Here is a 57,671-nt window from a genome sequence, read left to right on the forward strand (position 1 = left end):
CGCTCGTTGATGGTGTTGTCCGCCCAGTCCGACAGCGCCCCCTCGTCGCCCTCCACCTCGCCGATCACCGCCGTGGGCACCATCTGCAGGCCCAGCATGCGGTCCAGTTTGTAGGCCGCCACGTCGTAGACGTAGCGGTCGCTGTCGTCGTAGCGCCGTGCGATATAGCGGGCCTTGTCCTGCAAGCCCGGCGCGGAATCTTCGTATTTGAAGGCGGCAATATTAACCACGCCGCCCCGCTCCTGCCGCACCCGCTTCGGCTTGGTGATGCCGGTGCCAATGGCCTCCACCTCGGTCACCGGCGCCTCGCGCATGAACTGCTCCAGCGCCGCATCGCTCATGCCCGACAGTTCCATGGCGAGGTCCCGGGTCTCGGCCACCGGTTGCGAGGGCGCCTCGCCCAGGTAGTGCACGCGGCTTTCCCCACCTTCGCTCACCAGGGCGGAGGCCCGGCCCTTGTACACCGCCTTGAGCATCCCGGTATCCAGGCGGATCACCAGCCCGTCCATGCGCGCTTGCACATCGCCGGTGGTGGGCGTGTGGCCCACCACCAGCTGTTTCGCCCCCACCCGCTTGAGGAAGCGTTCAGTGTTCCACGACTCGGCGTAGGGGTGGCACAGGGCGCTGCCCCGGTACCAGTTGAGGCTGTCGTCGCTGAACAGGAAGGCGGTCTGCAGATCGAACACCCGCTGCAGCGGGTCAAACCACGCCGCGCGCACCCCCGGGTTGTCCGCCGCGAAGTCCTCGGCGCGGGCGTTGAGGAATTGCAGGCGGTCGTGGTAGCCGACAAACCAGGGCATGACCCCCGCCTCCCGCAGTTGCGCCATGCTGTCGAGGAATGCGCGCAGCTCCTCCCCCATGGTCTCGTTCAACTCCGCCAGGCTGCGCTCGGCCGGGTCGCGGGCAATACCGCCATGCATGTAGACCTTGTCGTTGACGCGTATGACAAAGGACTGGCGCAGCAGCCAGTCGCCGATCTCACCGCCGGGAGAAAAAGCCTTGCGCAGGGCGACGAAGCCCGGCGGATACTGACGCTCAAAAGTCTCGCGGACCGCCGCCTCTTCACCGTCGGCGTGAACCCGCCGGTAGTCCCGCCACAGGGCCTCGCGCTCCGCCGGGTTCTCGTCGGGGGCAAAGGCGGCAAACTCCGCGGGGGACACGTAGCGCAGGTCCCCGGTCATCACCATCACCTCGTGATTGCCCAGGGTCATGTGCACCGCCCCGCCGGCGGCCTCCGCCTGGCGCTGCAGCTTCATCATCAGCTCGACCACCTTGCGCGAGCCCGGGCCGCGGTCGACCAGGTCCCCAACGGACACCAGGTGGGTTGCGCCCGCGGCCCAGTCGAGGGCGTCGTCGACCACCCCCAGCTGCCGCAGCAGGGCGGTCCAGTCCTCATAGGCGCCGTGTACATCGGCAAAGGCCACCACCCGGCTGTCGGTATCGAACGCGTAGGGCGACGCCGCAGCTGCCGGCGCCACCAGCCGGGGCAGGACGAAGGCTATCAACATGCCCAGCAACGCACCGTTCAGGAGGACTTTGCCTAGTTTGCGCATGTGCGGTCTCGCATTTGCCGGTGACAGGGCTGAGTCTAGACGAGTTTCCCCGCCACTGCCCGGGAGCCCGGCGATTGCGGTAAACTTGCCGCTCCCGTTTCAGCCTGGAATACCCGCCGTGTTTGATACCATCTCCCTGGACCGCCGCCTTCACCTTGCCCTGGAGGCCATGGACCTGCAGCGCGCCACGGCGGTGCAGGAGCAGGTGCTCCCCCGCGCCCTGGCCGGCGCCGACCTCAAGGTCTCGGCGGAAACCGGCAGCGGCAAGACCCTGGCCTACCTGATACCCGCCGTGCAGCGCCTGCTGGAGGGCGGCGCGCGGCGCAACGCGGGTACCCTGGTCCTGGTCCTGGTGCCCACCCGCGAACTGGCCCGGCAGGTCTTGCGGGAGTGCCGCCGACTGATCGACAAATCCCCCCTGGAGGCCGCGGCGCTCACCGGCGGCGCCGACTTCAAGTACCAGAAATCGGTGCTGCGAAAAAACCCGGAACTGCTGGTGGCCACTCCCGGCCGCCTGCTGGAGCACTGCGAGAAGGGCAGCGCGGACCTGGCCTCGCTCGAGGTCCTGGTACTGGACGAGGCGGACCGCATGCTGGACATGGGCTTTCGCGAGGACGTGTTGAAGATCGGCGGGTATTGCGCCCCGGAGCGCCAGACCCTGCTGCTGTCCGCGACCCTGCGGGTGAAAGGCATGAGCGATCTCACCAGCACCCTGTTGCGCGACCCGGAGGCCATCGCCATCGGCGAGGTGCGCCAGGCCCACGGCAACATCCACCACCAGCGCATCCTGGCGGACGGTGTGGAGCACAAAAACAAACTGCTACTGGCCCTGCTCGAGGACGCCAGGGGGCGGCGCAGCCTGGTGTTCGCCAACAAGCGCAGCACCGTGGACCGCCTCACCGGCCTGCTCGGGCACCACGGCATCCGCTGCGACAGCCTGCACGGCGAGATGAGCACGGAGGAGCGCAAGCGGGTCGTGGCGGCGTTCCGCGAGGGCAAGATCGACGTGCTCTGCGCCTCCGACCTCGCCGCCCGCGGCCTCGATGTGCCGGACATCGACACGGTGATCAACTACGACCTGCCCCACAGCGGCGACGACTACCTGCACCGCAGCGGCCGCACGGCCCGCGCCGGCGCCAGCGGCACCGCGATTTCCCTGGTGGACGCCGGCCAGTGGAACCTGATGGCCAGTATCCAGCGCTACCTCAAAACCGAGTTCGAGGCGCGCGCCCTGCCGGGGCTCAAGGCGAAGTACAGCGGGCCGAAGAAGATCAAGGGCTCTGGCAAGGCCGCCGGCAGCAAGAAGAAGAAACCGTCCGGGGCCAAGGCCAAGCAGCGCGCGCGCGACACCAAAAACAAGGGCAAACCGAAACGCAAGGACTCTGCCGAGAGCGCGACACGGACCCCGGTCAATGACGGCACCGGGCCGCTGATGAAAAAGCGGCGGAGCTGACTGTCACGCCCCGCCGCCGCAGCGCCTAGTCGCCGGACTCCGGGGCGTAACGCCCGAACCACTCCAGAATCGCCGCCACCTTGCCAATCAACTGGCTCGGCCGCTTGTAGATGCTGTGGGAGGCGCCAGGCATGCGCACCATGGCGGTATCGACCCCGCGCAGTTTCAATGCCTGGTAGTACTGCTCAGTCTCCGGCATCGGCGTGCGCAGGTCGGCCTCGCCGGTCAGCAGCATGGTCGGGGTCGTCACATTGCCCACCTTCGACAGCGGCGAGCGCTCCCAGTAGGCCATGGGCGTCTCCCAGGGCATCTTGTCGAACCAGTATTTGGTGAAGAATGGCGACATATCGGCGGTGAGCACGAAACTGGTCCAGTTGATCACCGGTTTGGCCACCACCGCGGCGCGGAAGCGGTCGGTGTTGCCGACAATCCAGGCGGTGAGCAGACCACCGCCGGAGCCGCCGGTGACGTAGAGCTGCGCCGGGTCGACGTAGCCTTGCTCGATCACCGCGTCCACCGCGGACATCAGGTCGTCGTAGTCCTGGCTGGGGTAGTTGTGGTGAATCAGGTTGCCAAAGTCCTCGCCATAACTGGTGCTGCCCCGGGGATTAACGTAGAGCACGACATAACCGGCCGCGGCATAGAGCTGGACCTCCGCGGCGAAGTGCGGGCCGTAGGCGGCGAAGGGACCGCCGTGAATCTCCAGGATCAGGGGGTAGCGCTGGTCGGGATCGAAACCCGGGGGCCTGGCGACCCAGGCCTGGATGTCGCGGCCGTCGTGACTGGACTTCAGCCATAACTCCTCCACCTCGGCCAGGTCCCGGTACTCGAGCAAACTGGCGTTGAGGTGGGTCAGCTGGCGGTTTTTGCCGCGCTCGCCCACGGAGATGTCCGCCGGCGACGCCGGCGTGCCCGACGTGAAGGCGTAGACACCGTCGCCGCCCACGGCGAAATCCGCCCCGGTGTAGGGCCGCCCGAGGGATTTGCCCCCCAGGTTGCGGGCGAGAATGTCCATGTCGCCATCGAGATCGACAGCCGCCAGCACCGTGGCGCCCTTGTCGTCGTACTGGAACAGGATTCGGCGACCGTCCGCCGACCACTGCGGGTCACCGACACTGCGATCCAGATCGGCGAGCAACTCGCGCCGGTCGCCGCCATCGCTGCCCATGACGTAGAGGCGATTGCGGTGGTAGCCCATGCGACGGTCGTCCCATCCGACATAGGCGATGCGCTTGCCGTCGGGGGACACCGCCAGGTCGCCGTCGGGGCCCCGGCGATCGGCCAGGGTGGTGAACTCGCCGCTGGCCAGGTCGACCCGGTAGATATCGGTATTGGCGACATCCAGGGCCCAGTCCGGGTTGCGGTTGGCCGAGACGTACAACGCCTTGCCGTCGGCGGACCAGGCGATACTGCCGTCGTGGTGGAAATCCCCCGAGGTGACCTGGCGGGGGCTGCCCCCATCCGCGGGAATGACGAAGACCTGGCTATAGCCGTGGGGTTTGTCACCGCTGCCGTCGTGGCGGTACACCGCGCGGTCCACCACCACCGGTGGCGGGGCCCAGTCGGCGCCCTCGGGCTTTCTTGGCAGTTGCCCCATGGTCGGAGGGTCCGTGGGCACGCGCATGGCGAAGGCCAGCCACTCGCCGTCCGGGGACCAGGCCAGGTTCTTGGGCTTCTCCGGCAGCCGGGTCAGCTGCGCCACCCGGGGGCTGTCCAGCCAGGCGACAAACAGCTGCGAGCCCACATCGTCCTTGTGGACATACGCGACCCGCGAATCATCGGCGGACAGCACCGGACCGCTGATATTATTGGGGCCGGTGGTGATCGGGCGCTGCTCGCCGGTACCCAGGTCCACCAGCCACAAATTGGCCCGCGACTTGTCCTTCATGATGTCCATGTCGTGGCGCAGGTACAGCACCTGCTCGCCCTCGCTATCGACCAGCGGGTCGCTGGCGTAGCGCAACTGGAACACGTCTTCCAGTGAAAATTTCGGCGCGGCCAGGGCGCCGGCCGCAAAGCCCAGGGACAGCGCCGCCGCCAGGCACTGGGTGAATCTAATCCGACCGAGTCTGTTCATTCCTTCCCCCCGTGTATATCAGTTACCATGGGCTCCCGCTTTACCAATACGCTGTCACCGCCATGTCCAATCCCCTGCTGGAAGATCACCACCTGCCGCCCCTGTCGCGCATTCGCGCGGAACACGTGGAGCCGGCGGTAAGCCACCTAATCGAGCGCAACCGGGCCGCGATAGACGACCTGCTGGACAGCTCGGATAGCTACAGCTGGGAACAGACGCTACAACCCATAGAAGACCTGGAGGACGACCTGGAGCGCTGCTGGGCACCGGTGTCGCATCTCAACGGCGTAATGAATTCGGAAGCCCTGCGGGAAGCCTATAACCGCTGCCTCCCGATGCTGTCCGAGTATAGCACCTGGATGGGCCAGCACCCTGCCCTGTACGGGGCATACCGGCAAATCGCCGACGGCGCCGAATACGCCCGCCTGGACGGCGCCCGGCGCAAGGCGATCGACAACGCCCTGCGCGATTTCCGCCTGGCGGGGGTCGCCCTGCCACCGGAGCAGCAACGCCGCTACGGGGAAATTCAGCGCCGGCTGTCGGAGCTGGGCAGCAAATTCAGTGAAAACGTGCTGGACGCCACCCACGCCTGGACCCGGGAGGCCAGCGAGGAAGAGCTGGCGGGGCTGCCGCCAACCGCCCTGGCCAGCGCGCGGCAGGCCGCTTCGCGGGTGGGCCGGGAAGGCTACCTGCTCACCCTGGAAATGCCCTCGGTGCTGCCGGTGCTGACTTACTGCGACAACGCCGCCCTGCGCGAGGAGGTCTACACCGCCAACGTCACCCGGGCTTCCGGCGAGGGCCCCCACGGGGGCCAGTGGGACAACTCGGCGCTGATCGGCGAGATCCTCGACCTGCGCCTGGAACTGGCGCGCCTGCTGGGCTTCGACAACTACGCCGAACTGTCCCTGGCCACCAAGATGGCCGAGAGCCCGCGGCAGGTTATCGACTTCCTCGAACAGCTGGCGCAGCGCTCCCGGCCCCAGGCACAGCGGGAATGGCGCGAGCTGGGCGAATTCGCCCGCGAGCAATACGGCGTGCAACAGCTGAACGCCTGGGACGTGGCCTACTACGGCGAGAAGCTCAAGCAGGCCCGCTACCGCGTGTCACAGGAGGAGATCCGCCCCTACCTGCCGGTGGACCGGGTGCTGTCGGGCCTGTTCCAACTGGTCGAGCGGCTGTACCAGGTGGAAGTCCGCGAGCTTGGGGACTTCGACCGCTACCACGATGATCTGCGCCTGTTCGAGGTGCGCCAAGAGGGCGCGGCCATCGCCCAGTTCTATCTGGATATCTACGCCCGGGCGGACAAGCGCGGCGGCGCCTGGATGGCCGATTGCCGGGTGCGGCGCCAGCGCAAGGACGGCCTGCAGTTGCCGGTGGCCTTCCTGGTGTGCAATTTCACCCCCCCGGTGGGGGACGCCCCCTCCCTGCTCACCGAGCAGGAGCTCACCACCTTGTTCCACGAGTTCGGCCACGGGCTACACCATATGCTGACCCGGCAGCACGTGGCCGCGGTGTCCGGCATCAACGGCGTGGCCTGGGACGCGGTGGAATTACCCAGCCAGTTCCTGGAAAACTGGTGCTACGAACCCGAGGCCCTGGCCTTTATCACCGGACACTTCGAAACCGGCGAGCCACTGCCGCGGGAGCTGCTGGACAAAATGCTGGCGGCGAAGAACTTCCAGTCCGCCATGTTCATGGTGCGCCAACTGGAATTTGCCCTGTTCGACTTCCGCCTGCACATGGAATGGTCCCTCGAACAACCGCCCTCGGTACAGGACCTGCTGGACGCGGTCAGGGAACAGGTGGCGGTGTTGAAACCGCCCGCCTTCAACCGTTTCCAGCACAGCTTTTCCCACATCTTCGCCGGCGGCTATGCCGCAGGTTACTACAGCTACAAGTGGGCGGAGGTGCTGTCCGCGGACGCCTTTTCGCGCTTCGAGGAGGAGGGCATCTTCAACCGGGTCACCGGCGCGGAGTTTCGCGACAAGGTGCTGGCGGTGGGCGGCTCACAGGACGCCATGGACCTGTTCGTCAATTTCCGCGGGCGGGAGCCGGATATCGAGGCCTTGCTGCGGCACAGCGGCATTGCCGCGGTCGAATAAATTCGACCCTACATGGGTTGGGCGTGCCTCCCTGGCTCTGGTCGAATGAATTCGACCCTACAGGGGTTGGGGGCACCTCCCTGACTCTGGTCGAATGAATTCGACCCTACAGGGGTTGGTCGAATGAATTCGACCCTACAGGGCCGGGGGCGGATCAATCCGTTGCGGTATCGTGGCGCCAGCCGGCGCAGCCCTTTTGCCCCGGGCCGGAGGCCACGCACAACTCGACCTCGCGCAGGTCCTCCCCGGCGGACAGTTCCAGCAGGCGGCCGAGCAGGTAGTGGGAAAACTCCTCCACGGTGGCGTTGCGAATCGGCAATACCTGGGTGTCCCGACGCAGGAACAGCATCTCGTCGGTGGCGAATCGCACCCGATAGTAATCGCCCGACTCGTCGATTGACTGGTGCGGCGACTCCGCCGCCAGCAACATGTACTCGTCGAGCGCGTCACAGAGCTGTTTGAGACGCGTCTTGTACACATTGTAATCGGCGGAAAAGCCGTTCTCCCCCATCGGCGCCACGATGCGCGCCGACACGGAATAATTGTGTCCGTGGAGCCGCTCGCGCTCGGTGGCGCTGAATATCGTGTAGTGGGCCGCGGAAAACTTGTGACTCTCCTTGTCGATGTACAGTGTGGTGAGGCGCTCCATGATCTCCCGGTTCCGCGTGGTGGGCACACCATTGTTGCGGCTGGCTCGCGCATTGGCAAGGGCCGCGAACGGCGGGCCTGAAATCAATCCGCGTCCCGGAGGACGGCACCGCGAAGATTGAACCGGGGCAGGTCATGGCGGCATACTGCGGCACTCAGCAAACAAGAGGCAGCGCAAAGCAGCATGAAGACAGCCATCATCACCGGCGCCAGCGTCGGCATCGGCAGGGCCACCGCGGCCCGTTTTATCGCGGAGGAGTACCGCGTGTTCAACCTGTCGCGACGCTCCTGTCCCGAACCGGGGGTCACCAACCTACCCTGCGACCTGGGCTCGGACAGCGACATTGCCGAGTGCTGCGGCGCGCTGCTGGAAGTGATTGCCGGCAGCGACAGCGTGGCCCTGGTGCACAACGCCAGCCAGATGCGCAAGGACAGTGTCGACGACTGCGGCAGCGCCAGCCTGCGCGAGGTACTGGAAACCAACGTGGTCGCCATCAATAGCATCAACCAGCACCTGTTGCCCCGGCTACCCGCCGGATCGAGCCTGCTGTACGTTGGCTCCACGCTGTCGGAAAAAGCGGTGGCCGGTTCGTTCAGCTATGTCCTGAGCAAGCACGCCCAGCTCGGCATGATGCGCGCGAGTTGCCAGGACCTGATGGGCCGCGGGGTACACACCGCGTTGATCTGCCCCGGCTTCACCGACACCGAAATGCTGCGTACCCACCTCGGCAACGACGTACGGATCATCGACGCCATCGCCGCCATGAACAGCTACAACCGCCTGATCGAACCGGCCGAGATTGCCGAACTGCTGTTTTGGGCACACGGCAACCCGGTGATCAACGGCGCGGTCCTGCACGCCAACCTGGGTCAGCGGGAAAGCTGAGTTGGCCGGGATCACTACTGTTATTGGCGAAGCCGAGCTGCGGGAGCGGCGCGAGCGGGTCTTCCTGGTGCTGGCGGGCACCTTCCTGAGCGCCATGACCCTGCTCAATGTGATCGGGATTACCCGTTTCATCCAGCTCGGGCCGATGGCGCTGGCGGTGGGCGTGCTGCCCTACCCCCTGACTTTCCTGTGCACCGACCTGATTTGCGAACTCTACGGCAAGGCGCGGGCCAACTTCCTGGTCAGCGTCGGCCTGGGGCTCAATTTCCTGATCCTGTTCGTCCTGTTCCTGGGGGACGCCATTCCCTCGGTGCCGGCGGACCAGATGCCCCCGTGGCAGGTACTGCAGTTGGCCGCGCCAGTGGCGCTGCCCAACGGCGATACCGTGGAGGGCAGTATCGGTCTCTACCAGCTGATCTACGCCACCACCTCCGGCGCGGTGTTCGCCTCGATGCTGGCCTACATCGCCGCCCAGTACTGCGACGTGCAGTTGTTCCACTTCTGGAAACGGGTCACGCGGGGCAAGTACCTGTGGGTGCGCAACAACTTCAGCACCCTGATGAGCCAGATGGTGGACTCGGTGATGGTGATCAGCGTGACCTTCGGCGCCGCCTTTCTGCGTGGCGACATCGCCCTGAAGGCGATGCTGGTATTGATCGGCAGCAACTACCTGTTCAAGGCCTCGGTGGCATTGATCGATACCGGCCCGTTCTATCTTTGCGTGCACTACCTGCGGCGCTATCTGCGACTGGAGGCGGAACAGTATCCCCGGGCGGAGCCCCGCAGCCGTACCGGGCAGGGTGTTTGAGCGTGGTACCGGTCGAGTAAACGCGGTATCGGTCGAGTAAACGTGGCATCGGTCGAGTAAACGTGGCATCGGTCGAGTAAACGTGGCATCGGTCGAATAAATTCGACCCTACAGGGAGTATCGCCCCCCTGTCCTGTAGGGCCGAATTCATTCGGCCATCCCCGAACGGTCCTCCCCCGTAGGGCCGAATTCATTCGGCCACCCCCGAACGGTACAAACCCCCACCTGCCGGGCCGAGGGCCGCCCCCCCCTTTTCGGGTCATTCATTCGGCCCCCCGTGCGGGGGGCCACCACTACCGGAAGACCGCGGGATCAACTCGCCTCGGCAAGCGCCACCGGCGCCAGGCGCTCGCGTCGAAGGTACTCCCTGGCCAGCTCCTCGGCGATCACCTCGGAGGGGCGGTGACACTCGTCGGCCCGGCGCAGCACCTCGGCGAGGGTGGTTCCAATACGCTCGATGTGAGCCTGCTTGACGCTGTCGGCGGAGCCGCTGCGCTGGTGATGCACATCGATAATGCCACCCGCGTTGACCAAAAAGTCGGGGCAGTAAAGGATGCCCAGGTCCTTGAGATGGGCGCAGTCCGCCGGAGTGGCGAGCTGGTTGTTGGCGGCGCCGCAAATGATCCCCGCGCGTACCCGCGGAATGCTCTGCTCGTTAAGCACCGCTCCCATGGCGCAGGGCGCCAGGATGTCGACTTCAAGGCCGAGGACCTCGGCCACATCCACCGCGATCACCCCCAGCTCCTTGGTCGCCCGCTCCAGGTTGGCGGCGTTGACGTCGGCCCCGTAGACGATGGCGCCGTCCTCGCGCAAATGCTTCGCCAGGTAGAAACCCACATGGCCCAGCCCCTGGATGGCCACCTTGAGGCCGTCAAAGGTATCGACCCCGAGGCGGTGACGCACCGCGGCACGCATCCCCAGGTACACGCCCCAGGCGGTGCTCGGCGAGGGATCGCCACCGTACTCGTTGTCGTCCAGGCCGCTCACCCAGCGGGTGCGCTCGCTCATTGTGCGGATATCCGCCACGCCGGTGCCGGAATCCTCGGCCGCCACGTAGCGCCCTCCCTGGGATTCCACGAAATCCCCCATCGCCCGCAATAACTCCGGGGTCTTGTCCTGCCGGGAGTCGCCGATAATCACCGATTTGCCGCCCCCCAGGGGCAATCCCGCCAGGGCGGACTTGTAGGTCATACCGCGCGACAAGCGCAACACATCGTGCAGGGCCGCCTCGTCGGAGGCGTAGGGGAACATGCGGCAACCACCGACGGCCGGCCCCAGGGTGGAATCGTGCACCGCGATGATGGCGCGCAGGCCGGTGGCTCTGTCGCTGCAAAAGGAAACCAGCTCGTGCTGATCGAAAGCCGGTGCTGAAAACACGCTCATTGGGCAATCCTCAATAGGGTTGGGGGTATCGGGTCAGGCCGCGTCGACGAACTTTACCGCCGCGGTTTGTGATTCGCCGCGCAGTTGCGCGTACAGTTGCTGCTGGCGCAGTGCCAGCTGGTCGCGATTGCGGTCCTTTACGTGACCGTAGCCGCGCAGTTTGGCCGGCAGGCGCGCCAGTTCCAGTGCCGGGGCGTAGTTGTCCGCGTCCAGCTCACGGCAAATGGTCTCGAGCACGGCCTCGTAGTCGGCGATATCCTGGCGTTCGCGCCGGCGCTCGGCGGTATAGCCGAACACATCCCACCGGGTGCCGCGCAGGCGGCGCAATTTCGCCAGCCACTCGAAAGCCGTCATCATCCAGGGGCCGAACTCTCGCTTGACCAGGTGCCCGGTGCCCGGATCGCGCTTGGCCAGCAGGGGCGGCGCCAGATTGAAACGCAGTTCGTAGTCACCCTCGAACTGCCGCGCCAGCTGCTGGCGAAACTCATCGCTGCTGTGCAGGCGCGCAACCTCGTACTCGTCCTTGTAGGCCATCAGCTTGTACAGATTGCGAGCCGCCGCGACGGCAATGGAGTCAGCCTCCTCCGCGCGCGGATCCGCCGCGCGCACCTGCTCCACACGTTGGCGATAGCGCTCGGCATAGGCAGCGTCCTGGTAGTCACCCAGGCGCTTGACCCGGTCGGCGACGATATCGTCCAGCCGCTCCAGGCGCGCCCGGGGTTCCGGTGCCAGCTCATCGACCAGGGCCAGCACCTTGTCCGGCTGGTACGCGGCACGGCGCCCCCACAGGAAGGCGGCCTTGTTGAACGACACGGCCACGCCGTTCAACTCGATGGCCTGCTCCAGGGCCTCGGCGGATACCGGCACCATGCCACGCTGCCAGGCGAAGCCCAGCAGGAACAGGTTGGCGGCAATGGAATCGCCAAGCAACTGCGTGGCAATCCGGGTGGCATCGATAAAGTGCGTGCCCGCCTCGCCCACTTCCTCGCTCACCCGGCCCTGCATCGACGCGGTGGGGAACCTGGCGTCGGGGTCGAGAACAAAGGCCGCGGTGGGCACCTCTGCGTTGTTGACCACGGCGTGGGTGCGGCCGTGGGATACCTTGCCCAGGGCCTCGTAGGTCGCGGTCACCACCAGGTCGCAGCCCAATAGCAGGTCGGCCTCGCCGGCGGGAATGCGCACCGCCTTGATATCCTCCTGGTCGGCGCTCACCCGCACGTGGCTGACCACGGCGCCGAACTTCTGCGCCAGGCCGGTCTGGTTCATGGTTGCGCAGCCCTTGCCCTCGATATGGGCGGCCATCGCCACCAGGGCGGTGATGGTCAGCACGCCGGTACCACCGACGCCGGTCACTACCGTGTTCCAGGGGCGGTCGAGGGCCGGCAGCCGGGGCTCCGGCAGCGGGTCGAAAATGTGATCCGAATCCCCCGCGCCCTCGGGTTTGCGCAGTTTGCCACCCAGTACGGTGACAAAGCTGGGACAAAAGCCCTTGGCGCAACTGAAATCCTTGTTGCAGGCACTCTGGTCGATACGCCGCTTGCGACCCAGTTCGGTTTCCCTGGGAATCACCGACAGGCAGTTGGATTTGACGCTGCAGTCGCCACAACCCTCGCAGACCGCGTCGTTAATGAACAGGCGCTTGGCGGGGTCATGCATCAGGCCTTTCTTGCGACGGCGGCGTTTCTCGGCGGCGCAGGTCTGGACATAGACAATCACAGACGTCCCCTCGAACTCACGCAGGGTCTTTTGCAGGCTGTCCATCTCGTCGCGGTGGTGCAGGCTGAAGCCTGCGATGCCGCCGAACTGGCCGCGCCAGGCTTCCGGCGCCTCGCTGACCAGGGCGATGCGGCGCACCCCCTCCCCGCTGACCTGGCGCACCATGTCGCCGACGGACAGCGTGCCATCGACGGGCTGGCCACCGGTCATCGCCACGGCGTCGTTGTAGAGAATTTTGTAGGTAATGTTCACCTTGGCGGCCACCGCGGCGCGGATCGCCAGCAAGCCGCTGTGGAAATAGGTGCCGTCTCCCAGGTTCTGGAATACATGCCTGGTGTCGGTAAAGGGCGCCTGGCCGACCCAGGTCACACCCTCGCCGCCCATCTGGGTAAACGTGTGAGTCTCCCTGTCGGGCATCCAGGTAGCCATATAATGGCAGCCGATGCCACCCATGGCGCGGCTGCCCTCGGGGATCCGGGTGGAGGTGTTATGGGGGCAGCCGGAGCAAAAGTGGGGCACCCGCTCGATACCCTCGCGCGGCGCGGCCAGGGAGGCCTCCTTGCGATGAATCCATGCCACACGCTGCTCCATCAGCTCCGAGCGGAAAAAGCGCTTGATCCTGCTGTGAATCGCCAGGGCGACCATGGCCGGCGTCAATTCACCCAGGTTGGGCAGCAGGTCGGCGCCGTTCTCGTCGAACTCGCCGAACACCCGCGGACGCGCGGCCACCGGGTAGTTGTAGAGCTGTCCGGTGAGCTGGTCCTCGATGATGGAGCGTTTTTCCTCCACCACCAGGATTTCCTCCAGGCCCTCGGCGAACTCGTGCGTGGTGCGCGGCTCCAGCGGCCAGGGCATGCCCACCTTGTACACCCGCAGGCCGATTTCGGCGGCCGCCCGGTCGTCGATGCCCATGTCCTCCAAAGCCTGCATGACATCCAGGTAGGCCTTGCCGGAAGTGACGATGCCCAGGCGCGCGTTGGGGCTGTCCACAACGATACGGTTGAGGCCATTGACCCGGGCGAACTCCCGCGCGGCGTAAATCTTGTACTTATTCAGCCGCAATTCCTGTTCCAGCGGCTTATCGGGCCAGCGGGCGTGCACGCCGTCGGCGGGCAGCGCGAAATCCTCGGGGATGACGATATCGATGCGGTTGGGGTCGATATCCGCGGAAATCGCCGAATCCATATTCTCGGTAATGGCCTTCAGCGCCACCCAGCAACCCGAGTACCGCGACAGCTCCCAGCCGTACACCCCCAGATCCAGCACTTCCTGCACGTTGGACGGGCTCAATACCGGCACCGAGGCGCCGATGAACATGTGCTCGGACTGGTGCGGCAGGGTGGAGGACTTGCAGGCGTGGTCGTCGCCGGCCACCGCCAGCACCCCGCCGTACTTGCTGGTGCCAAAGGCATTGGCGTGCTTGATCACGTCCATGCTGCGGTCGACGCCCGGCCCCTTGCCGTACCACATGCCGAACACGCCGTCGTACTTCGCGCCGCGAAACAGGTTGGTCTGCTGGCTGCCCCACACGGCGGTGGCGGCGAGGTCCTCGTTGATCCCCGGCTGGAACACCACGTTGTGCTCATCGAGCCAGGGCTTGGCTTTCCACAGGGCCTGGTCCACCCCACCCAGGGGCGAGCCGCGATAGCCGGAGATGAACGCGGCGGTGTTGAGGCCCCGGCTGGCATCGCGCTGGTGCTGCAGCATCGGCAGGCGCACCAGGGCCTCGATGCCTGTCATATAGGCGCGGGCCGCGTCCAGGGCGTACTTGTCGTCCAGTGATACTTTCCTGACTTTCGCATCGCCCGGGGACGGATTTTTTACGCCAGATGCCGTGTCGCGAGCCGTTTGATTGTTGTGTTTAGCCATAGACTTCACCGTAGAAATATCGGGGTAGTGTGTCCCAACAGGGCAGGAATTATTATTTGAATTAACGCCATAAAGCGGCCTATTATGGATAAGTAAGTTATTTTAGATGTATTTTTTGGATAATTTATTTATGGAGCTAGACCGACAGGACCTGACCATACTGCGCCTGCTGCAGCGGGACGCCACGCTCAGCACCAGCGAGATCGCCGAGCGCATCAATATGTCCCAGTCGCCCTGCTGGCGACGCATTCACCGGCTCGAGCAAAACGGGCTGATCCGGCGCCGGGTCGCCCTGCTGGATCGCCAGTCCCTGGGCATGGAAGTGGTGGTCTTCGCCACCATCAACCTCACCTCCACCGGCCGCCAGAACCTGATGAGCTTCGAATCGGAGATCGTCGGCCACCCGGAGGTCGTGGAGTGTTACACCATGACCGGGATATGGGACTATATGCTCAAGATCGTCACCCGGGACATCCGCCACTACGAGGATTTCGTGCGCAATACATTGACCGCCTCACCGGCGATCAGGGAGCTGCACTCCCACATGGCGGTCACCGAAATCAAGAACAGCACCGAGCTACCGCTCGACACCCAACTGTAAGATTGGAGCTACATGGACATCGCCAGTAAATTGCCCGAGGTCGGCACCACCATCTTCACCCGCATGTCGGCCCTGGCGCGGGAACACCGGGCGCTGAACCTGTCCCAGGGCTTCCCCGACTTCCCGGCGCCCCTGGCCCTGCGCGAAGCCCTCGCGCGACACAGCCTGGAGGGGCACAACCAGTACGCACCGATGACCGGCGAACCCGCCCTGCGCACCCAGGTCGCGGCCCAGCTGCAACGTTTTCGCGACGTCAGTCCCGACCCGGTCGCCGAAATCACCATCGTACCCGGCGCCACGGCGGGTATTTTCTGCGCCATCATGGCGCTGGTGCGGGAGGGGGACGAAGTGGTCCTGCTCGACCCCTGCTACGACAGCTATGAACCCGCCGTTCGCCTGGCCGGCGGCCGCGCGGTGCATGTGCCACTGGTGGACGGCAGCTTCGCCATCGACTGGGACCTGCTGGGAAACGCGCTGTCCAGCCGCACCCGGATGATCGTCATCAACTCCCCCCACAATCCCACCGGCGCCGTCCTCAGCCACGCCGACATGGAGGAGCTGCAGGATATCGCCGAGCTCGAAAACCTACTGGTACTCAGCGACGAGGTCTACGAACACCTGCTATACGATGGCCGGCAACACCACAGCGTGTTGCAATACCCGGCCTTGCGCCAGCGCAGCGTGGCGGTGTTTTCCTTCGGCAAAACCTACGGCGTTACCGGCTGGAAGACCGGCTACTGCGTGGCACCGCCGGCGCTGACCGCGGAGTTGCGCAAGGTTCACCAGTACAATTGCTTCGTGGGCGTGACACCGGTGCAGCTCGCACTGGCGGATTTCATGGCCGCCGAGCCCGACTACCCGGCGACCCTGGCGGCCTTTTACCAGCGCAAGCGCGACCTGTTCAATCACGCCCTCGAGGGCTCGCGCTTCACGCTCAGGCCCAGCGCCGGCACCTACTTCCAGCTGCTGGACTACGGCGCCATCAGCGACGCGCCGGACCACCAGCTGTGCGAGCAGTGGACCGTCGAGCACGGAATCGCCAGTATTCCCATTTCCCCCTTTTACCAAGCCCCCCCGCAGCAGCACTGCCTGCGCTTCTGTTTCGCCAAACAGGACGAGCAACTGCTGCGGGCCGCGGAGGTACTATGCAAAATTTAACCACGGCACTTGTCCAGTGCGAACTCGCCTGGGAAGCCCCCGAGGACAACCGGCGGCAATTCTCCGAGATCATCGCCGGCATCGGCGGCGAACCGGATCTCGTGGTACTGCCGGAGATGTTTACCACCGGTTTCTCCATGAACGCCCTGGCCAACGCCGAGGAACCCGGCGGCGCCACCGAGCAGTGGCTGCGGGAGATCGCCCGGCAGCGCGACTGCGCGGTAACCGGCAGTATCGCCGTGCGCGAGGGCGATGCGGTGTACAACCGGATGCTGTTCGCCACGCCCGGGGACTGCTGGCACTACGACAAGCGCCACCTGTTTCGCATGGCCGGGGAGCACAAACGCTACGCATCCGGCACCGAGCGAACCATCGTCCACTGGCGCGGTTGGCGCATCCTGCTGCAAGTGTGCTACGACCTGCGCTTTCCGGTGTTCAGCCGCAACCGCGACGACTACGACCTGGCGGTCTATGTCGCCAACTGGCCCGCCGCCCGGCGGCAGCACTGGCGCAGCCTGCTACGAGCCCGCGCAATCGAAAACATGGCCTGCGTGGTGGGTGTCAACCGGGTGGGTAGCGACGCCAAGGGGCTCGACTACAGCGGCGACAGCATGGCGCTAGCCGCCGACGGCGGGGTTCTGGCGGACCCCGGAAATGAAAACGACACCGTTAGCGTTGAGCTAAACGGTGCCGCTTTGGCTGAGTACCGAGATAGGTTCCCGTGCCAGCTGGACGCGGATGCGTTCCAGCTGGAGGGCGTCACCTACTCTTCGTAGGTGACTTCCAGGGTGGCCATGGTGCGCCGGTTCTGGGCGCGGCCGTCCTTGGTGTCGTTGCTGGCAACCGGCTGGGACTCGCCGTAGCCCATCGGCTTGATGCGGCTGGCGGCAATGCCGTGCTGGTTAACCAGCACTTCCTTCACGGCCTGGGCGCGGCGCTGGGACAGTTTCTGGTTGTAGCTCTCGGGACCGGTGCTGTCGGTGTGACCTTCCAGCTCCACGTCGATGTCATCGAAGCGCTTCAGGAAGGCGGCCAGCTCGCTGATGTCGTTGAAGTACTGCTCCTTGACCACGCTGGAGTCGAAGTCAAAGTTCACCTTCATCTTGATCGAGGCAACGCGCTCCACCGGCAGCGGACAGCCATTGGCGTCGACGCGGGTATTGGGTGGTGTACCCGGACACTGGTCGCGGTCGTCGTTGACGCCATCACCATCGGAGTCCACCGGCGCGGGCGCGGGGGGCGGCGGGGGCGGCGCGTCTTCCGCTACCTGGCCGAAGTACCAGTTCAGACCCGCGAGCAACAGCAGGTCGTTTTCGTTCTCGTCGAGGCTGTGCAGCATGCGCGCCTCGAAGCGCGCACCGAAACGCGGGGTGATCATGTAGCGCAGGCCCGCGCCGGCGTTGACCACGGTTTCCACGGTATCGGTGCCGTTGTCGAACTCATAGTCGATTTCGCCGGCACCAAATGCCAGGAACGGACGCACGCGGTTGCCGCCGCCAATATAGCTGCCACCGTAGTAGAGCATATCGAGATTCCAGGTAGCCACATCCACATCCAGCTGCCCGTCCTCGGTAGTCGTGGAGTCCTCGGCGTAGAAGATTTCCGCGGCCCAGTTGTCGTCGAAGGCGTACTCGATACTTCCCCAGGGCGTGGCATCATCGTCGAGGTTGCGATCACCGTCGAAATTCCAGTAACCACCCCCCAGGTTGATGGTAACGGGTACCTCGGCGGACGCGGGGGCCGCCAGTACCGAAGCCAGCGCCGCGCCAGCGGCAAGGGAAAGAATTCGATTCTTCATTGTTGCATTTCTCCTGATAAAACCACACGCGCCATTCCAGTCGCGCGAACACCGTACTTCACTCAATATAGCAGCGATTTACTAAGTTACTAGTTAAAGTTGGGGTGGAATATTTACGCTTAATTACGCACAAAATCCGGGAATAGATGACCGCCTCGCCCGTCACCAGCCAAGGGCGCGTTTTACAAAAGGCACGGTCAGCGCCCGCTGCTCCGCCAACGACAGTCGGTCCAGGCGATCCAATAGCGCCAACAACTCGGCCAGCCCCCGCGGCGCGCGGCTCACAATGTAGCGGGCCACTTCAGCTGGCATCTGCAGCCCCTTGCGGGCGGCGCGAAAGGCCAGCAGCGCTTCCTTTTGCTCATCATCGTAACCAGGCAAGTGATAGACCACGCCCCAGGACAGGCGGGAACGCAGATCGGCCAACTGGACCGCCAAGCCACGCGGCGAGGCATCGGCGGCAATCAGCAATCGACACCCCGCGTCCCGCGCGCGATTGAAGAAGTGAAACAGGGCCCGCTCCCAGTCGGCGTCGCCCTGTACCGCGTCGATGTCGTCGAGGCAGACCAGCGCCATCGACTCGGTGCCGGCCAGCACCGCTTCCGGCGGGTGCTCGCGCAATTCGGCCAGCGGCAGGTAGAGCGCGGGGGCCTGCGCCCGGTGGCAGCAAGCCTGGAGCAGGTGCGACTTGCCGGTTCCGGCGCCGCCGTACAGATAGATGACGGGCTCGCCCCCGGCCTCCAGCTGGACTTCGAGTAGCGCGACCAGCGGCGCCAGCGCCGCGGTGGGCAGGAAGTTCTCCAGCGTGGCATCGTCCCGCAACTGCACGTTGAGAGCCAGTTGCGCACCGGTAAAATGAGGCTGCGACACGTTCAATCCCCCTGATAGAGATCGCTGGCGCGGTAGTGCGCCACGGCATGGCGCACAAACACCATGATCACCGCGGATACTGGCAAGGCCACCAGCACGCCGACAAAGCCGGCGATCTGGCCGCCGGCCATCAGCGCGAATATCACCGCCACCGGATGCAGGCCAATGCGGTCCCCCACCAGTACCGGCGTCAATACCACCGACTCCAGCACCTGGCCCACACCGAACACCAGGGCCACCAGCAGCAGCGCGCCCCACTCGCCAAACTGGGCATAGGCCACCACCAGCGAACTGACAATGCCCACGATGAACCCCAGATAGGGGACGATGCTCGCCAGCCCCGCCACCGTGCCCAGCACCAGCGCGAGCTGTACGCCCACCAACCACAGCCCGACGCTGTAGATCACCCCCAGGGCCAGCATGACCAGCAGCTGGCCGCGAATGAAGGCGCCCAGGACCTCGTCCGCCTCGCCCACCATGGTCGCGGTATTGTCCTGCCAGGCGCGGGGCATCATGCGCAGCAGCTTGGCCATCATGATGTCCCAGTCGCGCATCAGGTAAAAAGCCACCACCGGCACCAGGGCGAGGTTGAACAGCCAGCCCAGCAGCCCCATGCCGGAACCGGTTATGGTGCGCAGCGTCTGCGCCGTGGTCTTGCCCAGCGACTGCCAGTTTTCCGCCAGCTGCGCGGTCCAGTCGATCTCGGGCAGCTGCACCGGCGGCAGGCTGAAGCGCGACTGCACCCAGGGCAGCAGGGTCTGGGTAATCCAGCGATAGAGGGCGGGCACCTTGCCGACCAGCGCGTCGAGCTGGTTGAGCAGGGCCGGAATGGCAATCAGCAGACCCAGCGCCAGCAGTGCGGTAAACAACAAAAAGACCAGCGACACGCCGACGGTTCGGCCGATGCCGCGGCCCTCGAGGATATCGACCAGGGGGTCGCCCAGGTAACCGATAAGCGCACCCAGCACAAAGGGCAGCAAAATGGGCTGCAGGGCGTAGAACGCCACGCCAAAGGCCAGCAGGACCGCCAGGAACCAGGGCCAGCGGTTGCCCGCCATGGGCACCGGATCGCCTAGTTGCGCCATTGGTAGCTCAACTCCCCGTCGACGGCGCCGCCCACCGGCACCAGGTGGCGATTGAGTTCGATGATCGCCGCCAGCCGCGCGGCGTCGGCCTGGGCCCGCAGGCGCAACTCCAGGCGATCCCCCCGCACCTGCTCGACATTGGCGTGCTCGATCAACTCAAGACCCTCCAGCCAGGTGACAATAGCCGCGTAGTCGGCGTAGCTGCGTACATTAGCGACCGACATCGCCACCCCGCTGGCCGGCGCCGCGCCCGCGGCCACCGCGTAGCGCCGCGCCATGTCCTCGGCCACCAGGCCCACCCCGGACGCCAGGAAGCGCTCGACGGACTCCGGGGTGGCACTGCGATCAATGCGCCCGTGGGCGGACAGGTAGGCCCAATCCCCCAGCCACTGGCCGCTGGACAACTGCGTCATGCGCCCGGCGAGTATTTCGCCGACACCGTAGCGACTGGAGGCCTGGCGCAGTGCCGTGGTGTTCAGGCGCCAGGCCTGCTCGGCCGACAGGGCGGCGGCATCGGCCAGGTCATACAGCGGCAGGCGCAGGGGCACGCCGCGGCGCTCGAAATCCGCCTCGAGCTGCGCCAACAGCTCCGGGGCACTGTCCCGATTGACAAACTCCCGCCCTCGCGCGGTGTCCTGCACCAGCCACAACAGCACCGCGGGACGGTTGGCGGTCCAGATCGGTGCCCCCGCCCGGGTCAGCAGGTCGCCCACCCAGCCCCGGTCGAATTCGAAGCGCGCCGCCAGGGGCCGGTGTTCGTCGCCAGTGCGGGCGTAGGAAAACTGCTGTGCCTGCGACAGGGCATTGTCCAGGCTTGCCGCCACCTCGGGCAAATCGAGCACCTCGGCGCTGCCGGACACCTTGACCAGCACCTCGGCCAGCGCCGCGCTGGCGGCCCTGGCCAGCTCCTGCTGGCTGCGATCGGCCACCGGCACCTGCCCGGTGTAGAGATCCCCGACGACTTCCGCGCGCGCGGCGGCCGCCAGCCAACATGCCAGCAGTACCACGGCGCTCCACTGCGCGACGAGTCTGATCACCCCATTCTCCCGATGGACCTTGCGAGTGCGCAATTGTAACAGCCCATACCCGCATTTGCGGACAAACGCCGCCGCGATACGCCGAAAAAGCCTTTGGAGGCTTTTTCAACAGCCTGATAGAATACCCAGCCTCTCACGAATTCCCAATGATCTTTGACCGGACGCGCGCCGCATGAGCACTGACAAACAGGGCCCCTCCTCCCATTCACCCTCCCTCAGCTACCGGGACGCCGGCGTCGACATCGATGCCGGCAATGCCCTGGTGGAGCGTATCAAGCACGTTTCCCGACGCACCGCGCGGCCGGAGGTGCTCGGCGGGCTGGGCGGCTTCGGCGCCCTGTGCGAACTGCCCGCGGGTTACCGGGAGCCGGTGCTGGTCTCCGGGACCGATGGCGTGGGCACCAAACTGCGCCTGGCCATGGACCTGGGCATCCACGACACCATCGGCATCGACCTGGTGGCCATGTGTGTCAACGACCTGGTCGTGGCCGGCGCCGAACCCCTGTTCTTCCTCGACTACTACGCCACCGGCGCGCTGAACGTGGAGACCGCCGCGGCGGTGGTCACCGGTATCGGCCGCGGCTGCGAGCTGGCCGGCTGCGCCCTGGTAGGAGGCGAAACCGCCGAGATGCCCGGTATGTACGCCGGCGAGGACTACGACCTGGCGGGCTTCTGCGTGGGCGTGGTGGAAAAGTCCGCCATCATCGACGGCAGCGCGGTCGCCGAGGGCGACGCGCTGATCGGCGTGGCCAGCTCCGGCCCGCACTCCAACGGCTACTCCCTGATCCGCAAGATCCTCGAGGTCAGCGGCGCCGATCTCGAGCAAGCGCTGGGGGATACCACTCTGGGGCAGGCCCTGCTGGAACCGACCACCATCTACGTCAAGGCGCTGCTCGACCTGATCGGCAAGATCGAGGTCAAGGCCCTGTCCCACATTACCGGCGGCGGCCTGCTGGAGAACCTGCCGCGGGTGCTGCCCGAGGGCTGTAGCGCCCACATCGACACCGGCAGCTGGGCCTGGCCAGAGGTGTTCCGCTGGCTGCAGGAGCAGGGCAACGTCGCCACCCGCGAGATGTACCGCACCTTCAACTGCGGGGTGGGCATGGTGGTGTGCGTGGCGGAAGCCGACTGCGCCGCGGCGGTGGCGGCACTGGAGGCGGCGGGGCACCGCGCCTGGCGGCTCGGCCGCATCGGCGGCGGCGCGCGCGAGGTTGAGCTGGTCGCCTCATGAGTGCCAAACCGGCTCGGCTCGCCATCCTGATTTCCGGGCGGGGGTCCAATATGCAGGCCTTTATCGAGGCCGTGGAGCGGGGCACCCTGAACGCCGACATCAGCCTCGTGGCCAGCAACAACCCGGACGCGGCGGGGCTGGAACTGGCGGCGCGGGCCGGGATCGACACCTCGGTGGTCAACCACCGGGATTACGACAGCCGGGAGGCCTTCGACGCGGCCCTGGCGGCGAGAATCGAACGGACCGGGGCCGACCTGGTCATCCTCGCGGGCTTCATGCGCATCCTTACTTCCGTGTTTATTACCGCTTTCAGCGGCAGACTGTTGAACATTCACCCCTCCCTGCTGCCAAAATACCCGGGACTCAACACACACCAGCGCGCGCTGGACGCCGGCGACACCGAAGCGGGCGTGACCGTGCATTTTGTCACCGAGGAGCTCGACGGCGGGCCGCCCATCCTCCAGGCCCGGGTGCCGATCGAGGCCGGTGACACGGCGGACAGCCTGGCGCGACGGGTGATCGTGGAAGAGCACAAAATTTATCCGCTGGCCGCGCGCTGGTTCATCCAGGGGCGGCTGCGGCTGACTGACCAAGGAGCCCTTCTCGATGGCGAGAAAATCCCGGCAACGGGCATTCCTTTCCGGCCTGATCTCACCTGATCGCGGGGCCCGCGCCCTGTTGGCGGGGGCCCTGCTGGCCCTGGCCCCCCTGCACGCCAGCGCCAGCGACACGCTGCGCCCCTACACCGCCCAGTACGACACCAGCGCCCTGGGCATGCACCTGACCCTCAAGCGCGAGCTGAAGACCGACGGCGACGGCGGCTACACCCTCACCAACGGCGGCAAGATCCTGGTGGTGGGCTTTCACGAGGTCGCGGTGTTTCGCGTCGAGGAGGGCGAAGTGGTGCCCAGATCCTACGTCTACCAGGGCACGGGGCTGATCAACCGCCGCCGCGAGGTGCACTTCACGCCGGACAGCGACTCGGTGCGCAGCCTGTACAAGGGCGAATGGTACGAACTGCCCAATAAAGAGGGCACCCTGGACCGCCTGAGTCAGCAGGAGCATTTGCGGCTGTTGATGCTATCGGCGAAGAATCCCCGCGACGACATCGAAATCACCGTCGCCGACGGGCGCAAGGTCAAGGATTACAAGATCGAATTCCGTGGCGAACAGGTGCTGGAGACCGCCATGGGCCCGGTTGAGACCCTGCACTTCGAGCGCCTGCACGACGACCCGGAGCGCAAATCGGAAATCTGGGTGGCGCCGGCCTGGGACTACCTGATGGTCAAGACCATTCACGTAGAGGACGACAAGCCGGTGGAAGTGGTGCTCACCAGCGCCTCGATTGAGGGCAAGCCGGTCAGCGCCGACGCGGAAGTGGCGGGCACATAACGCAGAACCGGCCGCCGTGTAGGGTCGAATTCATTCGACCTCGCCAACCGCCGCTTGGCGGAATGAACGCCCCAAGAAGAGAGGCCCTCTGCCCACCCTACAAGGGCCTCCCCACGCTCAGGCCTTCGGCAGTGTCACCCCGCGCTGGCCCTGGTATTTCCCGCCGCGGTCCTTGTAGCTGGTTTCGCACACTTCGTCGGATTCGAAGAACAGCATCTGGGCCACGCCCTCGTTGGCGTAGATTTTCGCCGGCAGGGTGGTGGTGTTGGAAAACTCCAGGGTCACGTGCCCTTCCCACTCCGGCTCCAGCGGAGTGACGTTGACGATGATGCCACAGCGGGCGTAGGTGGACTTGCCCAGGCAGATGGTCAGGACGTTGCGCGGGATGCGGAAGTACTCCACCGTGCTGGCCAGGGCAAAGGAGTTGGGCGGGATCACGCAGACCTCGTCCTCGACGTCGACGAAACTCTTCTCGTCAAAGCCCTTGGGGTCCACGGTGGCGGAGTTGATATTGGTGAACACCTTGAAATGGCTCGAGCAGCGCACGTCGTAACCGTAGCTGGAGGTGCCGTAGGAAATCAGGCGGCGGTCGCCGTCGGCGCGCACCTGGCCCGGCTCGAAGGGCTCGATCATGCCCTGCTCCAGGGCCATCCTGCGGATCCACTTGTCTGACTTGATGCTCACGCTTGCGCTGCTCCGTGGGGTCTGGGCGACTAGTCGTCGCTGATGCTGATATTGGGGAACTGCTGTACGCCGTCCGCCGGCGCCGCTGCCGCCAGCGCCCGCTCGATGGCCTGTGCCGCCGCCAGGTAGCTGGCCGCCTCGGGGGAGTCGGGGGCCGCCACCACGGTGGGCCGGCCGGCGTCGGTCTGCTCGCGAATGGCGAGGGCCAGCGGCAGGCTGGCCAGCAGCTCGACACCGTAGTCCTCGGCCACCCGGCGCCCGCCCTCGGCGCCGAATATATGCTCTTCGTGGCCGCACTGGCTGCACACATGTACCGCCATGTTCTCGATGATGCCCAGAATGGGCACGTCGACCTTGCGGAACATCTCGATGCCCTTGCGGGCGTCCAGCAGGGCGATGTCCTGGGGCGTGGTGACGATGACGGCCCCGGCCACGGTGGCTTTCTGGGACAGGGTCAGCTGTATGTCGCCGGTGCCCGGCGGCATGTCGATGACCAGGTAGTCCAGCGCCCCCCAAAGGGTCTGCTCCAGCATCTGCGTCAGGGCGCCGCCGGCCATGGGGCCGCGCCACACCATGGGCGTGCGCTCGCCCGCCAGGTAGGCCATCGACATGGTCTTCAGGCCGTGGGCCTCCACCGGCAACAGGTACTTGCCTTCATGCTGCTCCGGCCGCGTGCCCTCGGCAATGCCCAGCATGGTCTTCTGGCTGGGCCCGTAGATGTCCGCGTCGAGCAGGCCGACTTCAGCCCCCCGCGCCTTCAGCGCCAGGGCGAGATTGACCGCCGTGGTGGACTTGCCGACCCCACCCTTGCCGGAGGCAACGGCGACAATATGCTTGATCTGGTTCATGGGAACTGCGATCCGTAATACAGCCTGCGACGGAAACCCGGCAACGATGGCGCCAGGAAAGCGCCCGGCCGCCCCGCCGGTGAATGAGCCGGGCAGTATACGCCCACGGCCGGCCGACAACAACGCGGCAAGCGCGGCGAAAATCAGCCCAAAGCCAGGCCGCAAGGGACTTTGCCGGCGGGTATCAGTGCCGTGAACCGGGCCAGTCCGGATGAAATGGCGGCGTAAAAAAGCTATAGTAGCGCCCCATTTTTCACCCGACGCACACAGGCACACAATGGCTGACAGCAGCACCCGCGACATCCTGGTTACCAGCGCCCTCCCCTACGCCAACGGCTCCCTCCACCTGGGCCACCTGCTGGAGATGGTGCAGACCGACATCTGGGTGCGCTTCCAGAAGTCCCGCGGCCATCGCTGCCACTACGTCTGCGCCGACGACGCCCACGGCACCGCGATCATGCTCACCGCGGAAAAGCTCGGCATCACCCCCGAGGAGCAGATTCGCCGCGTCCAGGAGGAGCACGAACGGGACAGCGCGGGCTTTTTGATCGGCTTCGACAACTTTTACAGCACCCACTCGCCGGAGAACCGCCACTGGAGCGAAGAGATCTACCGCCGCCTGAAGGCCAACGGCCACATCGCCAGCCGCGCCATCACCCAGGCCTTCGACCCGGAGAAACAGCTGTTCCTGGCCGACCGCTTCATCAAGGGCACCTGCCCCAAGTGCAAGACGCCCGACCAGTACGGCGACAACTGCGAGGCCTGCGGCGCCACCTACACCCCCGCCGAACTGATCGACCCGGTATCGGCCCTGTCGGGCGCGACGCCGGTGGAGAGGGAGTCCGAGCACTACTTCTTCACCCTGCCGGCCTTCACCGACATGCTGCGGGAGTGGACGTCCTCCGGTACCCTGCAGCCACAAATCGCCAACAAGCTGCGCGAGTGGCTCGACGCCGGCCTGCAGGAGTGGGATATCAGTCGCGACGCCCCCTACTTCGGCTTCGAGATTCCCGACGCGCCGGGCAAGTACTTCTACGTGTGGCTGGACGCCCCCATTGGCTACATGGCGAGTTTCCAGAACTACTGCGAGCGCACCGGGCTGGATTTCGACAGCTTCTGGCAGCCCGACTCGGCGGCCGAGCTGTACCACTTCATCGGCAAGGACATCATCAATTTCCACGGCCTGTTCTGGCCGGCCATGCTCCACTCGGCGAACCTGCGCACCCCCACCGCGGTGTATGTGCACGGCTTCCTGACCGTCAACGGCACCAAGATGTCCAAGAGCCGTGGCACCTTTATCAAGGCCAGCACCTACCTCGAGCACCTCGAGGCGGAATACCTGCGCTATTACTTCGCCGCCAAGCTGGGCGCCTCGGTGGATGACATCGACCTCAACCTCGAGGATTTTGTACAGCGGGTAAACGCCGACGTGGTGGGCAAGGTGGTCAACATCGCCAGCCGCTGCGCCGGCTTCCTGCGCAAGCAGTTCGACAGCACCCTCGCCGACGAGTGCGCGGAAGCGGAACTGGTGCAATCCTTCATCGACCGCGGCGCGGACATCGCCGGCCTGTACGAGGGGCGCGAATTCAACAAGGCGATCCGCGAAATTGTCGCCCTGGCGGACCGCGCCAACCAGTACATCGACGCCAAAAAGCCCTGGGTACTGGCCAAGGAAGACGGTCGCGAGCGGGAGGTGCACGATGTCTGCAGCGTGGGCATCAACCTGTTCCGCGTTCTGATGACCTACCTCAAGCCGGTGCTGCCGGCGATGGCGGAAAAGGCCGAGGCCTTCCTCAACCACAGCCTGGACTGGACCGCCCTCGACGCCCCCCTGCGCGGCCACCGGCTGGAGAAATTCCAGCCCCTGATCACCCGCATCGACCCCAAGCAAATCGACGCCCTGGTGGAAGCGAGCCGCGAGCAGGCCCCGGCCACCGCCGCGGCCGCAGAAGCGACGGCCCCGGGAGCAACGGCAGCGACCTCCGACAAAGCGGCAGCCCCCCAGAACGACGACTCCCGAAGCGACACCATTCAGTTCGAGGACTTCGCCAAGGTGGATTTACGGGTGGCCGAAATCGTCGCCGCCGACCATGTAGAGGGCGCAGACAAACTGCTGCGCCTGACCCTGAACCTGGGCGGGGAGCAGCGCCAGGTCTTCGCCGGCATCAAGGCCGCTTACCAACCGGAAGACCTGGTGGGCAAGCTCACGGTAATGGTCGCCAACCTCGCGCCGCGCAAAATGCGCTTCGGCGTCAGCGAGGGCATGGTGCTGGCGGCCGGCCCCGGTGGGGAGGATATCTACCTGCTGGAACCCCACGACGGCGCCGAGCCCGGGATGCAGGTGAAATAATCGGGGGACGGTGTTGATCGGGGTTTTTGGTCGAATGAATTCGACCCTACAGGTCGTGGCGTCGCCCATGTAGGGCCGAGAGCCTGCCCCTCTTTTTCGGGCACAGCGGGCCCCTCTTTTCGGGTCATTCATACGGCCAAGCGCACGGCAAATTTATTCGCCTGACCGGATATGTTATTAGCTTATGCCAATCCAGACATTGTCCCGGGGGCGCTAACTACTTACCATTAGCCGTTTTACCGTGGCGGTTGCGGCCGACAACACCGGCCGCGGCGCAATTTGAGACCGGAGCATGCTGGCTGACTACTCCATCCTGCTGATCGGGGCCATCCTGGTCAATAACTTCGTACTGGTGCAGTTTTTGGGGCTGTGCCCCTTCATGGGCGTGTCCAACAAGCTGGAAACGGCCATGGGCATGTCCCTGGCCACCACCTTCGTACTGACCCTGGCCTCGGTATGCAGCTATCTCGTATTCAGCTACCTGTTGCAACCCCTGGGCCTGGAGTACCTGCGCACGATTTCCTTCATCCTGGTGATCGCCGTGGTGGTGCAGTTCACCGAAATGGTGGTGCGCAAGAGCAGCCCCCTGCTGCACCGGGTACTCGGCGTCTACCTGCCGCTGATCACCACCAATTGCGCGGTACTGGGCGTGGCGCTGCTGAATATCAACAAGGAGCACAACTTCCTGCAGTCGCTGTTCTACGGCTTCGGCGCCGCGGTGGGCTTCTCCCTGGTGCTGGTCCTGTTTGCCGCCATGCGCGAGCGCCTGGCGGTGGCGGACGTGCCGGTGCCCTTCAAGGGCGCCGCCATCGGCATGGTCACCGCGGGACTGATGTCGCTGGCCTTCATGGGCTTCGCCGGGCTGGTCTGATCGCGCATGCTTGAGTTCATTTCACAGTACCCGCTACTGGCAGCGCTGCTCGCGCTGGTCGGCCTGGGCGCGGTGTTCGGGGCGCTGCTGGGCTTCGCCGCGGTGCGCTTCAAGACCGAGGGCGACCCCATCGCCGACCAGATCAACGACATCCTGCCCCAGACCCAGTGCGGCCAGTGCGGCCACCCCGGCTGCCGCCCCTACGCGGAGGCCATCGCCAACGGCGAGGCGATCAACAAGTGCCCGCCGGGTGGCGAGGCCACCATCCATGCGCTCGCGGACCTGCTGGACGTGGAACCCATACCGCTGGACGAGGAACACGGTGAAGAGAAGGTCAAGGCAGTGGCCTACATCCGCGAGGATGAGTGTATCGGCTGCACCAAGTGCATCCAGGCCTGTCCGGTGGACGCCATCCTCGGCGCCGCCAAGCAGATGCACACGGTGATCGCCAGCGAGTGCACTGGCTGTGACCTGTGCGTTGAGCCCTGCCCGGTGGACTGTATCGACATGATTCCACAGGAGGAAAACCTGCAGACCTGGCACTGGCAACTGCCCGAACTGGGCCGGGCCAATGTGGACGTGATCGCCAGCGACCTCGACACGGATCGCGCGGCATGAGGAAGATTTTCGACTTCCACGGCGGCATTCACCCGCCGGAAAACAAGCGCCAGTCACTGGGCGAGCCGATACGGGATGCGGGCATCCCCGGTCAATTGGTGATCCCCCTGTCGCAGCACATCGGCGCGCCCTCCGCCCCCATCGTGGCGGTGGGCGAGCGGGTACTCAAGGGCCAGGTGATCGCCGAGGCGGGCGGTTTCGTCAGCGTGCCCCAACACGCCCCCAGCTCCGGCACGGTGATCGCCATTGAGGAGCGCCCCATTCCCCACCCCTCGGGTTTCCGGGCGCCCTGTGTGGTGATCGAATGCGATGGCCGTGACGAATGGCTGCCCCATACCGGCATCGACAATTACCCCGGTGTCAGCCCCTCGGAGCTGCTGGAGCATATCCGCGAGGCCGGCATCGCCGGCATGGGCGGCGCGGGCTTCCCCGCAGCGGTCAAATTGCGGCAAAAACCGGGCGCCACCGTCGACACCCTGATCATCAATGGCACCGAGTGTGAACCCTATATCACCGCCGACGACGCGCTGATGCGCGAGCGAGCCGCGGATATCATCGCCGGAGCCGAGATCCTGCGGCATATCGTGGGGCCCGCCGAAACCCTGATCGGCGTCGAGGACAACAAGCCCGAGGGCATCGCCGCGCTGCGCGCCGCGGCCGGTGACAGCGGCATCGAGGTGGTGGAGTTCCCCACCAAGTACCCCTCCGGGGGTGAAAAGCAGCTGATCGAAATACTCACCGGCAAGCAGGTCCCCAGCGGCGGACTGCCGGCGGACATCGGCGTGGTATGCCAAAACCTCGGCACCACGGTGGCGGTAAGGGACGCCATCCTCGACGGGCGCCCACTGATTTCGCGGATCACCACCATCACCGGCGAGGCCGTGGCCCACCCCGGCAACTACGAAGTCCTGCTGGGCACCCCCATCAGCCACCTGCTGGAGCTGGCGGGCTACGACGCGACCCGCAACAACCGGCTGGTCATGGGCGGCCCGATGATGGGCTTCACCCTCACCGACACCGCGGCGCCGGTGGTGAAAACCACCAACTGCCTGCTGGCGCCCACCGAGGCCGAGCTGCCCACGCCGCCGCCGGCGCAGGCCTGTATCCGCTGCGGCCTGTGCGCCGAGGCCTGCCCGGCCAGCCTGCTGCCACAGCAGTTGTTCTGGTTCGCCCGGGGCAAGGAATACGAAAAACTCGAAGAGCACAACCTCTTCGACTGCATCGAATGCGGGGCCTGCTCCTGGGCCTGCCCCAGCCAGATTCCGCTGGTGCAGTACTACCGCGCGTCCAAGGCCGAGATCCTGCAGCAGCGCCGCGACCACGACAAATCCGAGCAGTCGCGCCTGCGCTTCGAGGCCCGCCAGGAGCGCCTGGCCCGGGAGGCCGAAGAGAAAGAAGCCAAGCGCGCGGCGCGCAAGAAGGCGGCCGAACTCAAGGCGCGGCAAGCCGCGACAGGCGCGGAAAACGAAGACCCCATCCAGGCCGCCATCGAACGCGCCAAGGCAAAGAAAGCCGCCCAGCAGCAGGCCGCCGGCAGCGAGAGCGAAGTGGACAAGCTGGAACAGGCGGTCGTCACGGCGAGTAAGCGGCTGCAGACCGCCACCGCCAAGCTGGAGCAGGCCCGGGCCGAGGGCTCCGACCTGGTGGACGCCCTGCAGACCGGTGTCGACAAGACCCGGGCCAAGCTGGAAAAAGCCGAACAGGCGCTGGCGGACCACAGAGCCGCCCAGGGTAACGGCGGCGCCCTCTCCACCGGGGCGGAGGCAGCGCCTGTGGACGCGGCCCAGGCCGCCATCGAAAAAGCCCGGGCGGCACGGGCCGCGGACGCCGACCTGAGCCCGAGGGACAAGGCGCGCAAACAACTCGAGAGCCTGCAACAGCGACTGGCCAAGTCGGAAAAGCGCCTGGCGGACAGCCGCAACGCTGGCGAGGAAGACAAGATCGTGGAGGCACTGGAGGCCAGCGTGGAACGATTGCGGGACAAGATCGCCGCCACCGAAACCGAACTGGCGACCCACGCTGCGGCGGAGAACCACTGATATGGCCCTGTTGCGCGTCACCTCGCCCCACGCCCACGGCCCGATGAGCACCCCGAAGGTCATGCGGCAGGTACTGCTGGCCACCCTCCCCGGGGTGCTCGTACTCACCCATTTCTTTGGCTTCGGCACCCTGGTGAATATCCTCTGGGGCGGCCTGCTGGCAGTGGCCCTGGAAAGCCTGGCGCTGAAACTGCGCGGCCGCAGTCCCGGTTTCTACCTCAAGGACTGCAGCGCCCTGGTGACCGCCGTGTTGCTGGGTATCGCCCTGCCCCCCTACGCTCCCTGGTGGCTGGTGGCGGTGGGCATCGCCTCGGCGATCCTGCTGGCCAAGCACCTCTACGGCGGCCTGGGCTACAACCCCTTCAACCCCGCCATGGTGGGCTATGTGGTGCTGCTGATTTCCTTCCCGGTGCAGATGACCGCCTGGGCCCCGCCGCGGGGCGTGGGCGAGGTGCCGGGCCTGCTGGAAGCCCTGCTGGCCTGCTTCGCCCCGGCGAGCTACGACGGCGTCACCCAGGCCACGCCGCTGGATGTCCTCAAGCAAAACAACAGCTTGCTGATCGGGGATTTGTGGAAGGACAACCCCCTGTTCGGCCGCTGGGGCGGCGCCGGCTGGGAATGGGCGAACATCGCCTTCCTCGCCGGCGGACTGTGGTTGCTCTATCGCCGGATCTTCACCTGGCACGCGCCGGTGGCCTTCCTCGCCGCACTGGCGCTGATGGCCGCCCTGATCTATGACGGCGGCAGCTCCGCCAGCGGCGGTTCGCCCCTCTTCCACCTGTTGAGCGGCGCCACCATGTTCGGGGCCTTCTTCATTGTCACCGACCCGGTGACCTCGGCGGTCTCGGTGCGCGGGCGGCTGGTCTACGGCGCCTTGATCGGCCTGCTGGTCTACGTCATCCGCGTGTGGGGCAACTACCCGGACGCGGTGGCCTTCGCAGTGCTGATCATGAACTTCGCCGCGCCCTTTATCGACCACTACACCCAGCCGCGCACCTACGGGCACAAGACCGGGGGAACGCGCTGATGCTGGGCCAGTCGATCACCAGGAACAGCGTTTTGCTCAGCTTGTTCGCGGTCGTCACCACGGTGCTGATTGCCGGTACCTACCTGCTCACCCGGGACACCATCGCCGAGGCGCGACGCCAGGCGGAGCAGCGGGCCCTGCTGGAAATCGTGCCGGACGAGCGCCACGACAACAACATGCTCGACGATACCCTGACCGCCCGCGCCGGCGAGGACCTGCTCGGCCTGCGCCGGGACAAGGCGATTTACCTCGCGCGCGAGGCGGGCAAAACCGTCGCCGTGATCCTCCCGGTCACCGCGCCCGACGGCTACTCCGGCGCCATCGACATGATCGTGGGGGTCAACCGCGACGGCAGCGTGGCCGGGGTGCGGGTACTCAATCACCGGGAAACCCCGGGGCTGGGGGACAAGGTGGAGCTCGCCAAGTCCGACTGGATTCTCGGCTTCGAGGGCCGTTCACTGGGTAACCCGGCGCCGAAGGATTGGGCTGTGAAAAAAGACGGCGGCGTGTTCGACCAGTTCACCGGCGCCACCATCACCCCCCGGGCCGTTGTAGCGGCCACCCGGCGGGCCCTACAATACGCCGAGGCGCGGCACGACAGCCTGTTTGCCGCGGGCGACACGTCGCCGGCCGCCCCCAACGCACCGAGTGGAGCGCAGTAATGGCCACCGCCAATTTCAGGGAGCTATCGCTCAACGGCCTGTGGAAGAACAACCCGGCCATCGTGCAGTTGCTAGGCCTGTGCCCGTTGCTGGCGGTGACCGGCAGCGTGGTCAACGCCCTCGGGCTCGCCGCCGCCACCACTCTCGTGCTGCTGTGCTCCAACACCGCGGTATCGGTGATTCGCAATATCGTCTCGGACGCGGTGCGCCTGCCGGTCTTCGTGATGATCATCGCCGCGGCGGTTACCTGTATCGAGCTGCTGATGCAGGCCTTCGCCTACGAGCTGTACCAGATTCTGGGTATTTTCCTGCCGCTGATCACCACCAACTGCGTGATCCTGGGCCGGGCCGATGCCTTCGCCAGCAAGAACCCCCTGCCACTGGCCATGTTCGACGGCCTGATGATGGGCCTGGGCTTCGGCGTTATCCTCGTGCTGCTGGGCGCGATCCGGGAGCTGGTGGGTACCGGCGCCCTGTTCGCGAACATGGATCTGTTGTTCGGGCCCGGCGCCGCGGATTGGAAACTGGTACTGGTGGCGGATTACCAGGCCTTCCTGCTGGCCGTCCTGCCCCCCGGCGCCTTCATCTTCACCGGGCTGATCATCGCCGGCAAGAACCTCATCGATGGCGAGATCAAGCGCCGTCAGGACGCGCGCAAGGCCAAGCCGGTCAAAGGGTCCAAGCGGGTGCGGGTTACCGGCACGATCAGCTAGACAAGGGGCGCAAGCGCCCCGGCGGTCACGCCTTTACCGCCAGCGTATCGAGAATCTCATCCACCGCGGCGTCGTCCAGCCCGCGGTTGTCCTCGTCGCAGCTGTAGGTCACGAACAACAGCATGCCCTCGCGGCCCAGGTACCACTCGCGTATCGCCGCGCCATCTTCGTCAAAGCTGGCGGTCCAGCCGTCGAAGTCGCCGCGGGTCACCTCACGCCATGCCGCGACCTGCGGCGACTCCTGCTCAGCGATGTGCCGCAGCTCCCCGCCGGAGAATACCCCCGCTTCCTTGTGCAAGGTGGAAATCTCGATACAGCCCACCTCGTCCACATCCCCCACCAGGATGCTTTCCTCCTCGGCCTCGGCCCACCACTCCGGCGGCAGCACCATGACCCACCAATCGGTTTCAAGTACGTTCACGTTGCATTTCCTGTAAATCCAGTGACATCAGCACGGCATCCTCCCGCCCGTGCTCGACGGGGTAATAGTTCCTGCGACGACCGTCCTCGACAAAGCCCAAGCCGCGGTACAGGGCCAGGGCGCCGTGATTGGAGGCCCGCACTTCCAGCAGGCAGCGCGTGGTATCGTCGGGCAATTCGCCCCGCAGGTGCCGGACCAGGTCGCGGGCAATGCCGCGACGACGCGCCCGGGGGGCGACCGCCACATTGTGAATGCTGGCTTCGTCCAGTACCCGCTGCCACACCAGGAAGCCGGCCACGCGCCCATCCACCTCGGCGACCAAGGCACCGGCTCCGCTACCCGCCTCGGCGCAAGCGGCGAGGAACTGCCGCTCTGACCAGGGCGAGAAAGCGCCCAACAAATCGATTGCCGCCATCGCCCCCGCATCCTCTGGCAGCGCCCGGCGAATAACCGGGTTCATCGGCGCGCGCGGCGCAGCAGCGGTTGCAGGTCGCGCCACACCCGGCGCTTGAGCGCCGGTTCCGCCAGCATATCGCGGGTGGCCGCGGTGACAATTCGCGGCGGCCCGTCGGGCAGGCCGCCGAGGCGCGCGCCACAGGCCTCGCCCAACAGGATAAGGGCCTCGCAGGCCTGCTCTTCCGTCCGGCGCCGGACAAAGCTGCCGAAGGCCGCGCGCGCGGCCTCCTCCCCCAGGTCAAGCTGGCGATTGTTGTGCACCGGCCAATCGAATTGGGTGACCGCGGGGCGCTCACGAACACCCAGCGCGCCGGCCATGGCCTGGATCAGCGCCACCTGCTCGCGACTGACCACTCCCTCGGGAATCTCCTCCAGCCACAGCAGGGGTCCGATGACCACCGAGGCGACGCTGAACCGCACCGGGGCGGATGGCTCCGGGGCCTTCGCCGCGGGTGCCGGCTCCGGCGACGCCTTTGTCGCGGGTTCCCCGGACAAGCTGGGCATACGCGGCGCTTTCGCTTCCAGCACTTCCGCCATTGCCGGCGGCACCACGGGCGGGGCGGGCACGGGCGGCCGCGGGGCGGGCACCGGCACCCGCCGGCTGGGCGCCGCGCCCGGCAAATCCACCCGCGACACAAAGTGCGCGATACCGAGGGCGTCGAGGTAGGCGTGCTGCTTGATGGCGTGCTTGTCGGGCATTGCGTGCCGGCGTTCGTCAGGTGGTGTCGAGAGGTTACGGAAAAGTCGCAGTCTAGCAGGTTTTGCCCCCGGTGGGCTGTTGGCGCAAGCCGCGGCCCGGAGCCTCGCTACCACCAGCGCCAGCCGTGCTGGCGGAAAAACTGCAGGCCTCCACCCAGGAACATGCGCACATGTCGCCAACCCTTGCGCGCGGCGTAGCCACCGTGGTGCACGATGTGCACGCCCGGGTGGTATTCGACCCGGCCACGGCTCGCCAGGCGCAGGGACAGATCGTAGTCCTCGAAATACAGGAAATAGCGCTCGTCAAAACCACCCACGGCGCGCAGGGCCTCGGTCCGGACCAGCATGCAGCAGCCCGACGCCAGGGGCACGGGCACGGGCTCCCGCGCCAGCGCGAGTTCACGCAGTTCATAGTGCGCCAGGCGGCGATGGAACAGGCGCTGCAGCCAATTCAATCCCGACGCCCGCAGCAACAGTACCAGCAGTGTCGGGTAGCGCTTGCACAGGTGCTCCACTTCGCCGTCCGGGCTTTTAGCGGCGGGAGCGAGCAAAACGACCTCCGGTGTCGCCCGCAGATAGGCGATACCCTCGATAAACGCCGTCTCCGCCATTTCCACATCCGGGTTCAACACCAGGTGAAACTCGCTTTCAGCACTAGCCAGGGCAAGGTTGTGCCCCGCCCCGTAGCCGCGATTGGCCACCGCCTCGCGGAAAGCAATCCGCAAGCCGGCTACCCGCGCCTGCCGCGAGCGGACCAGGTCGCCGGCCCGCGCGGGATAGTCGCCCGCGGAGGCGTTGTCGATGACCTCGAGCGCGGCGCCGGCAATGACCCCCGCCGCCAACGCCCGCGCGACCGCCACCTCCAGGCAACACAGGGTACGTTCGACCAGCGCCAGGTCACTGTTGTACAGCACCAGGGCGATCGACAGGGTGTTTCCACTGTGGGCGGCGGTTGGCATGGCGCGCATGTTAGCAGGTCGCATGGGGCAAGTAACGACGACAAGGCGTCACACAAGGGCCCCTCCGGCTGGTACCATCGTGGCGGTCGGTCAACCCTGGTGGAATCACAATGCCCTCTTCCTCAGCGTTCATGCGCAAGTTCGGCCCCGGCCTTCTGGTCACCGCGGCCTTTATCGGCCCGGGCACGATCACCACCGCCAGCAGTGCCGGCGCCCACTTTGGCTTCGCCCTGCTGTGGGCCCTGCTGTTCTCACTGCTGGCCACCATCGTGCTGCAGGAGATGGCCGCGCGCCTCGGGCTGGTCACCCGGCAAGGCCTGGCGGAGGGTTTGCGCAGCTACTTTCACAGTCCCGTGCTGGGACGGGCCGCAGTCCTGCTGGTGGTTGCCGCGGTGGGCATCGGCAACGCCGCCTATGAAGCCGGCAACATCGCCGGCGCCGCTCTCGCGCTGGACCTGGTCAGCCCGCTGGACAGCGGACACTGGGCGCTGGTGATCGGCGCCGCGGCCGCCGTTCTGCTGTTCAGCGGCCACTACAAAGTGCTGGAGTCCGCGCTAATCGTGCTGGTGCTGCTGATGAGCGCGGTATTCCTGCTCACCGCCTGGCGGGTAGCGCCCTCGGTTCCCGCCATGCTCGAGGGCATGTTCCGGCCCAGCCTGCCGCCGGGTTCGGTGATGACGGTGATTGCGTTGATCGGCACCACGGTGGTCCCCTACAACCTCTTCCTGCACGCCAACGCGGTGCGGGAAAAGTGGCCCTCCGATGTGCCGGTGGAACGCGCCCTGCGCGAATCCCGCCTGGATACCGGCCTGTCCATTGGGCTCGGCGGCCTGATCACCCTGGCCATCCTGAGTACCGCGGCCGCGGCCTTTTTCCAGACCGGGCTGGCCTTCACCGGCGATTCGCTGGCAGTCCAGCTGGAACCCCTGCTGGGACCGTGGGCCCGCTACGTGTTCGCCGCCGGCCTGTTTGCCGGAGGCCTCACCAGCGCCATCACCGCCCCGTTGGCGGCGGCCTTCGCCGTGTGCGGCGCCCTCGGCTGGCGCAATGACCTCAGGGCACCGGGTTTCCGACTCGTCTGGCTGCTGGTGCTTGCCATCGGCACCGCCTTCGCCGCGCTGGGCAGCAAGCCCCTGGCGGCCATCCTGTTCGCGCAGGTGGCGAACGGCCTGCTGCTACCGGTGGTGGCGGTGTTCCTGCTGGTGGTAATGAACCACCGGGAGTTACTGGGGGCGCAGGTCAACGGCCCGTTGGCGAACGCCCTGGGGGGGTTGGTAGTGGTGATCGCCACCGGCCTCGGGGCGGTCAAGCTGCTCGGGGTGGCGGGGCTTATCTGACCCCGAATGCAGTGGATCGCGCAAATTGCGCCAGCTGCCGGCCAATAGCGGTTTTGGAGTGGCCCCGCCACCCCGTTCTGCCTCCAGACAGTTTCAGGAGAAAAGTACAGAAAGTCCGTATCACCATGTTATCCATGACGTTTTTATGGAATAACCATGGTAACCTGTGACAGTGGTTACGGGGCGATTGACTCCGCCAGAACGCAGTGCGGGGCCAGTCAAGACCATTGGGAACCAATAAGACCTTCTACAACAGCGGGCACAAGGGGAAGATAATGATCACTCGGTTCGCGACGCTCACCAGCCGTCTTTCGGTACTGTTTGCCTTTTTGTTGGCTCTCGCCGCCTGTGGCGGGGGGGGCGGCGGCGGTGGCGGCGGTGGGTTCCTTCCCGATGATGGCGCCGATGACGATGCCTATTTCCTGACCCTGACCCTACTGGATATCAACGGTGACAGCACCAACACCGTGACCAGCACAATGCCCGGCACCCTGCAGGTCAAGGTGACTCGCAAGAGCCGCAATGGCCAGGTGATTACCGATGCATTGGTCAGCGCGACCACGGATATCGGCACTCTGTCACCGGCCACGAGCCTTAGCGACAGCAATGGTATTGCAACATTCGAGCTTACCGCCGAGGATGAGCTGGGCGCCGGTGCGATATCGGTGTCCGTCACCAATGAAGATGGTTTGACCACAGAGGCCACCTTCAACTTCCAGATTACCGCACCGGGTCTGCGCCTGGGTCACTTCGACGGCAATGCATTTATTGAAAACGAAATCGGCGTCAACCCTTCCGGCAATCTGGCCTATCGCGGTTCCGCGGAGTTGGTCATCGACATCGTGGATGAAGATGGCAACCGTGTAGACTCGGCAGAGTCCATTGTGATCACCAGCGACTGCCTGGCGACTGGCGACTCGACCCTGGAGCCCGCCCCCCCCCTGGAAACGTCCACGGGCAACGTGCGCACCACTTATACTGCCAGCCGCTGTTCTGGTACGGACGAACTCACCGCCACGATTGACGACGGCGACGGCGTGGCCTTTGCCTCGATTACCATCGGCTCGCCCCAGGCCAACAGCCTGACATTCGTCAGTGCCGAACCCAACCTGATAGTGCTCAAAGGCACCGGTGGTGGCCCCAGCCGGCAGGAATCCGCCGTCGTCACGTTCCAGGTTATCGACGGAGACAATAATCCGCTGCCAGATGTGGAGGTGGATTTTTCCCTGACTACTGAAATCGGCGGACTAAGCCTGACACCCCAATCCGCCATCAGCAACGAGGAGGGTCTGGTTGAAGTCACCCTGCGCTCTGGGGATGTCGCCACCGTCGTTCGGGTCATCGCAACGGTAGCTGGCGCTGACGGCTCGGGCAATCAGTCCACGGTATCCGATGTACTCACCGTCAGCACCGGCTTACCGGACCAGAACTCCATCAGCGTATCCGTAAGAGGCGGCTTTGTGGTGGAGAACGGCTTCACCATGGATGGCATCGAGCGGTGCATCACCGTGCGCATGGCCGATAAATTTAACAACCCGGTGCCCGATGGAACCAGTGCGATATTCACCACCGAATACGGCACCATTGACCCTTCTTGCGTAACAGGGACTAGCAGCGGTGAGCGCGTAGCCAGCTCAAATTCATGTAGCGACCTGGACTCACCTATTCCTGGTGAATGTACAGTCCTCTGGACCAGTGGTGAACCTCGCTATCCAACCTTGGACAGAAACCTCAACAATATCCGGACCATCGACAATCCCGAGGGCTATGATTGCCCCAGCCACAACGGCAGTACCGGCCCCTGTCCCGACGACCTCGGCCCGGTACGCGGCGGCCGCTCCACTATCCTGGTTACTGCAATCGGCGAGGAGTCATTTATCGACCGCAACGGCAATGGCGTGATGGACGAAGACGAGCAAGACCTCTTCTCCAACATGCCAGAAGCGTTTATCGATCACAACGAAGACGGCATTTTTAACCCCGCCGCCGCCAATTGCGAAAACTCCAACTCCCTCGCGTGTGTCTCAGGATTTGAAGAAACCTTTGTCGATTTCAACAATGATAACCGCTACAACTCCAATAACTTCCCGGCCCGTTATAACGGCTTGCTCTGTCCTGTCGAAGGCGACGGCGTTTGGTGCAGCCGAGATCTGATCAACGTCCGCGACCAGACCGTACTTATCCTCTCATATGATGACGGTAGTGGTTGGGATTTCCTGCTCACACGCAACGAAAGGGTTGAGCAGGAAACCAGAGAGGGCAGCGAATATACGGTATATGTATCGGATATTTTCAACAACAAACCGGCTGCGGGTTCAACGATTAGGGTAGAAGCTGGTGGCGGTTGTGAAATCATCAGCGAGACTTCCTTTACTGTGCCTGCGTCCGCTAGCTACGGCGCTTTTGGCTTCCCATTGGTCACCGATGGTGATGGCAGCTCGGGAACGGTGAATCTAACACTAGAGCCAGAAGGAGAAGCGGCCCCCTATACAGAGTCCTTCACCTGCGTTTCCTTTGCGCCCCCAGATCCCAACTCACCCGTCCCCTAAGGTTGGGTAGAGTACAAAAAGCCGTGTGCCCACTCACACGGCTTTTTTTTTGCTAGATAGCTTTATCGTAGCCCGATGGAAAATTGCAGATGACAAGCGCTCAGTTTGTGCTTTAGTTCTAGCTAGGAGAACAGCAGACGGACCTGGAGCAGCATGAAACTCACGCTGGGCAAATTCAGCATCACCATTCGCATGACCGTGGTGCTGATATTCATGCTGGCCACCATGTTTACCGCGGTCCTCGCCATTGGGCTCCAGTATTACTTCAGCCGCAATCTGGCCAGGGAAGTCACACAGGAGGCATTTACCCTTGCCGCATCGGGAATCGCGGCGGAGCTGGCGAGCTTCGCGGCAAGCAACGCCAGTGCGGTATCCCTGCTCGCAGACAACCCCACCCTGTTCGAGTCCGGAGACGAGCGGGCGGTATTGCAGGCCTTCGCCGAAGTGCTCGCGGTCAATCCACTACTCTACGGGGCCTATGTGGGTAAAAGCGACGGCAGCCTGCTGGAACTGGTCAACCTCGACAGCAGCGTGAGCGTGCGCGATGTCCACGCCGCGGCACCGGATGACAAATGGCTGGTAATAAGCACCCATCGCGGAAACAGTAGCTCTGTTCGTCGCTTTCGCTACTTAGATCAGGACTTCAAACTGCGTGCCAGCCGCGAAGAGGCCACAGCCTACGATGTAAGAAGCAGGCATTGGTATCTCAGTGCTATGGCCAGTGCCGGATTACAGCACTCCGATGTCTACCTGTTCGATCAACTCGGTGTCCCTGGCAGTACCCTATCACGGCGGGTACGCGACACTACTTCCGTGGTGGCCGTCGACTATACGCTCAGTGGCGTCTCGCGGTGGCTGCGGGAACAGGCGCGAGCACACGGTGGCGATATCTACATCTTCCACCCGGGTGGCATGGTGGCCGCGGCCTCCACACAACACTCCCGGGTGAACGACCGCCCCGTCGCCGAGCGCTTGCCACTCAATGCCACGGAGCGAGCCCTGGTGGCCGCCCACTCCCCTCTCAAGGTATCCAATGAGCTGGACTGGCCGCCCTTTGACTACGCCCTGAGTGGTCGCCCCCGGGGTTACTCCATCGACGTACTCCGACTCGTCGGCGATATGACCGGCCTGGAACTGGAATTCGTGAACGGGTTTACCTGGCCGGAGCTGGTACAGCGTTTCCGGGCCGGGGATATCGACCTGCTGCACTCGGTATTACTGACGGAATCGAACGCCCACTGGGGCGCTGCCAGCGAGGCCTACTTCCGGCTGCCCTATGCCGTGGTGACCCTGCCCGGCGCCGACCCGGTCCGAAACCTGAAGGACCTCGGGGTAATGCAGCTGGCCATCCCCGCCGGCTGGTCGGTAGCGCTCCTGGTCCGCCGGCGCTTCCCCGACGTAGAAGTTATCGAGGTCGACAACAGCCTTGCCGCCCTGCGCGCCGTCCACGACGGCGAGGTTGCGGCAGCCCTGGATAACGAGGCCATCTTTCGCTACATCGAACACCACTACTTCCTCGACGGATACCAGTATCACAGCGGAGTTTCCCTCGGCGACGGGCCGGTCCCGGACAAGCTTCACATCCTGGTACAGCCGTCCCGGCAAGACCTGCTCCCCCTTATCAACAGGGCCATCGGAGCCATCACACCGAACATGCGCGACTCGCTCCGGCAACGATGGCTCGAGCACGCGGTCACCAGAAATCCGGAGCACGCCGGCGTGGTCCCCCACAATGCCATGATCACGATCGCCGGTACGCCGGAACGACAGGGCAAACTGGTGGAGGTCACGCACGGGGGAAAGCCGCATTTCGTGTTTGTCACGCCCACCGCCGATCATGGCGACGCGTTGCTGTTCGGTGTGCTGGTCCCCAAAGCCACTGTTTTCGCCCCCTACCTGGAGAAAGTACGGCTGTCTATCTGGCTGACCGGCGGTGCCATGTTCGCCCTGCTGCCACTGTGCTGGGTTTTCGCCTCACCCATCGTGACGCCAATAAAGGAACTGGTCGGGGAAAACGACAAGATCCGGCTGCGCGACTACAACCAGGTAAATCGAATCCGCTCCCGGGCCAGGGAGATCGACGAACTGTCCGAGTCGATGGTGCACATGGTGCACGCCATCCAGGCCCACGAACAGGCCCAGCGCGAGCTGATGGACGCCTTCATCCGCCTCATCGCCCAGGCCATCGACGACAAGTCCCCCTACACCGGTGGTCACTGCGAACGCGTGCCCGAACTGGCGTTGATGCTCGCCGAGCAGGCCTCCGACAGCGACCACCCCGCGTTCCACGATTTCCGCCTGGACGGCAAGGAGCAGTGGCGCGAGTTCCGCATCGCCGCCTGGCTTCACGACTGCGGCAAGATCACCACGCCAGAGCATGTGGTCGACAAGGGCAGCAAGCTGGAGACCATCTACAACCGCATCCACGAGATACGCACCCGCTTCGAGGTGCTGTGGCGGGACGCCGAGATCCGCTATCTTCGGCAGTGCCAGGCCGACCCGGAGGCCGAGCCGCGCCACCGGCAGGCGCTCGAGCAGCAGCGAGCGCGGCTGCGAGACGACTTCGCCTTTGTCGCCGAATGCAATGTCGGCGGCGAGTACCTGGGCCCCGAGAAACAGCAGCGCCTGCGGGAGATCGCCGGGATCACCTGGCAGCGCCATTTCGACGACCGCGTCGGCCTGTCGCCGGTGGAGGAACTGCGCCAGGACGGCGGCAGCGCGCCTCTACCGGCCACCGAGCACTTGCTGGCGGACAAGCCCGAACACATCATCCCCCGCACCCGCTCCACCGACTATCCGCCGGAATACGGTATCGACATGGACATACCGGAGCACCTCTACAACCAGGGCGAGATCTACAACCTGTCGATCTCCCGCGGCACCCTGACCGCGGAGGATCGCTTCAAGATCAACGAGCACATGATCAGTACCATCAAAATGCTGGAGAGCCTGCCCTTTCCGGATGAGCTGAAAAACGTGCCGCGCTACGCCTCCACCCACCACGAGACCATGAAGGGCACCGGTTACCCACGCAAGCTGCCCGGCGCCGAGCTCAGCATCCCCGAGCGACTGCTGGCGGTGGCGGACGTGTTCGAGGCGCTGACCGCGGCCGATCGCCCCTACAAGAAGGCCAAGCCGGTAAGCGTGGCGGTGGATATCCTGTTCCGGATGGTGGAGGACAATCATATCGACCGCGACAGCTTCGAACTGTTTGTGCGCGAGAAAGTCTACCTGCGGTATGCCGAGCGCTATCTCGCGGCGGAACAGATCGACAGCGTCGACGAGGAGAAGTATCTTTCCCGTGCACAGTAATAAAGATAAACCACAGCAATCCATGTCAATGGAGCCCCGATGCGTGTAACCATCCGTGTAACCGTGGTATTTATTTTCCTCATGGCCACCTTGCTGACCGCGGCGGTGGCCATTGGCTTGCAATATCACTTCGGCCAGGCCCTGGCCAAGTCGGCCGCAACGGACCTCTACGCCACCGCCGCCAGCGGCGTCACCCGACAATTCAACGCCGGCCTGGAGCGCACAGTGGGCGTGGTGCGACTACTGGCGAACAACACCTTGTTCACCGAGCCGGCGCGGCAAGCGCGCCAGCTGGAAATATTCCGCGACATCCTCAATGGCAACCCCCTGCTCTACGGCATTTACATCGGCCGCGGCGACGGCAGCTTCCTCGAGCTGATCAACCTCGACAACAGCGAAATCGCGCGAGCACAGCTTCGCGCAACCCCGGATGACAAGTGGGTGGTGGTCCGGGCCGGAGAAAGCAATGGTTCCCGCCAACGTCATTTCACCTATCTCGACCGCGACATGAACGTGCGCGCGTCACGCAGCGAAAACACAACTTACGACGTCCGCTCAAGGGAGTGGTATTCACAAGCCCTGGCGAACGGGGGCACCTACATCAGCCCCCCCTACCTGTTCGCACAGCTGGGCCTGCCGGGGCAGACCACCTCCCGGCAAGTGGCAAACTCCGATGTGGTCATCGCCGTGGATCGCACTCTGCACGCGCTCTCCGAGTTCCTCCGGGAGCAGCGCCTCTCCCCAGGGAGCGAGCTGTTCATTTACGACGGCAACGGCGACCTCGTGGCCTCCTCCGCCCATGAGAGGCAGCAGAGGGAACCGGTTCCGGTTCCCGCCCTGGATCTCAACATGGCGGAGAGGAATTTCGTCGACAGGCAACCGGTTCTCCGGGTGTCGAACGAAATGGACTGGCCGCCCTACGACTATGCCCTGCTGGGCGAGCCCAGGGGTTACTCGGTCGATATCATCAAGCTCATTGCTGAAATGACAGGCCTGCGGTTCCGCTTTGTCAACGGCCTGGAATGGTCGGAGCTGGTCAGCGAATTTCGCGGCGGCAATATCGACATACTGCAACCCATCGGTATCACCGAGGAAAACCGCCATTGGGGTGAGGCTGTGGCCCCCTACGCCGAACTCCCCTTTGCGCTCGCGACACAACCAGGTCACCCCGCCATCACCTCCCTGGACCAGATGGCCGGCAAGCAGGTGGCCATCCCCAATGGCTGGGCGGTTATGGACGTCGTTCGCCGTCACTACCCCGATATAGAAATAGTAGTGACCGACAGCCCCGCGGATTCCCTGCGCCGGGTGCTCAATGGAGAAGTCGACGCCACCCTGGATAACGAACCCATCCTGCGCTACGTACAGGAGCACTACTACCTGGGCAGTGTGAAATTCCACCGCGATGTCGACTTTGCCGGCCACGACATGCCAGATGACCTGCAAATGCTGGTGCAGCCAGGCAACAACGAACTGGCGGACCTGTTGGACAGGGCCGTGGCCGCCATCGGCCCGGAGCAGCGAGAAGCGCTCCGGAGGCACTGGCTGGACTGGGAGCAAACACGGGAGAGTATAGACGGCGGCACCGTTCCATCCGATACCCTGCTTGCGGCGACCCGCGACCCCGGCCTGCAGGGCAAGCTGCTATCCATACACCACCGGGAACAAGCCCACTTCGCCTACAGCTCTCCGATCCTTGGCCTGGAAGGCGGGAACTGGTACCTGGGCGCACTCGTGCCCGAACAATCCGTGCTTGGCCCTTTCAGGGAAAAAGTCTGGCTCTCGGTATTGCTGACCTCCGTTCTGCTGCTGCTGATCCTGCCGCTATCCTGGCTATTTGCCGCTCCCATCGTCGAGCCGGTAAAAGCGCTGGCAAAGGAAAACGACAAGGTGCGCCGCCGGGACTACGACCAGGTGACGCGACAGCCCTCCCGGGTCAAGGAAATCGACGAGTTGTCCGAGTCGATGGTGCACATGGTGCGCGCCATCCAGGCCCACGAACAGGCCCAGCGCGAGCTGATGGACGCCTTCATCCGCCTCATCGCCCAGGCCATCGACGACAAGTCCCCCTACACCGGTGGTCACTGCGAACGCGTGCCCGAACTGGCGTTGATGCTCGCCGAGCAGGCCTCCGACAGCGATCACCCCGCGTTCCGCGAGTTCCGCCTGGACGGCAAGGAGCAGTGGCGCGAGTTTCGCATCGCCGCCTGGCTTCACGACTGCGGCAAGATCACCACGCCAGAGCATGTGGTCGACAAGGGCAGCAAGCTGGAGACCATCTACAACCGCATCCACGAGATACGCACCCGCTTCGAGGTGCTGTGGCGGGACGCCGAGATCCGCTATCTTCGGCAGTGCCAGGCCGACCCGGAGGCCGAGCCGCGCCACCGGCAGGCGCTCGAGCAGCAGCGAGCGCGGCTGCGGGACGACTTCGCCTTTGTCGCCGAATGCAATGTCGGCGGCGAGTACCTGGGCCCCGAGAAACAGCAGCGCCTGCGGGAGATCGCCGGGATCACCTGGCAGCGCCATTTCGACGACCGCGTCGGCCTGTCGCCGGTGGAGGAACTGCGCCAGGACGGCGGCAGCGCGCCTCTACCGGCCACCGAACACTTGCTGGCGGACAAGCCCGAACACATCATCCCCCGCACCCGCTCCACAGACTATCCGCCGGAATACGGTATCGACATGGACATACCGGAGCACCTTTACAACCAGGGCGAGATCTACAACCTGTCGATCTCCCGCGGCACCCTGACCGCGGAGGATCGCTTCAAGATCAACGAGCACATGATCAGTACCATCAAAATGCTGGAGAGCCTGCCCTTTCCGGAGGAGCTGAAAAACGTGCCGCGCTACGCCTCCACCCACCACGAGACCATGAAGGGCACCGGTTACCCGCGCAAGCTGCCCGGCGCCGAGCTCAGCATCCCCGAGCGACTGCTGGCGGTGGCGGACGTGTTCGAGGCGCTGACCGCGGCCGATCGCCCCTACAAGAAGGCCAAGCCGGTAAGCGTGGCGGTGGATATCCTGTTCCGGATGGTGGAGGACAATCATATCGACCGCGACAGCTTCGAGCTGTTTGTGCGCGAGAAAGTCTACCTGCGGTATGCCGAGCGCTATCTCGCGGCGGAACAGATCGACAGCGTCGACGAGGAAAAGTATCTTCGTCGGGCGAGCTGAGCGCGGCTCGGAACTCAGGCCCGGGCGATTTCCCGCAGTCCCAGCAACAGGGCATCCAGGTCGGCGGTGGTGGTGAACAACGCCGGCGTGACCCGAACGCAGGCGCCTCCGGCAAGGCCGGTGCGGTGTACCGTGAACACCCCGTGACGCTCCAGCAAACGCCGGGCGATGGCGACATTGCCCTCGGTGGAACGCTCACCGTTCAGGCGGAAGGAAGCGATACCGGCGTGGTCGCCTGCGCCGTCCAGGGTAAGCACCTCGATACCCGGAATCTCGCTGGCCCGCTCCACCCAGTACCGGCGCAGGTAGGCCAGGCGCGCGGCTTTGTTGGCCGCGCCCACCTCTGCGTGGAACGCCAGCGCGTCAGGTACGCTGAGCAGGGCGGCGTAGTTCGATGTACCGGTGTGAATACGGGCGCGGATATCGTCTTGCGGAAGCCCCTGTTCACCGAGATAGGGGGCAATGGCATCCAGACGTTCGCGGCGAACGTACATGACCCCGACGCCGATTGGCGCCCCCATCCACTTGTGCAGGTTAAATCCGACAAAATCCGCCTGCAAATCCGCTGCATTGAAGTCCATCTGGCCCCAGGAATGCGCTGCGTCCACAATGCAATCCACCTGGCGCTCCCGGGCCATTGCCACGATTTCGCGAATCGGCAACACCAAACCATGGCGATGGCTCAGGTGCGTCAGTAACAACAATCGCACATCGGGATTGTCATCCAGGGCCTTGCGGTACACCTCGAGCAACTGTTCCCGGGACGCGCGTTCCGGCAGGTCAATGGTCTTGACGGTTGCGCCGCGGCGCTCGCGCAACCAGGCCATGGCCGACTGCATACTGTCGTAATCCACATCGGCAAACATGACGGCATCACCGGGTTCGAGCAGGCGATAGCCGCTGATCAGGTTTTGCAGTACTTCGGTAGCGCCCCGGGCAAAGGCAATCTCGCCTTCCGACACGCCGAGCGTTTCCGCCACCTGGGCCCGAATGGGCTGCAGTTCGCCCCAGAACTGGCGACGGCTATAATAGGAGGCATCCCGGTTGACCCTGAAGGTGTGGCGCTGATAGGCCTCGAGCACGGGCTTGGACATCACGCCCCAGTTGCCATTTTCCAGCTGCACAAGCCCCTCGGGCAACCAGTACTGCTCTCGCACCGTTCGCCAGAAGGCTTCGTCGTTCGCGACAAGCCGCGACACGCTCTTTCCTCCCCCAACCGGACTTGCCGTCGCCAGACTCGCCAGCGTGGGCGAGGCCAGGGCGGCCAGCGAAATACCGGTGGCCCGACGCAACCACCGGCGCCTTCCCGCGTCGAAATCCATACAGTTCCTTCCTTAAAAACAACATGGCCACCGCCCCAGGGGACGGTGGCCAACGGGTGCTACAACCCTACAATGACGGCCTAGTAAGAGTAGTTGAGCTTCATGTAATAAAGCGCGCCGTCGGTATCGTAGGGTGAGTTACGCGAATAAACCAGTCCGCGATTGGCTTGGAATGTCGCCTCGTCCGGATAGTTGTCAAACAGGTTCTCCGCCCCGAAGGTCGCGCGCACGCCACCGTCGAACTGGTAACTGAGCGACAGGTCGAAGAAAGTTTCCTCGCTGAAATCCTGGTAGATATCGCCGGTGGGCTGGCCACTGGCATCGGTCCAGGAACCGTAGTACCGCAGGCGGCCCTGAATATCCCAGCCATGCACCCGGTATTGGGCGGAAAGATTACCCGTCAGCTCCGGCAGGCCGTCTTCCAGGCGCACGATCCCGATTTCACCGATAGTGCCGTCGGTTTCCGTGACTTCGGTATCGTTATAGTTCCAGGCCATGCCCAGTACCAAATCGCCTTCACCCGCGGGCATGCTGTAGCTGGCAACCAGATCCACGCCGCGGGTGCGCGTATCAAAGGCATTCGTATAGAAGTTCACACCGGTGATCGACTCGGCTCCGGGCACGCCCTCGGCGACCAGCTCGGAGCGTATGTCGTCGGTGACCGTATAGGTCTGCGACTGGCCAAAGCGATTGTCCACTTCGATCTGGTACACATCCAGAGAGCCGCTGAAACCGCTATCGGTACGGAAAGTCGCGCCCGCCGTGAACGATGTCGATTCCTCGGCCTCCAGCGCTTTTGCCCCGAAATATTGCGCTATGGGGTCGGTCGGCGACAGACGGCCGTTGGTGAACAGGTTGAGCGTTTCGGTATCCAACCCCTGGGAAGTCCGCGTACTCCCCAGCTGCCCCGGCGTGGGAGCGCGGAAACCGGTGGAAGCCGTCGCGCGCAAGGCAAAACCCTCGCTGAATTCATAGCGCAGCGACAGCTTGCCATCGGTGGTATCGCCAAACTCCGAGAAATCCTCATAGCGCAGTGCAACGCCCGTGGTCAAACGATCGGTCAGGGGCGCTTCGAGGTCCACGTAGGCGGCGTAGCTCTCCTGGTCGTATTCATCGGCCTGGTCGGCACTGTAGCCGGGGAAACCGTTGGAGCCCGAGGGCAGACCGTCAACCGCGCCGGGGCCGACCGCGTAGGATGCCGGGTCACCCGCCTCGATTTCGTAGGTTTCCTCGCGGCGCTCGGCGCCGAAGGCCACATTGGCGGGCGCGGCCAGGGCCGCGAGCTCCCAACTGTAGACAAAATCCAGGTTCAGGTTGGCTTCGCTCTGGATCAGCGAGCCGGCGTAGAAACTGGTCGGGCTTTCCGGCCCCAGGGAACCGTTGATGGTGTTGTCGAGATAGTACTCGATATCGTTGCGCCCGTAGGACGCGCTCAAGTCCCAGCTGAGTTGCGGGTTGATGTCGCCGCGCAGGCCCGCCACCGTGGAGAGGTCTTCGTCCTCCTGGGAAAATTGCGGCGAGAAACCCGCGGGGTAGATATCGTGCAGATCGAAGTCGGGAAAAGCCGTCGGGCTCGGCCGGTAGGCGCTGGTGGATTCGGGGTTGCGCCAGTTGAAATCGCTACTGCCCTCCCCCTCGCCGTAGGTACCGAAGCCATAAAACTCCGTCCGGTCGCTGAGTGCGTATTGCGCATTGAGCGCGAAACGCAGGGCTTGCCGCTCGGGCTGGCCCCAGTCCTGTACCGGGTTGGGTACATTAAGGTCCGGATTCGCCTGCTGAAAATCCACCGCGTCCGGGCGCTGCCGCGAGCGCGATGTGGGATCGGCGTCGGTGTATTCCAGGGTCCCGGTGAGGAAACCGTTGTCGGCGAGGTCCAGCCCGCCGCGCAAGCCTACCTGGACTTCGTCGCCATCACCCTCCGCGTACTGGGAACCCTGTACGTAAGAGTCAAAACCCACGAAATCTTCGAGAATCAGGTTGATCACACCTGCGATGGCGTCGGAACCGTACTGGGCCGACGCGCCATCCCGCAGTACTTCAATGCGTTTTACCGCAAAGCTGGGGATCTGCGCCAGATCCGCGCCCTGCGCGCCACGGTAACCGAGCAGGGCCGAGCGGTGGCGACGCTTGCCATTGACCAGCACCAGCGTGTGATCGGGTGACAGGCCGCGAAGAGTGGCCGGGCGGACGTAGATCAGGCCGTCGTTTAGCGGCAGGCGCTGGACGTTGAAGGAAGGGGTGATATGGGTCAGCTTGTCCACCAGCTCACTGGACGCAACGCTACCCAATGCCTCTTCCGACACCACATCAATGGGGGCCATTGAGTCAAAGGATGTCCGGTTCTCTACCCGAGTACCGGTTACAATGACTTCTTCCAGTAACGAAGAAGCTCCCTCCTTCCTGTCTTGCCCCTCCTGGGCGTACAACGGCAGTGCGAGGGCAGAGGCAACCGCCAAAATCAGCGGCTTGCGGCAGAATGGATGCATATTCGATTCCCCGGGGTCATTGTCTGTTGGATGGGCCGTCGCCGAACGACGGCGCAGCAAATCCTAGGGGGAAAGCGTTAAGGAAACGTGATGGTTATGTGAAGCTGGGATGACAGCCGGATTCACGCCGCAGACAGAGATGAGTCCGGCCAGGGGCACCCAGTGTGCGTTAGAATCGAGGGGTATACACGTGGCAGTAGGGTTCCTTGCCGGTCCGCTCGTAGTAGCGCTGGTGATACTCTTCCGCCTTCCAAAAGCGAACAACCGGGAGTACCCGTGTCACCACTTCCAGCCCCTTCTCCCGCAGCTGGGCGATAAGTTGCTCAATGATTTTCCGCTCGTCATCGCTACCGACGAATACGGCGGACAAGTATTGCTCGCCGAGGTCGGGCCCCTGCCCGTCGGCCTGGGTCGGATCGTGGATTTCAAAAAAAAGCCTGGCCAGGGTTTCGTAGCCTACCTCGTCGGGCTTGTAGGTCACTTCAACCGCCTCCAGGTGACCTGTGGTCCTGGCGCAGACCTCCTGGTAAGTCGGGTTGTCCATGTGCCCACCCATGTAGCCAGACACCACGTCCACCACGCCGGGCTGCTGGCGCATCAGGTGTTCCACGCCCCAAAAACAACCACCGGCAAAATACGCCTTGTGCATAGCTCTCCCCTCCTTCTCGGATTGGTCCTGGTTACTCACGAAATGCATGGACAGCGAATTGACGCAGTGCCTGACGTTCTTCGCGGTCAGCATCTCGCCCTCGAATACGTGTCCGAGATGGCCGCCGCAGCGGGCGCACAGTATCTCGGTTCGACGCCCATCGGCGTCGACTTCGCGCCGCACCGCCCCCTCGATCTCTCCGTCGAAACTCGGCCAGCCGCAATGCGAGGGAAACTTGTCGGCTGAGCGATATAGCGGTGCTTCACAACGCCGGCAAACGTAGGTACCGGACGCAAAAAAATCATTGTACTCGCCCGAAAACGGCGCCTCGGTGCCCTTGTCCACGATCACGCGATGCTCTTCCGGGCTCAAGGGTTTCCAGTCACTGGCCATTGCTACATCCACCTCCGCGGGTAACGATTGTTTTGACAAGCTGTTTCAATTTATGCTCAATAGTAATCGATCATTCAGTACCGTGCAGCTAGCGTACACGCCTGGTCCGGTACTTGTTCATGAAGTGTAGATGGAGGCAATTATGATTACAGAGGGACGCGTTCCACACGCGGTATTCAAAACCCGGGTCAGGGACGAATCCGTCGACGGCCCCAACCCCTTCCGCTGGGAGGATAAGACCACCGAGGACATCTTTGCCGGCAAGAAAGTCGTGCTGTTTTCGCTACCGGGGGCCTTTACACCCACTTGCTCGTCCAATCACCTGCCACGCTACGACGAGCTCTACGACGAATTCAAGGCGCAGGGGGTCGACGAAGTGATCTGCCTGTCGGTCAATGACGCCTTCGTCATGTTCCAGTGGGGCAAACAGCAAGGCAACAAGAACATCTACCTGCTGCCCGATGGCAATGGCGAGTTCACGCGCAAGATGGGCATGCTGGTCGACAAGTCCGACCTGGGCTTCGGCATGCGCTCCTGGCGCTATTCAATGCTGGTGGATGACGGTAAGATCGAAAAGATCTTTATCGAGCCCGACTTTGGCGACCTTTGCCCCACCGACCCCTTTGAAGTTTCCGACGCTGACACCATGCTAGCCTATCTCAAGGGCGAGAAGGCCAGCGGGCCGAGCGACCCGCGTAAGACGTTCGAAGGCTAGGCAATCACACCCCGCGCGCGGACGCGGGGTGGCTTCCCTCTCTCGCGGGGCACCCGGTCGCGCCGGGAAACACCTTACCGTAGCCCGAGCAAATCCTTGCCCTGGCGAAACACAATATCCACTGGAATACCGGCCATCGACAGCCGGTCAAGATCTGCCTGCAATTCATCGCCAATAACGCCCTGGTCCGCCAGCAGGCGTTTTACCCCCTCGTAGTCACCGTCCCCCTGCAGGGTCAGGATCAAACGGGACAGACTGTTCATCGCGAGCTGCATCTTGTCAAAATCCACGTGATAACGGCCTTGCTCGTCGCGGGTAAAAGCCCCGGCGTCGCGAAAGTAGTTGAAGCGGACCATATTCGCCTTGCCATGGGCAGAGGCAGCTCCAAAACGTACCGAGCGGAATATGCTGGCGAGAAAAGTGACGTAGTTGTCCATCACCCGGCCTTCCTCCAACACCCCTTTCTCGTGCAGCTTGGTCACCATATACAGGCCGAGGATGTCGGCCTTGCCCTCCTCCAGCGCCGATGCGCTCTCCTTGAGCGCGGCCCTCACCGTTCCCTGTCCAGTAATGGTATTTTTTATACCCAGGCCATGCGCCACTTCGTGAAACATGGTGTTGGCGAAAAAGGCGTCAAACGTGACGTGCTGGCGCAGCTCTGGCGCGATCAGCTGTTCCGAGATGGGAACCAGTATCTTGTCGAACTTGGCTCGCATGGCATTCTTCAACTGCAGCCGACGGGTCCCTTTTTCCAGCTGCACCCGTTCATCGTTGGGCAGATTGATCGCAATGGTCTTGGAGCCCGCGTTACTATCACCGGCGTAGTACAGCACATCGTAAGCATTGAGGTCGGAATCCGTACCGGGCATTTCGCGCTTATAGGCATCATCGACCGGCAAACCTTTCTGCAGTTCAGGCAGGTACTTTGCAAAGCGCGCCAGTCGCTCGCTCCATGCCAGGTCTTTCAACAGGACATAGGCAGAGAACGCGGTGCGATAACCATACAGCTGGTCCTCATAATTCTCGATGGGCCCGATCACCAGCTCGATGCGGTTGCTCTTCATATCCATCCAGGCCATGTCGCTGGCAAGGTAATCGTCGCTTACCAGGGCAACCGCGCGCAACTTAAGGTACCCCGCGAACCCGGGATCCTCCGCCAACTCCGAGGCTTTCAGCAAAAGCTCGGCTGCGTCTTGTAGCTGTCTGGCGTAAGCCTGCGAGTACGGCTGCAAGACCAGGTCACCCTTGCCGTCACGCCTTACCAGGGAGTACTGCCCGCGTTTCGCGGGTTCATCCCAGGCTTCGAACTCATCCCTGTCCATATCGGCCGGATAGAAGTTGGCGCCTTCCGGCTTGGCGCCAAAACCGGCGACAAAGGGGCTGTTGCCGTTCAGGCGATCCCACGGACCGTAGTTGACCCTGGCAAATTCGTGCAATTCCGACCTGTCGGCAATCAGGTCATGGAGCCTTTCTTTGTTTTCAAAGCCAAAGGCCTGGTCCCAGAACAGCTCATCCATCAGCTCCGCCGCGTCGATCAATAACGCCAGCATTTCCCTTTGCCTATCGCCAAGCCCTGTGAGATCAGCTGTTAACTCCACCGGTGCGTATATCCGCAATCGCTGCGGAGAAACCAGGGCGGCTCCGGGAACGGCATCGACCGCCGAGCCCGACCGCTCCTGCCCCTGCGAGACGGTACCGCCGAATACGGAAAGTACCGTGCCCAGTACCATGGCACCTATATTTACCTTGCGCATTTCGTCACCTATAGTCATTTACTGGTTCAGTGCATACATATTCGCGCCGCGAAAGTCCGGCACTTCGATCATGATAGTATATTCCTCTCCAAACCCTGAAGGATTCAGGCTTGACCAGTTCTGTTGCCAGCGTCAAACACTGGGCCAAGTGGCCAGTTGAGCAAACTCTTCAATACACCGAGCGTGTATTGCTAAAGCGGAATCAGTTACCTCCGCCCTACCCGCCGATTTTTATTCTTGGCCCCCCGCGCTCGGGAACCACCTTGTTGCTACAGGCCTTGCTCCAGTCCTATCAATGTTGCTATTTCAGTAATTTCATTAGCCGGTTTCCATCGAGCCCGGTACTTGTCGGCTGGTTGGCAAAGCTACTGCAGGGCGGTCGCGGCGCTACCGACTTCAGCAGCTATTACGGTCGAACCCGCCATTGGGACGAGCCTTATGACGGCACCAAGATCTGGCTGCGATGGTTCCCCTATGAACCTGTTTACAGTCCACGGGGGTCCCTGGCCGAGAAGGAAATACAACAGATCCAGGCAACCGTATCTCTCCTGGAACGTGTGTTCGATGCCCCCTTCGTTAACAAGGCCCAGCGTAACAACGGCCGCATTCTCGAGCTCGACCGTGCGTTCCCGAACAGTATCTTCCTGCGTATTCGCCGGGAGCATGAGCGAGTTGCCGAATCTGTACTGCATGCACTGGAGCACGAAATGAAGGGCCATGATATTTGGTTCTCTCTCCGGCCTAGCAATCACCAGAACATCACGACAACGGACCCTCTCGAGCATGTCTGCGAGGAAATATTCTATACGGATTGTGATATTGATCGCGACCTGGCCGCAATTGGCTCGCACAGATGCCTGGAAATTACCTACACTGACCTGTGCAAGGAGCCAAATGCCGTTATGCGTGCCTGCGCCGATTTTTACCACACTCACAGCGGCATTGAACTGACACATCGTGGTGGCATTCCGCAATCGTTCACCCCAAGCGCCAACACGTATCTTGATTCCGAACGCCGCGAAAGAATTCGAGACCACTTGCAACTGCTTTCCAGGTCAGGCCAGAACACCGAATAGAAGGACAATATAGTACGATGAAAGAACCAGTGATGGTTATGGAGTCATATGCACTCGGAGCCATTGGTGCTATTCGCTCACTGGGCAGCGCGGGTTACCAAGTCCACGCCTGTTCCTGGCAACCTCGTGCGCTCGGGCTGCACTCTCGCTATGCCGCTGCTACCTGCGTGCATCCCCGCTATGAAACCCCTGAATTTATTCCCTGGCTACGGGAGTACATCGAGGCCAATAGTATCCGCCTGATTATTCCTTCCGAGGGTTTTGTGCTCGGGGTTCGCAATCATATTCGGGAATTCATGCCCTTGCTACCGCTCCCGGATGATAGCGACACCCTCTTTTCCGGGTTTGGTAAGTACGACCTTTTTAAGCGAATTCAGGACCGCGCTACCGCAAACCCTCATCTCCTTGAGAATCTGCCTCCTTTTCTCTTGCTAGAGCAAGACGAGGCCCTGCCATCGGAGCAGCAATTGGCGGACCTGGGGCTACCGTTGTTTATAAAGGCAGACGGATGCCACGGCTTGGATACCGTCCACGGCGAAGTGGCTCGCGCGGATACCGCCAAACAGGCCATTGAACGCATCAAGGTCCTGCGCAAACGGTTCAAATTACTTATGGTCCAGGGTTTTGCACCGGGAATTGGGGCCGGCTGCTACTTTCTACGCTGGAACGGCAATATTCTGGCGCAGTTCAGCAACCGCTGCCTCCACGAAGTACCCCATACGGGTGGTCTCAGCTCGCTGCGCGAGAGCTGGCACCACCCCGCCATGATGGAAGATGCCCGCTTAAAGCTTGAAGCGATGGAATGGCAAGGGGTCGCCATGATGGAATATCGGTGGAATCCAGAGACAGGGCGATTCTATCTCATGGAAATGAACGCCCGCTTCTGGGCGGCTCTGCACCTGGCTATATTCTCGGGCGTGAATTTCCCCCAGTTATTGGCGGATGTTTTCTTTGATCGCGCAGCCAACGACAAGCAACCGGAGTACGCCGAGGGACTTATGGCCAGGTGGACGGTACCGCTTGAAATAGGCTATGTCCGATCGCTGATGAAAGACCCGGATGTATCAACCTCACGCTGGCTGAAAGCCATCGCCGAGTACTTTGTCCTCATGGTACATCCAAGGGTTCGGGCGGACTGGAACTATCCCGGCGACCGGCAGCTCTACATACGCGCCTGGTGGGAATTTTTGCGCGGTGTGTTGTTTGAGCGTTGAAGGAGATTTAAAAACGGAAACACCCTGCGGTTGTACTCTGCATAAACCGGATTGGGGGCGCCCCCCGGAAGGGGATGCCCTTTTCCAGTTCGAGCGATTGCAAGTGCTTGGTTTGCGCCCATTGGCTCGACAAATTCAGAGACACCACCGAATCTGAAACGAGGCATCCGACACCGACGCCCCTACCGTGGGGCACCGGGGTCCATCAGCTGGCGGTGCCCCGGCCGGCGGGCAAAACACCACACCGCCCGGGGGACGCGACAACTCAGAAACGATACAGCGCTTGCAGCGCGAACGTGCGGGGACGGTCCAGAAACTGGTAGTACGCAGTACCGGTGCCGCCGGTCAGCGCCCCTGCCAGGGGTGCGTCACCACCGAACGTCACAACATCCTCGTCACTGAGATTCTTGCCGATAAAGGCCAGCTCCCAGTTCCCGGCGACGTCACTCAGGGCGACGCGGAGATTCCACTTGGTGTAGGCGTCCTGCTTGTTCCGCGGGTCCAATGTGGGAGTAAACAGGTAGTCGTCGCTGAACACCAGGTCAAGTACGGTACGCAGTTCCAGGTTGTTGCCGAAGGAAATCACGTAATCCGCGCTGAGAGTGCCACTGTACTCCGGTGTGTATTCCTTGCGTTTGCCAGTGGCGTCGCAGGTCACGCCGTCAGGTTGCACACTCCCGGGCTCCAATACCTGCTGGCCGAAATAGCACTGGTTGTTCTTGAAATCAGTGTACTCGAAGTCAAGCCAAGCGACGGCCCCGGAAAGGGTCAGCCCCTCCGCCACGAGCCAGCGCCCGTCGAGTTCGAGTCCCTGAATCTCCGCCTTACCGGCATTGGTCACATTAAAGCCAAGAATGCCGTCAAACTGGCTCGTTTGTAAATTCGTGTACTCGGTATAAAACGCCGCCATATTGAGTTCCGCGACACCGCCAAGCCCCACCTTGGCCCCAACCTCGATACTTTCGGCTTCTTCCTCGTCGAAGTCGAACACACCGACAATGTCGTCCGCACACGCTGGCGGGTTGGTACTGGTATCCAGGTTACAGGCGTTTACTACCGACGGATCGGGGTGACCATTGGAGCGGATATCGAAGCCTCCGGCCTTGAATCCCTCGGTGTAGGTGGCGTACACCATGGCATCCTCGCCGAGGTCATATTGCACAGTGAACAGGGGTGTAAAGGCCTCTTCCTGTCTGTCGCTTCTAATTGTATCGTAAGGCTCAACGGCGAAAGCGCCGAACAAGGGATTCAGGCCGAAGTACACATTGGGCAACGTGCCCGTAGGATCCGTTGCCGGAAAGGCGGTATTGCCGCCATAGTGCACCTGCTGCTTGGTCGCCTCCTTGTCTTCTTCGGTGTATCGCGCACCGAACACCAGCCGCAAGCGATCGCTTACATTCCACGTAGCCTGTGCAAAGACCGCCCACATGTCACTTTCCTGTTGAGCGAACCGGCGGCTGCTGATGTTCCTGAAATTGGGGTTTAGCAGTCGCAGGAGACTGTTGTCCGGTACATTGATCGAATCCCGGAAGTCCAGTTCGTTGGTCTGGTAGAAAACACCGGCGATATAATCCACCGTCTCGTTTCCTGGCGATGTAATACGCAGCTCCTGGCTAAATTGCTCGAAGGATTCATCCTGGCCTGCATTGAGGATGGAAGCGCCGGTAAAA

At 63.8% G+C, this 57,671-nt stretch carries 44 protein-coding genes (2 of these 44 running past the window's edge); 24 read left to right on the plus strand and 20 right to left on the minus strand.

Going from position 1 to position 57,671, the window contains the following annotated elements:
* Nucleotides 1-1,553, minus strand: partial view of a metallophosphoesterase gene (locus JYP50_RS17935; protein ID WP_206561936.1) — the 5' portion only. It extends 373 nt beyond the left edge of the window; only the first 1,553 of its 1,926 coding nucleotides appear in the window; its start codon is at nucleotides 1,551-1,553; its stop codon lies off the left edge, out of view.
* A 118-nt stretch (nucleotides 1,554-1,671) separates the two neighbouring features.
* Between JYP50_RS17935 and JYP50_RS17940 the strand changes: the two genes are divergently transcribed.
* Nucleotides 1,672-3,006: a DEAD/DEAH box helicase gene (locus JYP50_RS17940; protein WP_206561937.1), complete on the plus strand. Its 1,335-nt coding sequence runs from the start codon at nucleotides 1,672-1,674 to the stop codon at nucleotides 3,004-3,006.
* 25 nt (nucleotides 3,007-3,031) lie between these two features.
* On the opposite strand, the gene JYP50_RS17945 is transcribed toward JYP50_RS17940, so the two are convergent.
* Nucleotides 3,032-5,083 (minus strand): S9 family peptidase, encoded by a 2,052-nt coding sequence (locus tag JYP50_RS17945; RefSeq protein WP_206561938.1) that lies wholly within the window; start codon nucleotides 5,081-5,083, stop codon nucleotides 3,032-3,034.
* 62 nt (nucleotides 5,084-5,145) lie between these two features.
* Here JYP50_RS17945 and prlC point away from each other — a divergent pair, with 62 nt between their 5' ends.
* Nucleotides 5,146-7,185 (plus strand): oligopeptidase A, encoded by a 2,040-nt coding sequence (prlC, locus tag JYP50_RS17950; RefSeq protein ID WP_206561939.1) that lies wholly within the window; start codon nucleotides 5,146-5,148, stop codon nucleotides 7,183-7,185.
* 154 nt (nucleotides 7,186-7,339) lie between these two features.
* On the opposite strand, the gene JYP50_RS17955 is transcribed toward prlC, so the two are convergent.
* Nucleotides 7,340-7,834, minus strand: coding sequence for a 6-carboxytetrahydropterin synthase (locus tag JYP50_RS17955; protein ID WP_206561977.1), 495 nt, complete (start codon nucleotides 7,832-7,834; stop codon nucleotides 7,340-7,342).
* A gap of 183 nt (nucleotides 7,835-8,017) precedes the next feature.
* Here JYP50_RS17955 and JYP50_RS17960 point away from each other — a divergent pair, with 183 nt between their 5' ends.
* Together JYP50_RS17960 and JYP50_RS17965 are read left to right on the plus strand one after the other, a co-directional pair.
* Complete coding sequence (locus JYP50_RS17960; protein WP_206561940.1) at nucleotides 8,018-8,719, plus strand: SDR family NAD(P)-dependent oxidoreductase; 702 nt, start codon at nucleotides 8,018-8,020, stop codon at nucleotides 8,717-8,719.
* A 1-nt stretch (nucleotide 8,720) separates the two neighbouring features.
* Nucleotides 8,721-9,527, plus strand: a complete 807-nt coding sequence (locus JYP50_RS17965) for a queuosine precursor transporter (protein ID WP_241263282.1) — start codon at nucleotides 8,721-8,723, stop codon at nucleotides 9,525-9,527.
* A 312-nt stretch (nucleotides 9,528-9,839) separates the two neighbouring features.
* On the opposite strand, the gene JYP50_RS17970 is transcribed toward JYP50_RS17965, so the two are convergent.
* Both JYP50_RS17970 and JYP50_RS17975 read right to left on the minus strand, forming a co-directional pair.
* The gene (locus JYP50_RS17970; protein WP_206561941.1) at nucleotides 9,840-10,910 is read right to left on the minus strand and encodes a Glu/Leu/Phe/Val family dehydrogenase; all 1,071 of its coding nucleotides are present in this window, start codon (nucleotides 10,908-10,910) and stop codon (nucleotides 9,840-9,842) included.
* A 33-nt stretch (nucleotides 10,911-10,943) separates the two neighbouring features.
* On the minus strand, nucleotides 10,944-14,495 hold the full coding sequence (locus JYP50_RS17975; RefSeq protein ID WP_206561942.1) for an indolepyruvate ferredoxin oxidoreductase family protein: 3,552 nt from the start codon (nucleotides 14,493-14,495) through the stop codon (nucleotides 10,944-10,946).
* Between the two features lie 130 nt (nucleotides 14,496-14,625).
* Here JYP50_RS17975 and JYP50_RS17980 point away from each other — a divergent pair, with 130 nt between their 5' ends.
* From JYP50_RS17980 to JYP50_RS17990, 3 genes are read left to right on the plus strand one after another with little or no spacing between them, the layout of a single operon-like run.
* Nucleotides 14,626-15,096: an Lrp/AsnC family transcriptional regulator gene (locus JYP50_RS17980; protein WP_241263283.1), complete on the plus strand. Its 471-nt coding sequence runs from the start codon at nucleotides 14,626-14,628 to the stop codon at nucleotides 15,094-15,096.
* Nucleotides 15,097-15,108: 12 nt separating this feature from the next.
* Entirely contained in the window at nucleotides 15,109-16,254 is a 1,146-nt protein-coding gene (locus tag JYP50_RS17985; RefSeq protein ID WP_206561944.1) for a methionine aminotransferase, read from the plus strand.
* The gene (locus JYP50_RS17990) at nucleotides 16,242-17,030 is read left to right on the plus strand and encodes an amidohydrolase (RefSeq protein WP_206561945.1); all 789 of its coding nucleotides are present in this window, start codon (nucleotides 16,242-16,244) and stop codon (nucleotides 17,028-17,030) included. Before JYP50_RS17985 ends, JYP50_RS17990 begins: the two co-directional genes overlap by 13 nt.
* Here JYP50_RS17990 and JYP50_RS17995 read toward each other — a convergent pair.
* The 4 genes from JYP50_RS17995 to JYP50_RS18010 form a co-directional block, all read right to left on the minus strand.
* Nucleotides 17,018-18,052 carry an OmpA family protein gene (locus JYP50_RS17995; RefSeq protein WP_206561946.1) on the minus strand — a complete coding sequence of 345 codons (1,035 nt, stop codon included), beginning with the start codon at nucleotides 18,050-18,052 and terminating at the stop codon, nucleotides 17,018-17,020. The genes JYP50_RS17990 and JYP50_RS17995 overlap by 13 nt on opposite strands.
* Nucleotides 18,053-18,214: 162 nt before the next feature.
* Nucleotides 18,215-18,922, minus strand: coding sequence for a DnaA regulatory inactivator Hda (gene hda, locus JYP50_RS18000; protein ID WP_206561947.1), 708 nt, complete (start codon nucleotides 18,920-18,922; stop codon nucleotides 18,215-18,217).
* 2 nt (nucleotides 18,923-18,924) lie between these two features.
* Nucleotides 18,925-20,007, minus strand: a complete 1,083-nt coding sequence (locus tag JYP50_RS18005) for an AI-2E family transporter (RefSeq protein ID WP_241263284.1) — start codon at nucleotides 20,005-20,007, stop codon at nucleotides 18,925-18,927.
* Entirely contained in the window at nucleotides 19,995-21,044 is a 1,050-nt protein-coding gene (locus tag JYP50_RS18010; protein WP_206561948.1) for a DUF2066 domain-containing protein, read from the minus strand. Before JYP50_RS18010 ends, JYP50_RS18005 begins: the two co-directional genes overlap by 13 nt.
* Before the next feature lie 172 nt (nucleotides 21,045-21,216).
* Between JYP50_RS18010 and purM the strand changes: the two genes are divergently transcribed.
* Genes purM through JYP50_RS18025 form a run of 3 tightly spaced genes read left to right on the plus strand, consistent with a single transcriptional unit; the run spans nucleotide 21,217 to nucleotide 23,667 of the window.
* Complete coding sequence (gene purM / locus JYP50_RS18015) at nucleotides 21,217-22,275, plus strand: phosphoribosylformylglycinamidine cyclo-ligase (protein ID WP_206561949.1); 1,059 nt, start codon at nucleotides 21,217-21,219, stop codon at nucleotides 22,273-22,275.
* The gene (gene purN / locus JYP50_RS18020) at nucleotides 22,272-22,934 is read left to right on the plus strand and encodes a phosphoribosylglycinamide formyltransferase (protein ID WP_206561950.1); all 663 of its coding nucleotides are present in this window, start codon (nucleotides 22,272-22,274) and stop codon (nucleotides 22,932-22,934) included. Before purM ends, purN begins: the two co-directional genes overlap by 4 nt.
* Nucleotides 22,882-23,667, plus strand: a complete 786-nt coding sequence (locus JYP50_RS18025; RefSeq protein ID WP_206561951.1) for a DUF3108 domain-containing protein — start codon at nucleotides 22,882-22,884, stop codon at nucleotides 23,665-23,667. Before purN ends, JYP50_RS18025 begins: the two co-directional genes overlap by 53 nt.
* Before the next feature lie 117 nt (nucleotides 23,668-23,784).
* Here the strand turns inward: JYP50_RS18025 and dcd are convergent, their stop codons facing one another.
* Nucleotides 23,785-24,351, minus strand: a complete 567-nt coding sequence (gene dcd / locus JYP50_RS18030) for a dCTP deaminase (RefSeq protein WP_206561952.1) — start codon at nucleotides 24,349-24,351, stop codon at nucleotides 23,785-23,787.
* A 29-nt stretch (nucleotides 24,352-24,380) separates the two neighbouring features.
* A complete protein-coding gene (gene apbC, locus JYP50_RS18035; RefSeq protein WP_206561953.1) occupies nucleotides 24,381-25,199 on the minus strand; it encodes an iron-sulfur cluster carrier protein ApbC in 819 nt (272 codons plus the stop codon).
* Nucleotides 25,200-25,476: 277 nt separating this feature from the next.
* On the opposite strand from apbC, the gene metG reads away from it, so the two are divergent.
* The 7 genes from metG (at nucleotide 25,477) to JYP50_RS18070 (ending at nucleotide 33,479) form a co-directional block, all read left to right on the plus strand.
* Nucleotides 25,477-27,549: a methionine--tRNA ligase gene (gene metG, locus JYP50_RS18040; RefSeq protein ID WP_206561954.1), complete on the plus strand. Its 2,073-nt coding sequence runs from the start codon at nucleotides 25,477-25,479 to the stop codon at nucleotides 27,547-27,549.
* Nucleotides 27,550-27,841: 292 nt separating this feature from the next.
* Entirely contained in the window at nucleotides 27,842-28,420 is a 579-nt protein-coding gene (gene rsxA, locus JYP50_RS18045) for an electron transport complex subunit RsxA (protein WP_206561955.1), read from the plus strand.
* A 6-nt stretch (nucleotides 28,421-28,426) separates the two neighbouring features.
* Nucleotides 28,427-29,038, plus strand: coding sequence for an electron transport complex subunit RsxB (gene rsxB / locus JYP50_RS18050; protein WP_206561956.1), 612 nt, complete (start codon nucleotides 28,427-28,429; stop codon nucleotides 29,036-29,038).
* Nucleotides 29,035-31,077, plus strand: coding sequence for an electron transport complex subunit RsxC (gene rsxC / locus JYP50_RS18055; protein ID WP_206561957.1), 2,043 nt, complete (start codon nucleotides 29,035-29,037; stop codon nucleotides 31,075-31,077). The genes rsxB and rsxC overlap by 4 nt, the downstream gene beginning before the upstream one ends.
* A gap of 1 nt (nucleotide 31,078) precedes the next feature.
* A complete protein-coding gene (rsxD, locus tag JYP50_RS18060) occupies nucleotides 31,079-32,104 on the plus strand; it encodes an electron transport complex subunit RsxD (RefSeq protein ID WP_206561958.1) in 1,026 nt (341 codons plus the stop codon).
* Nucleotides 32,104-32,766 (plus strand): electron transport complex subunit RsxG, encoded by a 663-nt coding sequence (gene rsxG / locus JYP50_RS18065; RefSeq protein ID WP_206561959.1) that lies wholly within the window; start codon nucleotides 32,104-32,106, stop codon nucleotides 32,764-32,766. Before rsxD ends, rsxG begins: the two co-directional genes overlap by 1 nt.
* Nucleotides 32,766-33,479: an electron transport complex subunit E gene (locus JYP50_RS18070; protein WP_206561960.1), complete on the plus strand. Its 714-nt coding sequence runs from the start codon at nucleotides 32,766-32,768 to the stop codon at nucleotides 33,477-33,479. The genes rsxG and JYP50_RS18070 overlap by 1 nt, the downstream gene beginning before the upstream one ends.
* A 25-nt stretch (nucleotides 33,480-33,504) precedes the next feature.
* Here JYP50_RS18070 and JYP50_RS18075 read toward each other — a convergent pair whose 3' ends face one another.
* From JYP50_RS18075 to JYP50_RS18090, 4 genes are all read right to left on the minus strand, one after another.
* Nucleotides 33,505-33,900: a hypothetical protein gene (locus JYP50_RS18075; protein ID WP_206561961.1), complete on the minus strand. Its 396-nt coding sequence runs from the start codon at nucleotides 33,898-33,900 to the stop codon at nucleotides 33,505-33,507.
* Nucleotides 33,887-34,315, minus strand: coding sequence for a ribosomal protein S18-alanine N-acetyltransferase (gene rimI / locus JYP50_RS18080; protein WP_206561962.1), 429 nt, complete (start codon nucleotides 34,313-34,315; stop codon nucleotides 33,887-33,889). Before rimI ends, JYP50_RS18075 begins: the two co-directional genes overlap by 14 nt.
* A gap of 41 nt (nucleotides 34,316-34,356) precedes the next feature.
* Nucleotides 34,357-35,055, minus strand: a complete 699-nt coding sequence (locus JYP50_RS18085) for a hypothetical protein (RefSeq protein ID WP_206561963.1) — start codon at nucleotides 35,053-35,055, stop codon at nucleotides 34,357-34,359.
* 107 nt (nucleotides 35,056-35,162) lie between these two features.
* On the minus strand, nucleotides 35,163-36,023 hold the full coding sequence (locus tag JYP50_RS18090) for a glycosyltransferase (RefSeq protein WP_206561964.1): 861 nt from the start codon (nucleotides 36,021-36,023) through the stop codon (nucleotides 35,163-35,165).
* 101 nt (nucleotides 36,024-36,124) lie between these two features.
* Between JYP50_RS18090 and JYP50_RS18095 the strand changes: the two genes are divergently transcribed.
* The 4 genes from JYP50_RS18095 (at nucleotide 36,125) to JYP50_RS18110 (ending at nucleotide 46,392) form a co-directional block, all read left to right on the plus strand.
* On the plus strand, nucleotides 36,125-37,351 hold the full coding sequence (locus tag JYP50_RS18095; protein WP_241263286.1) for an Nramp family divalent metal transporter: 1,227 nt from the start codon (nucleotides 36,125-36,127) through the stop codon (nucleotides 37,349-37,351).
* A gap of 275 nt (nucleotides 37,352-37,626) precedes the next feature.
* A complete protein-coding gene (locus JYP50_RS18100) occupies nucleotides 37,627-39,900 on the plus strand; it encodes an Ig-like domain-containing protein (protein WP_206561965.1) in 2,274 nt (757 codons plus the stop codon).
* A gap of 153 nt (nucleotides 39,901-40,053) precedes the next feature.
* A complete protein-coding gene (locus tag JYP50_RS18105) occupies nucleotides 40,054-43,212 on the plus strand; it encodes an HD domain-containing phosphohydrolase (protein WP_206561966.1) in 3,159 nt (1,052 codons plus the stop codon).
* Between the two features lie 39 nt (nucleotides 43,213-43,251).
* Nucleotides 43,252-46,392: an HD domain-containing phosphohydrolase gene (locus JYP50_RS18110; RefSeq protein ID WP_206561967.1), complete on the plus strand. Its 3,141-nt coding sequence runs from the start codon at nucleotides 43,252-43,254 to the stop codon at nucleotides 46,390-46,392.
* A gap of 14 nt (nucleotides 46,393-46,406) precedes the next feature.
* Here the strand turns inward: JYP50_RS18110 and JYP50_RS18115 are convergent, their stop codons facing one another.
* The 3 genes from JYP50_RS18115 to JYP50_RS18125 all read right to left on the minus strand — a co-directional run bounded on the left by JYP50_RS18115 (nucleotide 46,407) and on the right by JYP50_RS18125 (nucleotide 51,242).
* A complete protein-coding gene (locus JYP50_RS18115) occupies nucleotides 46,407-47,714 on the minus strand; it encodes an aminotransferase class V-fold PLP-dependent enzyme (protein ID WP_206561968.1) in 1,308 nt (435 codons plus the stop codon).
* Nucleotides 47,715-47,794: 80 nt separating this feature from the next.
* Nucleotides 47,795-50,035: a TonB-dependent receptor gene (locus tag JYP50_RS18120; protein ID WP_206561969.1), complete on the minus strand. Its 2,241-nt coding sequence runs from the start codon at nucleotides 50,033-50,035 to the stop codon at nucleotides 47,795-47,797.
* Between the two features lie 334 nt (nucleotides 50,036-50,369).
* Nucleotides 50,370-51,242 (minus strand): bifunctional methionine sulfoxide reductase B/A protein, encoded by an 873-nt coding sequence (locus tag JYP50_RS18125; RefSeq protein ID WP_206561970.1) that lies wholly within the window; start codon nucleotides 51,240-51,242, stop codon nucleotides 50,370-50,372.
* Nucleotides 51,243-51,384: 142 nt separating this feature from the next.
* On the opposite strand from JYP50_RS18125, the gene JYP50_RS18130 reads away from it, so the two are divergent.
* Nucleotides 51,385-51,957, plus strand: a complete 573-nt coding sequence (locus tag JYP50_RS18130; protein WP_206561971.1) for a peroxiredoxin — start codon at nucleotides 51,385-51,387, stop codon at nucleotides 51,955-51,957.
* Nucleotides 51,958-52,031: 74 nt separating this feature from the next.
* Here JYP50_RS18130 and JYP50_RS18135 read toward each other — a convergent pair whose 3' ends face one another.
* Nucleotides 52,032-53,711: a dipeptidyl-peptidase 3 family protein gene (locus JYP50_RS18135; protein WP_241263287.1), complete on the minus strand. Its 1,680-nt coding sequence runs from the start codon at nucleotides 53,709-53,711 to the stop codon at nucleotides 52,032-52,034.
* 110 nt (nucleotides 53,712-53,821) lie between these two features.
* Here JYP50_RS18135 and JYP50_RS18140 point away from each other — a divergent pair, with 110 nt between their 5' ends.
* Nucleotides 53,822-54,787 (plus strand): sulfotransferase, encoded by a 966-nt coding sequence (locus JYP50_RS18140; RefSeq protein WP_206561972.1) that lies wholly within the window; start codon nucleotides 53,822-53,824, stop codon nucleotides 54,785-54,787.
* A gap of 17 nt (nucleotides 54,788-54,804) precedes the next feature.
* Complete coding sequence (locus tag JYP50_RS18145; protein ID WP_206561973.1) at nucleotides 54,805-56,001, plus strand: ATP-grasp domain-containing protein; 1,197 nt, start codon at nucleotides 54,805-54,807, stop codon at nucleotides 55,999-56,001.
* 265 nt (nucleotides 56,002-56,266) lie between these two features.
* On the opposite strand, the gene JYP50_RS18150 is transcribed toward JYP50_RS18145, so the two are convergent.
* Nucleotides 56,267-57,671 carry the 3' portion of a TonB-dependent receptor gene (locus tag JYP50_RS18150; protein ID WP_206561974.1) on the minus strand. It continues 1,049 nt past the right edge of the window, so the window shows 1,405 of its 2,454 coding nt (coding positions 1,050-2,454); its start codon lies off the right edge, out of view; the stop codon is at nucleotides 56,267-56,269.

The organism is Parahaliea mediterranea, assembly GCF_017255185.1.
GTDB lineage: Bacteria > Pseudomonadota > Gammaproteobacteria > Pseudomonadales > Halieaceae > JAFKCZ01.

Bases quoted from the DNA above. Each gene is read 5' to 3' on its own strand.
- JYP50_RS17945 (WP_206561938.1), bottom strand. From the start codon at position 5,083: ATGAACAGACTCGGTCGGATTAGATTCACCCAGTGCCTGGCGGCGGCG.
- prlC (WP_206561939.1), top strand. From the start codon at position 5,146: ATGTCCAATCCCCTGCTGGAAGATCACCACCTGCCGCCCCTGTCGCGC.
- JYP50_RS17955 (WP_206561977.1), bottom strand. From the start codon at position 7,834: ATGGAGCGCCTCACCACACTGTACATCGACAAGGAGAGTCACAAGTTT.
- JYP50_RS17960 (WP_206561940.1), top strand. From the start codon at position 8,018: ATGAAGACAGCCATCATCACCGGCGCCAGCGTCGGCATCGGCAGGGCC.
- JYP50_RS17970 (WP_206561941.1), bottom strand. From the start codon at position 10,910: ATGAGCGTGTTTTCAGCACCGGCTTTCGATCAGCACGAGCTGGTTTCC.
- JYP50_RS17975 (WP_206561942.1), bottom strand. From the start codon at position 14,495: ATGGCTAAACACAACAATCAAACGGCTCGCGACACGGCATCTGGCGTA.
- JYP50_RS17980 (WP_241263283.1), top strand. From the start codon at position 14,626: ATGGAGCTAGACCGACAGGACCTGACCATACTGCGCCTGCTGCAGCGG.
- JYP50_RS17985 (WP_206561944.1), top strand. From the start codon at position 15,109: ATGGACATCGCCAGTAAATTGCCCGAGGTCGGCACCACCATCTTCACC.
- JYP50_RS17990 (WP_206561945.1), top strand. From the start codon at position 16,242: ATGCAAAATTTAACCACGGCACTTGTCCAGTGCGAACTCGCCTGGGAA.
- JYP50_RS17995 (WP_206561946.1), bottom strand. From the start codon at position 18,052: ATGAAGAATCGAATTCTTTCCCTTGCCGCTGGCGCGGCGCTGGCTTCG.
- JYP50_RS18005 (WP_241263284.1), bottom strand. From the start codon at position 20,007: ATGGCGCAACTAGGCGATCCGGTGCCCATGGCGGGCAACCGCTGGCCC.
- purM (WP_206561949.1), top strand. From the start codon at position 21,217: ATGAGCACTGACAAACAGGGCCCCTCCTCCCATTCACCCTCCCTCAGC.
- purN (WP_206561950.1), top strand. From the start codon at position 22,272: ATGAGTGCCAAACCGGCTCGGCTCGCCATCCTGATTTCCGGGCGGGGG.
- JYP50_RS18025 (WP_206561951.1), top strand. From the start codon at position 22,882: ATGGCGAGAAAATCCCGGCAACGGGCATTCCTTTCCGGCCTGATCTCA.
- apbC (WP_206561953.1), bottom strand. From the start codon at position 25,199: ATGAACCAGATCAAGCATATTGTCGCCGTTGCCTCCGGCAAGGGTGGG.
- metG (WP_206561954.1), top strand. From the start codon at position 25,477: ATGGCTGACAGCAGCACCCGCGACATCCTGGTTACCAGCGCCCTCCCC.
- rsxA (WP_206561955.1), top strand. From the start codon at position 27,842: ATGCTGGCTGACTACTCCATCCTGCTGATCGGGGCCATCCTGGTCAAT.
- rsxB (WP_206561956.1), top strand. From the start codon at position 28,427: ATGCTTGAGTTCATTTCACAGTACCCGCTACTGGCAGCGCTGCTCGCG.
- rsxC (WP_206561957.1), top strand. From the start codon at position 29,035: ATGAGGAAGATTTTCGACTTCCACGGCGGCATTCACCCGCCGGAAAAC.
- rsxD (WP_206561958.1), top strand. From the start codon at position 31,079: ATGGCCCTGTTGCGCGTCACCTCGCCCCACGCCCACGGCCCGATGAGC.
- rsxG (WP_206561959.1), top strand. From the start codon at position 32,104: ATGCTGGGCCAGTCGATCACCAGGAACAGCGTTTTGCTCAGCTTGTTC.
- JYP50_RS18070 (WP_206561960.1), top strand. From the start codon at position 32,766: ATGGCCACCGCCAATTTCAGGGAGCTATCGCTCAACGGCCTGTGGAAG.
- rimI (WP_206561962.1), bottom strand. From the start codon at position 34,315: ATGGCGGCAATCGATTTGTTGGGCGCTTTCTCGCCCTGGTCAGAGCGG.
- JYP50_RS18085 (WP_206561963.1), bottom strand. From the start codon at position 35,055: ATGCCCGACAAGCACGCCATCAAGCAGCACGCCTACCTCGACGCCCTC.
- JYP50_RS18090 (WP_206561964.1), bottom strand. From the start codon at position 36,023: ATGCGCGCCATGCCAACCGCCGCCCACAGTGGAAACACCCTGTCGATC.
- JYP50_RS18095 (WP_241263286.1), top strand. From the start codon at position 36,125: ATGCCCTCTTCCTCAGCGTTCATGCGCAAGTTCGGCCCCGGCCTTCTG.
- JYP50_RS18100 (WP_206561965.1), top strand. From the start codon at position 37,627: ATGATCACTCGGTTCGCGACGCTCACCAGCCGTCTTTCGGTACTGTTT.
- JYP50_RS18105 (WP_206561966.1), top strand. From the start codon at position 40,054: ATGAAACTCACGCTGGGCAAATTCAGCATCACCATTCGCATGACCGTG.
- JYP50_RS18110 (WP_206561967.1), top strand. From the start codon at position 43,252: ATGCGTGTAACCATCCGTGTAACCGTGGTATTTATTTTCCTCATGGCC.
- JYP50_RS18115 (WP_206561968.1), bottom strand. From the start codon at position 47,714: ATGGATTTCGACGCGGGAAGGCGCCGGTGGTTGCGTCGGGCCACCGGT.
- JYP50_RS18120 (WP_206561969.1), bottom strand. From the start codon at position 50,035: ATGGCCCCCATTGATGTGGTGTCGGAAGAGGCATTGGGTAGCGTTGCG.
- JYP50_RS18125 (WP_206561970.1), bottom strand. From the start codon at position 51,242: ATGGCCAGTGACTGGAAACCCTTGAGCCCGGAAGAGCATCGCGTGATC.
- JYP50_RS18130 (WP_206561971.1), top strand. From the start codon at position 51,385: ATGATTACAGAGGGACGCGTTCCACACGCGGTATTCAAAACCCGGGTC.
- JYP50_RS18135 (WP_241263287.1), bottom strand. From the start codon at position 53,711: ATGCGCAAGGTAAATATAGGTGCCATGGTACTGGGCACGGTACTTTCC.
- JYP50_RS18145 (WP_206561973.1), top strand. From the start codon at position 54,805: ATGAAAGAACCAGTGATGGTTATGGAGTCATATGCACTCGGAGCCATT.